Source organism: Evansella sp. AB-P1, from assembly GCF_029688925.1.
GTDB lineage: Bacteria > Bacillota > Bacilli > Bacillales > Salisediminibacteriaceae > Evansella.
Genome location: NZ_JARUKY010000014.1, coordinates 57,672 through 115,114, shown reverse-complemented (window position 1 = coordinate 115,114; position 57,443 = coordinate 57,672). Strand labels below are relative to the sequence as shown.

52 protein-coding genes, 16 tRNA genes and 2 pseudogenes are annotated in these 57,443 nt (G+C 38.1%); 64 read left to right on the top strand and 6 right to left on the bottom strand.

Annotated elements, in window-relative coordinates:
• Positions 1-10 precede the first annotated feature (10 nt).
• The 23 genes from QA612_RS15575 (at position 11) to QA612_RS15465 (ending at position 9,400) form a co-directional block, all read left to right on the top strand.
• Positions 11-86: transfer RNA gene (locus QA612_RS15575), tRNA-Asn, on the top strand.
• Between the two features lie 4 nt (positions 87-90).
• Positions 91-183 (top strand) — tRNA-Ser (locus QA612_RS15570).
• A gap of 18 nt (positions 184-201) precedes the next feature.
• Positions 202-276: transfer RNA gene (locus QA612_RS15565), tRNA-Glu, on the top strand.
• Between the two features lie 78 nt (positions 277-354).
• Positions 355-430 (top strand) — tRNA-Val (locus QA612_RS15560).
• Between the two features lie 16 nt (positions 431-446).
• Positions 447-523: transfer RNA gene (locus QA612_RS15555), tRNA-Met, on the top strand.
• A gap of 24 nt (positions 524-547) precedes the next feature.
• A tRNA-Asp gene (locus QA612_RS15550) sits at positions 548-623 on the top strand.
• Between the two features lie 79 nt (positions 624-702).
• Positions 703-778: transfer RNA gene (locus QA612_RS15545), tRNA-Phe, on the top strand.
• A 19-nt stretch (positions 779-797) separates the two neighbouring features.
• A tRNA-Thr gene (locus QA612_RS15540) sits at positions 798-873 on the top strand.
• 59 nt (positions 874-932) lie between these two features.
• Positions 933-1,017 (top strand) — tRNA-Tyr (locus tag QA612_RS15535).
• A 22-nt stretch (positions 1,018-1,039) separates the two neighbouring features.
• Positions 1,040-1,113, top strand: a tRNA-Trp gene (locus QA612_RS15530).
• Positions 1,114-1,153: 40 nt separating this feature from the next.
• A tRNA-His gene (locus QA612_RS15525) sits at positions 1,154-1,229 on the top strand.
• Positions 1,230-1,237: 8 nt separating this feature from the next.
• Positions 1,238-1,312 (top strand) — tRNA-Gln (locus tag QA612_RS15520).
• A 6-nt stretch (positions 1,313-1,318) separates the two neighbouring features.
• Positions 1,319-1,393, top strand: a tRNA-Gly gene (locus tag QA612_RS15515).
• Between the two features lie 9 nt (positions 1,394-1,402).
• A tRNA-Cys gene (locus QA612_RS15510) sits at positions 1,403-1,477 on the top strand.
• A gap of 23 nt (positions 1,478-1,500) precedes the next feature.
• A tRNA-Leu gene (locus QA612_RS15505) sits at positions 1,501-1,589 on the top strand.
• 889 nt (positions 1,590-2,478) lie between these two features.
• Positions 2,479-3,744, top strand: coding sequence for a DUF5667 domain-containing protein (locus QA612_RS15500; RefSeq protein WP_278284727.1), 1,266 nt, complete (start codon positions 2,479-2,481; stop codon positions 3,742-3,744).
• Positions 3,745-4,110: 366 nt separating this feature from the next.
• Positions 4,111-4,197, top strand: a tRNA-Leu gene (locus QA612_RS15495).
• A 366-nt stretch (positions 4,198-4,563) separates the two neighbouring features.
• Positions 4,564-4,968, top strand: a complete 405-nt coding sequence (mntA, locus tag QA612_RS15490) for a type VII toxin-antitoxin system MntA family adenylyltransferase antitoxin (protein ID WP_278284726.1) — start codon at positions 4,564-4,566, stop codon at positions 4,966-4,968.
• Positions 4,958-5,362, top strand: coding sequence for a type VII toxin-antitoxin system HepT family RNase toxin (gene hepT, locus QA612_RS15485; protein WP_278284725.1), 405 nt, complete (start codon positions 4,958-4,960; stop codon positions 5,360-5,362). Before mntA ends, hepT begins: the two co-directional genes overlap by 11 nt.
• A gap of 620 nt (positions 5,363-5,982) precedes the next feature.
• Positions 5,983-6,684, top strand: a complete 702-nt coding sequence (locus QA612_RS15480; RefSeq protein WP_278284724.1) for a hypothetical protein — start codon at positions 5,983-5,985, stop codon at positions 6,682-6,684.
• A gap of 232 nt (positions 6,685-6,916) precedes the next feature.
• Complete coding sequence (locus tag QA612_RS15475; RefSeq protein WP_278284723.1) at positions 6,917-7,258, top strand: hypothetical protein; 342 nt, start codon at positions 6,917-6,919, stop codon at positions 7,256-7,258.
• A 647-nt stretch (positions 7,259-7,905) separates the two neighbouring features.
• The gene (locus QA612_RS15470) at positions 7,906-9,162 is read left to right on the top strand and encodes an ATP-binding protein (protein ID WP_278284722.1); all 1,257 of its coding nucleotides are present in this window, start codon (positions 7,906-7,908) and stop codon (positions 9,160-9,162) included.
• Between the two features lie 10 nt (positions 9,163-9,172).
• Positions 9,173-9,400, top strand: a complete 228-nt coding sequence (locus QA612_RS15465) for a hypothetical protein (RefSeq protein ID WP_278284721.1) — start codon at positions 9,173-9,175, stop codon at positions 9,398-9,400.
• A gap of 359 nt (positions 9,401-9,759) precedes the next feature.
• Here the strand turns inward: QA612_RS15465 and QA612_RS15460 are convergent.
• The 3 genes and pseudogenes from QA612_RS15460 to QA612_RS15450 form a co-directional block, all read right to left on the bottom strand.
• A pseudogene (locus QA612_RS15460) lies at positions 9,760-9,995 on the bottom strand (hypothetical protein).
• 218 nt (positions 9,996-10,213) lie between these two features.
• Entirely contained in the window at positions 10,214-10,444 is a 231-nt protein-coding gene (gene yidD / locus QA612_RS15455) for a membrane protein insertion efficiency factor YidD (protein WP_278284720.1), read from the bottom strand.
• On the bottom strand, positions 10,437-10,712 hold the full coding sequence (locus QA612_RS15450; protein WP_278284719.1) for a hypothetical protein: 276 nt from the start codon (positions 10,710-10,712) through the stop codon (positions 10,437-10,439). Before QA612_RS15450 ends, yidD begins: the two co-directional genes overlap by 8 nt.
• Positions 10,713-11,030: 318 nt before the next feature.
• On the opposite strand from QA612_RS15450, the gene QA612_RS15445 reads away from it, so the two are divergent.
• From QA612_RS15445 to QA612_RS15430, 4 genes are all read left to right on the top strand, one after another.
• Complete coding sequence (locus tag QA612_RS15445; RefSeq protein ID WP_278284718.1) at positions 11,031-12,977, top strand: DUF2075 domain-containing protein; 1,947 nt, start codon at positions 11,031-11,033, stop codon at positions 12,975-12,977.
• 392 nt (positions 12,978-13,369) lie between these two features.
• Positions 13,370-13,789 carry an RDD family protein gene (locus QA612_RS15440; RefSeq protein ID WP_278284717.1) on the top strand — a complete coding sequence of 140 codons (420 nt, stop codon included), beginning with the start codon at positions 13,370-13,372 and terminating at the stop codon, positions 13,787-13,789.
• Positions 13,790-14,104: 315 nt separating this feature from the next.
• Positions 14,105-14,950: an AraC family transcriptional regulator gene (locus QA612_RS15435; RefSeq protein WP_278284716.1), complete on the top strand. Its 846-nt coding sequence runs from the start codon at positions 14,105-14,107 to the stop codon at positions 14,948-14,950.
• A 143-nt stretch (positions 14,951-15,093) separates the two neighbouring features.
• Positions 15,094-15,225, top strand: coding sequence for a hypothetical protein (locus QA612_RS15430; RefSeq protein WP_278284715.1), 132 nt, complete (start codon positions 15,094-15,096; stop codon positions 15,223-15,225).
• 49 nt (positions 15,226-15,274) lie between these two features.
• On the opposite strand, the gene QA612_RS15425 is transcribed toward QA612_RS15430, so the two are convergent.
• Positions 15,275-15,481 carry a hypothetical protein gene (locus tag QA612_RS15425; RefSeq protein WP_278284714.1) on the bottom strand — a complete coding sequence of 69 codons (207 nt, stop codon included), beginning with the start codon at positions 15,479-15,481 and terminating at the stop codon, positions 15,275-15,277.
• Positions 15,482-16,094: 613 nt separating this feature from the next.
• Between QA612_RS15425 and QA612_RS15420 the strand changes: the two genes are divergently transcribed.
• The 35 genes and pseudogenes from QA612_RS15420 to QA612_RS15250 all read left to right on the top strand — a co-directional run bounded on the left by QA612_RS15420 (position 16,095) and on the right by QA612_RS15250 (position 53,746).
• A complete protein-coding gene (locus tag QA612_RS15420; protein ID WP_278284713.1) occupies positions 16,095-17,378 on the top strand; it encodes a cytochrome P450 in 1,284 nt (427 codons plus the stop codon).
• Between the two features lie 51 nt (positions 17,379-17,429).
• Positions 17,430-18,641 carry a cytochrome P450 gene (locus QA612_RS15415; protein ID WP_278284712.1) on the top strand — a complete coding sequence of 404 codons (1,212 nt, stop codon included), beginning with the start codon at positions 17,430-17,432 and terminating at the stop codon, positions 18,639-18,641.
• 220 nt (positions 18,642-18,861) lie between these two features.
• Positions 18,862-20,043: an acetyl-CoA C-acetyltransferase gene (locus tag QA612_RS15410; protein ID WP_278284711.1), complete on the top strand. Its 1,182-nt coding sequence runs from the start codon at positions 18,862-18,864 to the stop codon at positions 20,041-20,043.
• Positions 20,044-20,069: 26 nt separating this feature from the next.
• A complete protein-coding gene (locus QA612_RS15405; RefSeq protein WP_278284710.1) occupies positions 20,070-20,498 on the top strand; it encodes a hypothetical protein in 429 nt (142 codons plus the stop codon).
• Positions 20,499-21,015: 517 nt separating this feature from the next.
• Positions 21,016-21,999 (top strand): TAXI family TRAP transporter solute-binding subunit, encoded by a 984-nt coding sequence (locus QA612_RS15400; protein ID WP_278284709.1) that lies wholly within the window; start codon positions 21,016-21,018, stop codon positions 21,997-21,999.
• Positions 22,000-22,087: 88 nt separating this feature from the next.
• Positions 22,088-24,007 carry a TRAP transporter permease gene (locus QA612_RS15395; protein WP_278284708.1) on the top strand — a complete coding sequence of 640 codons (1,920 nt, stop codon included), beginning with the start codon at positions 22,088-22,090 and terminating at the stop codon, positions 24,005-24,007.
• A 150-nt stretch (positions 24,008-24,157) separates the two neighbouring features.
• The gene (locus tag QA612_RS15390) at positions 24,158-26,374 is read left to right on the top strand and encodes a helix-turn-helix domain-containing protein (protein ID WP_278284707.1); all 2,217 of its coding nucleotides are present in this window, start codon (positions 24,158-24,160) and stop codon (positions 26,372-26,374) included.
• An 82-nt stretch (positions 26,375-26,456) separates the two neighbouring features.
• Positions 26,457-27,671: an MFS transporter gene (locus tag QA612_RS15385; RefSeq protein ID WP_278284706.1), complete on the top strand. Its 1,215-nt coding sequence runs from the start codon at positions 26,457-26,459 to the stop codon at positions 27,669-27,671.
• Positions 27,672-27,775: 104 nt separating this feature from the next.
• Complete coding sequence (locus QA612_RS15380) at positions 27,776-30,004, top strand: helix-turn-helix domain-containing protein (protein WP_278284705.1); 2,229 nt, start codon at positions 27,776-27,778, stop codon at positions 30,002-30,004.
• Positions 29,994-31,151 carry a 2-hydroxyacyl-CoA dehydratase subunit D gene (locus QA612_RS15375; protein WP_278284704.1) on the top strand — a complete coding sequence of 386 codons (1,158 nt, stop codon included), beginning with the start codon at positions 29,994-29,996 and terminating at the stop codon, positions 31,149-31,151. The genes QA612_RS15380 and QA612_RS15375 overlap by 11 nt, the downstream gene beginning before the upstream one ends.
• Before the next feature lie 16 nt (positions 31,152-31,167).
• Positions 31,168-32,493, top strand: coding sequence for a 2-hydroxyacyl-CoA dehydratase subunit D (locus tag QA612_RS15370; protein ID WP_278284703.1), 1,326 nt, complete (start codon positions 31,168-31,170; stop codon positions 32,491-32,493).
• Positions 32,487-33,707, top strand: coding sequence for a CaiB/BaiF CoA transferase family protein (locus QA612_RS15365; RefSeq protein WP_278284702.1), 1,221 nt, complete (start codon positions 32,487-32,489; stop codon positions 33,705-33,707). The genes QA612_RS15370 and QA612_RS15365 overlap by 7 nt, the downstream gene beginning before the upstream one ends.
• A 209-nt stretch (positions 33,708-33,916) precedes the next feature.
• Complete coding sequence (locus QA612_RS15360; protein ID WP_278284701.1) at positions 33,917-34,774, top strand: 3-hydroxyacyl-CoA dehydrogenase family protein; 858 nt, start codon at positions 33,917-33,919, stop codon at positions 34,772-34,774.
• A 23-nt stretch (positions 34,775-34,797) separates the two neighbouring features.
• Positions 34,798-35,577: an enoyl-CoA hydratase-related protein gene (locus QA612_RS15355; protein WP_278284700.1), complete on the top strand. Its 780-nt coding sequence runs from the start codon at positions 34,798-34,800 to the stop codon at positions 35,575-35,577.
• Between the two features lie 33 nt (positions 35,578-35,610).
• Complete coding sequence (locus QA612_RS15350) at positions 35,611-37,185, top strand: long-chain-fatty-acid--CoA ligase (protein ID WP_278284699.1); 1,575 nt, start codon at positions 35,611-35,613, stop codon at positions 37,183-37,185.
• A 57-nt stretch (positions 37,186-37,242) separates the two neighbouring features.
• The gene (locus QA612_RS15345) at positions 37,243-38,472 is read left to right on the top strand and encodes an FAD-dependent monooxygenase (RefSeq protein WP_278284698.1); all 1,230 of its coding nucleotides are present in this window, start codon (positions 37,243-37,245) and stop codon (positions 38,470-38,472) included.
• Positions 38,473-38,541: 69 nt separating this feature from the next.
• Positions 38,542-38,949, top strand: coding sequence for an acyl-CoA thioesterase (locus tag QA612_RS15340; RefSeq protein ID WP_481804448.1), 408 nt, complete (start codon positions 38,542-38,544; stop codon positions 38,947-38,949).
• Positions 38,950-38,979: 30 nt separating this feature from the next.
• Entirely contained in the window at positions 38,980-39,933 is a 954-nt protein-coding gene (locus QA612_RS15335) for a fumarylacetoacetate hydrolase family protein (RefSeq protein ID WP_278284696.1), read from the top strand.
• Positions 39,933-40,418 carry a DinB family protein gene (locus QA612_RS15330; RefSeq protein ID WP_278284695.1) on the top strand — a complete coding sequence of 162 codons (486 nt, stop codon included), beginning with the start codon at positions 39,933-39,935 and terminating at the stop codon, positions 40,416-40,418. The genes QA612_RS15335 and QA612_RS15330 overlap by 1 nt, the downstream gene beginning before the upstream one ends.
• Before the next feature lie 23 nt (positions 40,419-40,441).
• A complete protein-coding gene (locus QA612_RS15325; RefSeq protein ID WP_278284694.1) occupies positions 40,442-41,563 on the top strand; it encodes a cupin domain-containing protein in 1,122 nt (373 codons plus the stop codon).
• A gap of 167 nt (positions 41,564-41,730) precedes the next feature.
• Positions 41,731-42,318, top strand: coding sequence for a hypothetical protein (locus tag QA612_RS15320; RefSeq protein ID WP_278284693.1), 588 nt, complete (start codon positions 41,731-41,733; stop codon positions 42,316-42,318).
• A gap of 342 nt (positions 42,319-42,660) precedes the next feature.
• Positions 42,661-43,371 (top strand): annotated as a pseudogene (locus tag QA612_RS15315) (Rpn family recombination-promoting nuclease/putative transposase); the annotation flags it as partial.
• Positions 43,372-43,887: 516 nt separating this feature from the next.
• A complete protein-coding gene (locus QA612_RS15310) occupies positions 43,888-44,883 on the top strand; it encodes an NAD(P)-dependent alcohol dehydrogenase (protein WP_278284691.1) in 996 nt (331 codons plus the stop codon).
• Between the two features lie 171 nt (positions 44,884-45,054).
• A complete protein-coding gene (locus QA612_RS15305; protein WP_278284690.1) occupies positions 45,055-45,738 on the top strand; it encodes a DUF4386 family protein in 684 nt (227 codons plus the stop codon).
• A gap of 35 nt (positions 45,739-45,773) precedes the next feature.
• Positions 45,774-46,994, top strand: coding sequence for a serine hydrolase domain-containing protein (locus tag QA612_RS15300; protein ID WP_278284689.1), 1,221 nt, complete (start codon positions 45,774-45,776; stop codon positions 46,992-46,994).
• Positions 46,995-47,130: 136 nt separating this feature from the next.
• Complete coding sequence (locus tag QA612_RS15295) at positions 47,131-47,661, top strand: cupin domain-containing protein (RefSeq protein ID WP_278284688.1); 531 nt, start codon at positions 47,131-47,133, stop codon at positions 47,659-47,661.
• A gap of 193 nt (positions 47,662-47,854) precedes the next feature.
• Positions 47,855-48,382, top strand: a complete 528-nt coding sequence (locus tag QA612_RS15290; RefSeq protein WP_278284687.1) for an RNA polymerase sigma factor — start codon at positions 47,855-47,857, stop codon at positions 48,380-48,382.
• On the top strand, positions 48,372-49,265 hold the full coding sequence (locus tag QA612_RS15285; protein WP_278284686.1) for a hypothetical protein: 894 nt from the start codon (positions 48,372-48,374) through the stop codon (positions 49,263-49,265). The genes QA612_RS15290 and QA612_RS15285 overlap by 11 nt, the downstream gene beginning before the upstream one ends.
• A gap of 212 nt (positions 49,266-49,477) precedes the next feature.
• Positions 49,478-49,732, top strand: coding sequence for a hypothetical protein (locus QA612_RS15280; protein ID WP_278284685.1), 255 nt, complete (start codon positions 49,478-49,480; stop codon positions 49,730-49,732).
• A gap of 168 nt (positions 49,733-49,900) precedes the next feature.
• On the top strand, positions 49,901-50,251 hold the full coding sequence (locus QA612_RS15275; protein ID WP_278284684.1) for a DUF2200 domain-containing protein: 351 nt from the start codon (positions 49,901-49,903) through the stop codon (positions 50,249-50,251).
• 17 nt (positions 50,252-50,268) lie between these two features.
• Positions 50,269-50,640, top strand: coding sequence for an iron chaperone (locus tag QA612_RS15270; protein WP_278284683.1), 372 nt, complete (start codon positions 50,269-50,271; stop codon positions 50,638-50,640).
• 113 nt (positions 50,641-50,753) lie between these two features.
• The gene (locus tag QA612_RS15265; protein ID WP_278284682.1) at positions 50,754-51,233 is read left to right on the top strand and encodes a hypothetical protein; all 480 of its coding nucleotides are present in this window, start codon (positions 50,754-50,756) and stop codon (positions 51,231-51,233) included.
• A gap of 422 nt (positions 51,234-51,655) precedes the next feature.
• Positions 51,656-52,783 (top strand): NADH-dependent flavin oxidoreductase, encoded by a 1,128-nt coding sequence (locus QA612_RS15260; RefSeq protein WP_278284681.1) that lies wholly within the window; start codon positions 51,656-51,658, stop codon positions 52,781-52,783.
• Positions 52,784-53,018: 235 nt separating this feature from the next.
• Complete coding sequence (locus QA612_RS15255) at positions 53,019-53,219, top strand: DUF6930 domain-containing protein (protein ID WP_278284680.1); 201 nt, start codon at positions 53,019-53,021, stop codon at positions 53,217-53,219.
• A 143-nt stretch (positions 53,220-53,362) separates the two neighbouring features.
• Positions 53,363-53,746 carry a cupredoxin domain-containing protein gene (locus QA612_RS15250; RefSeq protein WP_278284679.1) on the top strand — a complete coding sequence of 128 codons (384 nt, stop codon included), beginning with the start codon at positions 53,363-53,365 and terminating at the stop codon, positions 53,744-53,746.
• 137 nt (positions 53,747-53,883) lie between these two features.
• Here QA612_RS15250 and QA612_RS15245 read toward each other — a convergent pair whose 3' ends face one another.
• The gene (locus QA612_RS15245; protein ID WP_278284678.1) at positions 53,884-54,246 is read right to left on the bottom strand and encodes a DUF2188 domain-containing protein; all 363 of its coding nucleotides are present in this window, start codon (positions 54,244-54,246) and stop codon (positions 53,884-53,886) included.
• Positions 54,247-54,477: 231 nt separating this feature from the next.
• Here QA612_RS15245 and QA612_RS15240 point away from each other — a divergent pair, with 231 nt between their 5' ends.
• Positions 54,478-55,269, top strand: a complete 792-nt coding sequence (locus QA612_RS15240) for a helix-turn-helix transcriptional regulator (RefSeq protein WP_278284677.1) — start codon at positions 54,478-54,480, stop codon at positions 55,267-55,269.
• 43 nt (positions 55,270-55,312) lie between these two features.
• Entirely contained in the window at positions 55,313-56,017 is a 705-nt protein-coding gene (locus QA612_RS15235; protein WP_278284676.1) for a transglutaminase-like domain-containing protein, read from the top strand.
• Positions 56,018-56,167: 150 nt separating this feature from the next.
• Here the strand turns inward: QA612_RS15235 and QA612_RS15230 are convergent, their stop codons facing one another.
• The gene (locus tag QA612_RS15230) at positions 56,168-57,052 is read right to left on the bottom strand and encodes a YitT family protein (protein WP_278284675.1); all 885 of its coding nucleotides are present in this window, start codon (positions 57,050-57,052) and stop codon (positions 56,168-56,170) included.
• Positions 57,053-57,443: the final 391 nt, after the last annotated feature.

Below are 57,443 nucleotides of genomic sequence, written 5' to 3'. Positions count from 1 at the left end.
TTTATATTATTCCACAGTAGCTCAGTTGGTAGAGCAATCGGCTGTTAACCGATCGGTCGTAGGTTCGAGTCCTACCTGTGGAGCCATTACGGAGAGCTGTCCGAGTGGCCGAAGGAGCACGATTGGAAATCGTGTAGGCGGTTTAGAGCCGTCTCGAGGGTTCAAATCCCTCGCTCTCCGCCATAAAAAACATTATTATTTGGCCCGTTGGTCAAGTGGTTAAGACACCGCCCTTTCACGGCGGTAACACGGGTTCGAATCCCGTACGGGTCACCACTTAAAATTATTTATAGGACTACTTGCTAAAGACACAACATCCTGTTGTAACGCAAGTACTAGCACGTCCTGTACATTGGAGGATTAGCTCAGCTGGGAGAGCACTTGCCTTACAAGCAAGGGGTCGGCGGTTCGAACCCGTCATCCTCCACCAAAAATTTTTATAACGTCGCGGGGTGGAGCAGTCTGGTAGCTCGTCGGGCTCATAACCCGAAGGTCGGTGGTTCAAATCCGCCCCCCGCAACCAAATTTTCATTTAGTATTAATATGTGGTCCCGTGGTGTAGCGGTTAACATGCCTGCCTGTCACGCAGGAGATCGCGGGTTCGATTCCCGTCGGGACCGCCATTTTAAATTAATTGGTATATAGGATTGGGACAAACGAGAAGTTAGAACCTATGCATTACTTCTATAAGAACTTTATTAAGGCTCGGTAGCTCAGTCGGTAGAGCAATGGACTGAAAATCCATGTGTCGGCGGTTCGATTCCGTCCCGAGCCACCACTGTTTTACAAATTATCTTGCTGGCCTAGCTCAATTGGTAGAGCAACTGACTTGTAATCAGTAGGTTGGGGGTTCAAGTCCTCTGGCCAGCACCATTTTTTTAAAAGTCTTGACTTAATATTAAATATTTTGTATTATAATTATTGTCTCTCTTGGAGGGGTAGCGAAGTGGCTAAACGCGGCGGACTGTAAATCCGCTCCCTCAGGGTTCGGCGGTTCGAATCCGTCCCCCTCCACCATTTTTTTATACTACCGTTTAATAGGGGCATAGTTTAACGGTAGAACAGAGGTCTCCAAAACCTCCAGTGTGGGTTCGATTCCTACTGCCCCTGCCAGTAAGGAAAATAAACTAAACTAAATTAATATATAATTATGGCGGTTGTGGCGAAGTGGTTAACGCACCGGATTGTGGTTCCGGCATTCGTGGGTTCGATTCCCATCAGCCGCCCCATTTTGTTTTGGGCTATAGCCAAGCGGTAAGGCAACGGATTTTGATTCCGTCATGCGCAGGTTCGAATCCTGCTAGCCCAGCCATTTTTTGCGGGAGTAGTTCAGTGGTAGAACACCACCTTGCCAAGGTGGGGGTCGCGAGTTCGAATCTCGTCTTCCGCTCCAGACAAAATTGGCGGCATAGCCAAGTGGTAAGGCACGGGTCTGCAAAACCCTTATCCCCCGGTTCGAATCCGGGTGCCGCCTCCATAATATTTATTGTAATAAGTCCTGCCGGGGTGGTGGAATTGGCAGACACACAGGACTTAAAATCCTGCGGTAGGTGACTATCGTGCCGGTTCAAGTCCGGCCCTCGGCACCATTTAATAAATTAATTTGTTTGTATACATAATTCATCATGAATAAGAACAACTAGTAAAAACGTTTCTAAAATATAGAAACGTTTTTTTGTATGCTTTTTTATGCGTGAGGATCATTTAAAAAGTAGTTTTGATACAAAACGTAAGTTAGTAGAATTTTTAAAGCTATCTCTTATTCTCGGAAACTAAAAGAAGGGAAATCTCATGTAAAAAAAACAATAAGGGTAACAAAGAGAATAATGGAGAATATTATACCACCTATACAGCCGTATACTTGTTGTTTGAATTTCTTATCATCTTGTTCTTTTCGTATTTTTTCACTATCATATAGCATCTGGAAAAGACCATTAGTGAGAAAAATGTCTACAATACGCCATGACTTTTTTTCTTCAGACTTTTCTTCTTTATTGTCCACATTAGTTTCATTATTTTCTTCTTAGTTTGAATTATTATTTTTCATAATTCCTCCTCCTTCTTTATTATTTAATATTAATTAGGTTACTTAATATTACCATATTGTTACCACTTCAACGAATGAACTTACAGACATATTCTTATTTTAGTAGGAATGCGATGATTGTAGTTGGTTTTACTTTCATCATAGTGATCTTTCAAATTCTACTTTCGACCTATGAAAAGATTAAATGAATATACTAGAATATTGTAAATAATTCACAATGATGAATGGTCTTGTTTTACAGGTAATCCTATATATAGAGGTATTTTCTTCTCTAAAACATGATGAAAAGAAGGGAGTTTATGTTTTTCAAAGGTAAATGAAGTGGTTAATTATAATAGAAATATAGTTAATACGTACGATTGTACATGCTATGATTATTCGGTATAACTAGAATAATAGTTTGTATATAAAATTAATAGGGGGATATGATTTTGAATAGAAAATTACATAAATTATTTATACCAGCAGTTTTGATTGTTAGTTTATTATTGGGTGGTAATGTGGCGGTTGCTGATGAGATGGAGATAGAGGAGAATAGTGAGGCTCCTATAACTGAAGATGTAGTTATTGAATCTGAAGAGAGTTTAGTTGAGGAGGGTACGGAAGTTGTTGATGAGCTTGGTGAAGGTGAGGAATTGGAAGAAGAGGTTGAGAGTACAGAACCTCGTTTAGTTCCAGGGAACTTCTTTTATTTTGTTAAAAAAGCATTTGAGCAAATTCAGATAGCTTTATCGTTTGATGATGTTAAAAAAGGGGCAGTATTAGCGCAGCATGCTGAAAACCGACTTGCAGAGGCGAATGCGTTAATTTTAGCTGGAGATGTTGAAAAGGCAGAGGAGTTACTGGAAAGGGCGATCGAAACGAATCTTCTAGCTCTCGAGGCTATTGGTGAAGAAATAGTGGAAGAGGAAGAAGTAGTGGAGTCAGGTGAGGTAGTTGAGGGGGCTGATGAAGCTGATGAAGCTGATGAAAATGAAGGGATAGAGGAAGGGCAAGAGCAAGAGGGATCAAACGATGAGTTGATTGAGGAAGAGGGATTGGAGGAAGGTTCTGAAATAGAGAAGACGAAGGCAAGAATTTCAAACAATATTCCAGCACTTCTTGCTGTTTTAGAGAAAATTGAGAATCCAAGAGCTCAAGCAGCCATAATGAAGAACATTGAAAAGAGCTTTGGGAAGTTAGCTGTTAAATTGGAAAGGAAAGCTCAACGTGTGGTGGTAGAGGATCAAGAGGAAGAGCTAGAAAATAGTGAGTCTAGCGATACAGTAATCATAGAGTCAGAAGATGATGCTGTAGCTAGAGATACGGATCAGGACGAGCAAGTGGAAGCTGTTTCTTTGATGGGAGATCTTGAGAAGGGTGCTAAGGTGGAGTCTACTGAGGATGCATCTACTCCAAGTGTTGCTCCAAAGAAAAATCAAGGACAGGGACAGCAAAAAGCGGAAGAGAAAGTGAAGAAGAACGGAAAGAATGAAAAGGCAAAGGAAGCAGTAAGTCAGGAAAAGGAAAATCGCAACGAAGAGAGAAAGAATGAACAAAAGAGAGAAGATAAAAAGCCTGTAATTGAGAAAGAAAAAAAGGAAAAGGATCCTAAAGGAAATCAAGGGAACAAGCCTGACCATGCAACTGAAAAGAAAGAGAACCGTGGAAATAATGGTAATGGCAAAGGGAATAATGGTAACGGAAGAAACAATTAGTTAAATGGGGGGCTATCTACTGAACGGGAGGTAGTCCTTTTGGTTGAAAGGTAAGAATCAATAAAACTTTTATTTTGAAAGGTGTCTATGAGTCAGGACGACGATGATTTAGCCGTTGCCTAAAGGACGTAGGCTGTACTTAGGCGGAATTGGGGCGCCTTGCGCTTTTCTTAATGCAAGTACAGTCATAATTTGCTAGCTGAAAAACCTTTGACAGGTATCCCATATTCATGTTATATTATTCCTTGTCGAATAGAAATGCAGGCTTGTTTCATAGCCATTGGCTTTATCTATGAATAAATTATTCATTGCCAAGGATAATTTGTTAGAAGTCGTTTTCATAGTGCTGAAGCAATTGATCAACATGCCGGTGTGGCGGAATTGGCAGACGCGCGGGACTCAAAATCCCGTTCCTTCACGGGAGTGTCGGTTCGACCCCGACCACCGGTACCATTACATAAAGTTAGGCTAAGATTAATAACGATTAATCACTCACAAGTGTTGATACATCAACGTTTGTGAGTTTTTTGTTTTTCGGGAAAAGAGAGACAGTTCGTCGCCCTGCTTTAGTGTTTCTATTGTACTTCATGGATAATTCACCAGAGAACATATAGTGTCTATCTCTTCCGTTCCTAGTTATAAAACAAAAAGCTGTGCACTGCTGTGATGGCAGTGCACAGCTTTTTTAGTATAGGGACAGAGTCCCTGAGGTCCCATTGATATGAAATATTTGGTACAATGAAATTGAATATAGATCAATATATCCTAGTAATTTGCTGTTAGGGTAGAATTATTCTTGTTAGGAATGGAGGTATGTATATGAATAATAAAGAATTGCAAATCATTGTCGAACATTTAGTTGAAAATGCATCTCCATATCTAATCATAATGTTTGGTTCAACTGTGAAAGGAAACTTGAAAAAGGATAGTGATTTCGATATTGCTTTCTTAAGCGATGTGAATATAGGCAAATATGAGTTATTCATGACATCTCAAGAGCTTGCTAGTAAAATTAACCGCAATGTTGATTTAATTGACTTAAATCAGGCAAATACGGTTTTTCAAGCTCAGATCATTCATACTGGTAAAGTAATTTATTGTACCGATGAAAAGAAGAAAGCTCAGTTTGAATTAAAAACCCTAAAAATGTATGCGAAATTGAACGAAGAACGTTTCCACATAATTAGAAATATAGAGGAAAGTGGGTCTATCTATGAAAAGTGATGTCATTTTAAATAAAATTAATATAATAGAAAGGTGTATTAGACGAATTAATGAGGAATATGCCAATACACCTGCTAATTTAAATAATTTTACAAAACAAGACTCGATTGTTTTAAATTTGCAGCGGGCTTGTGAAGCTAGCATAGATCTTGCTATGCATATTGTTGCAGAGAAAAAGCTCGGTTTGCCACAGACTAGCAGAGACGCATTTACTTTTTTGGTAGAACACGATATTATCTCCGTTTCACTTTCTAAGAAAATGCAAGCCATGGTTGGTTTTAGGAATATTGCTGTCCATGATTATCAAGAGTTGAACTTGGTGATATTACAAAAAATTCTTGAAGAACATCTTGATGATTTTACTGAGTATACGAAAGTGATTCTTCATTATTGATCTTCTCATTAGGAGATACTACTAATCATTTATTTTGACTAAAAGGCAAACAAGGCACAGTAATCGGATTTCATCGTCATCTGTTGTTGTGCCGTTATTGTATTACAAAAGATATCAACTACTGATAGAAAATCCACATTTTTGTAACTGTTTCTATGACAAGGATGCCATTAACTATGATAGAATTACTTTGCTAGGAAAAAGAGGGAGGGATATGTATTCAGTAACGTTAGTCAGTGTAGAAGCATGATGAATTAAGATTGAGACAAGAATCAGAAGTAGAAATCTCCTATAATACCTCATTTTAAAACCCACATTAAAGTTCCAATGCTATTGGTAAATGACGCAACCACAACAAGCTCCGTCACTTGCTGCTGGTTTTCTCCCATTTTTTCAAAAAAACATTAAATCACTAAAGCTTATTTGTAGAACTTTCAATATTGTCATTATAGAGCAAGTCTTTTAACAAGTGGTCATAACCGCATCTGTTGGTAATGTAGTCATTTTTTCACGTCCTTCGCGTTTTCGGAAAAAAGGGAGAAGCATAACTGTTGCATCCCATGTGAATAAAATTATGAAGGTAGGTGCTTATGGAAATGAAGAGTGAAGGTGGAAGGGTAGTGGATTTTATCCAAATGGAAAACAATGAAAGAGTCTTTCGCCACGAATATGCTGTATCGGAAGAAGTTCAGAAAGTAATGATTAATGATGTAACAAACAAATTTAGGAACTATGTCTTTGGAGAATTTTATTCTACATATGTTCCGGTCTTAGAAGAATACTTGGGTGAACATGAGATAAGAATGGAAAAACATCGATCTATGCTTTTAAACCTTTTTTGGGGCTGTCTGTTGTATGAGTCTAGCCTAAAAGACACGGTAAGTATTGTAGAGGAGTTTATTGAAGAGAACTATATTTTGATGAAAAAGAAGCCCATATTACTACCTTGGTTAAGGGAATGGGAAAAAGCGGTTCCTAAATTTTATTTTGTAGGTCATATTTTTCACAATGGATATTTTATCGTTGTAGATATTTTAACGAGAGAGTCGATAGAAGTAGTGATGCTAGACCCGGAGGCCACCCCACCTAGAAAAGGGGAAATTGTTTTCGGAACGTTGATTCCCTTAGGTAATGGAGATTACTTTCCTATTGTTGATTTTTATCATTTTGATTATGAAGCAAGAGAAGCAATGGCCTCTTGTATGCTGTATCACTTTGAAAACTACTTAAAACATGAAACCATGCACGATGCATTCATCCACGTTCTTTCCATCATGCTACAGATAGAAAGAAAAATCTTCTTAGACAATCACCAAAAATAAATCTTCAAGTAAAACCACTTCACCAGCAAACTTCCCATTAAATTAGAAAAGAGAAACTGGATAAAAAGACCGGTATATGGTTAATGTGAAGGATGCAATTACCCATGTCATTCTACTTTATCTTTTAACAAGAGGTAATAACCGTATCTTAGTATTTTTGTTGGTTATGGATACAGTTCATAGTTCCACGTCCTTCGAGTCTTCGGAAATATAAATTGAGGGGAAGGTAAATATGGAAATTAAAAAAGCAATAGAAATTGTCACTCTATTAGCAGATGGTATTGATCCACACACAGGAGAAGTTTTTCCTCATGATAGTCCATACCAAGCTCCTGATACTGTAAGATCACTCTACTTAGCGGTAAAAGGGTTGGAGCAGTTGGAGAAAAGTGAAAGACGTCAGAAGCGGTTGCCAGAAAATGCAGGAAAAGGGTGGGAGGAACAAGAGGAAAAATTATTGGCTGATGGTTTTGATAACGGCAAAACTATCAATGAACTTGCAGAAATACACCAAAGAACCGTTGGTTCGATAAGGTCTAGGTTAGTTAAATTAAGAAAAATAGAAGAGAAGTAGAGTACTGAATGTGACACAAATTTTCTGATCCCCGTTACCCTGTACAGTAAAGTATTATGCACTGAGGGTCAGCACCTTTTTGGTACATCAAGAAGTTGTCCAAGTTGTTTCATTTGAAGAAGGTAGTAGATTAACATCTTCCTTTTTGAATTTTATTGAGCCAGTAGTGAAATTGAGGAACAGTAATATCTTCATATCCGATACCCAGTCATTTACTGTAAGTCCACTAGCTTCATAGTCGTGCATACGCTTCTTTACACATATGATATTTTTCATCTCGGTCCATGACGCCACTCCTAACTTTCATTTCTTAATTAAAGTATGCCATGTACCGGAATTCAAGAAGAAGGTGTAGATTGTTTGACGCTTACACATCAACGATTCTGAGATTTTTGTTTATCGGTAGATGAGAGAGTTCCTTTTGCAATTCTCAGTGTTTCTACAGTACTTCAGGAGAGTAGATCACCAATGAATAAAGTAAGTGTCCATGTCTTCAATTACTAGGCATAAAACAAAAAGCTGTGCACTGCTGAGAAGGGGGTGCACGATTTGTTAGTATAGGGACAGAGTCCCTACTGTCCCCCTAGTATATTCCTTTTTTATTTCAGAATTATGTGATAAATTTAAGGTATTTACAAGGGAAGTAGGTGCCTATCATAGAAAATCTACTAATTAATATACTTTTTGTTCTCATACCTATCTTATTTTTTCAAATCTTTTATATTAATATCGATTCAAAGTACAAAGACATCATCCTAGCTATTGTTTTTAGTACATCAATTGTTATATGTATGAATTTCCCGATTACAAACTTTGAAGGACATTTATTTGATTTAAGGTTTATTCCATTTGTATTGGGAGCCCTCTATGGTGGGAAAAAAGTTGCACTTTTTCTTTATCTTGTAATCTTAGCTTACCGTTTTTATCTCGGTGGGGTAGGTGTTTATATTGCCTTCTTCGATAGCACATTATTATTAATCATTCTCCTCTTTTTACTAATACCAAAATATCAAACATATTCTCTTAAAACAAAAATTATTGGTACGATGGCTTTACTTGCACTTATTGCGACTATTAGCTTAATTGCATGTCATACAATGTTTGGCTTTATTCTTCATGCTCCGAGTGTTTTATTATCTTCCTTTGTTGTTGCACAAGCTTTAACAATGGGGCTATCTGTTTATTTTCTAGAATACTTAATTACTATCGATACTATGAAAAAGCAACTATATCATAATGAAAAATTAAAAAGCCTTAGTGAAATGGCGGCTAGCATTTCTCATGAAGTTAGAAATCCGTTAACAGTCACAAGAGGATTTATCCAACTGCTGAAGGAACCAATTATTGATGAAGAAAAGAAGAATACTTACATAAACTTGTCCCTTCAAGAATTGGATCGTGCTGAATCGATCATTACAGATTATCTTACGTTTGCAAAACCACACGAGAATATTGAACTCGAATCATTAAATGTTACCGATGAAGTGAACTATGTTGCGAATGTAATGCAACCTTATGCGTTAATGCATAAGGCATCTATTACAAAAGAATTTCTTATTAACGAGAGCTATATTTTAGGAAACAAAAAACAACTTCAACAATGCTTAATTAATTTATCAAAAAATGCTATTGAAGCCATGAAAAATGGTGGGAAGCTTGTGTTTAAAGTATACAAGGAAGATAAAAAAGTAATTATAAAGCTATCAGATACTGGAATTGGAATGACCTCAGATCAAATTAGTCGTTTAGGAGTTCCCTTTTTCACAAATAAAGAAAATGGTACGGGTTTAGGAACAATGGTTGCTTTCAGTATTGTGAAAGCAATGAAGGGAGAAATAAAGGTAAATAGCAAAATAAACGAAGGAACGACGTTCACTATTTTGATCCCAGAGAGTGGGGAGTAGGGGTAGGTATGTGGAATTACCTCAATCAAATGATGAATTAATGATGATAAACGATGCTCAATCAAATGGTTATATGTTACACCCTGCTTTTCCAGATCCAAATAAAAAGTATCTATCTAAGGAATTATTTCCAGCTTTTAATCGGCGTCTCCCATCACCAGATCGGCAGGATTTTTTTGAGATTGTTAAGGATCTCGGATTAAAGATAAATTGTTCTAAAATCATTAGTGTTGCATAAATAATGTTTGAATTTTCAGTTTATTTGTCTATCTTGTTTAGAGCCAAAAAGGTAAATACCCAATCAAAGGTGGCTCCATCCATTTGGTAATTATTTTACAATTAGGCAGGTGCGACGTCGACAAGATCCTTCTACGGGATAGTTTTTCCTTCTATCTTTAGGGACAGTAGGGACAGGGACCTTGTCCCAGGGCGTGTACCAAATAATATGGTGGTACCTTTTTTTAGGGGCGGGTATCTTTTTAATTAATCTACAAATGAGGAATGAGTGTGAAATGAGGTGCCAAAATTGAACGTGTTGTCTGTTGTAAAACATAATGAGGAGATTATGCTTGTAAATAAAGGAGGGGGAATCCTCCTCTATTTATGATTTCGTTCATTACCCCTTTTGAAGTTTCCTGTTACCTTCGCCATGATCAATTGTCTATCCTTTTCATTACTAGCTTCGTCCATTCTTCTTAAAAATTTCTCGGCATCTTTTCCTTTTAAAATTTTTACTTGTTTTCCTTCATACTCAAGAAAAACGGTATTATCTTTATTGTGTCGATACCGAAAGGAGTTTCATTTAATCGATTTCTTTTATCTATGTTATCCATTTGTATCCCTCCATAGAAAACATTGTAAGTTTAATATAACATCATTGTCCTATAATCGTTTTAGAGTAACTGTTGATAAACAATTTTAATGACAGAAGATACAAATGAATTTTCACTAGTAACGTCATCTTCTTCCTCGTAGTTATTCGGAATAATCTTATGACTTTTAAAGAATAAAACCGGTTCAACCTCAGAGGTGAGCCGAATTTTTCTTTATATTATGGATAGTCAATACAACTCTCATAATTATCAGGTCGACAACGCCATAGACGGTGTAGAGTTTTGATTGCTCCTTTTCTAATCCCATATTTCTTAAGTGAGAGTATTGCATAGTGGGAGCAGGTAGGGTGAAATCTACAGTTTATGTGTTTCGGCTTAAGTGGAGAGAGCTTTTTTTGATAAAATTGAATAAGTGAAATTAGGAAAAATAAGATTAACTTTCTAAACATTATGGACAACCTTTTCCTTAATCACTGCTTTAGATCCACAGTTCGGGCAGCTATTTAATTCTTTCACAGCTGTTTTTTGTTTCTCGGGAATGAATAATGCAGGTAAACATCCGGTGCAACACATCATATTTTTACCGGTATTACTCATATCACTTCCTAAATTTTGAAGTTTCTCTCCGAAATTTTCTATCTCCTCATTTTTTCCATAATACCAAACCTTACCACAGGCTTTACATGTACATTTTGTTTCTGAAATTTTTTTAGACAAAGAAACCACCTCAACTACTAGCAATTTATCCATTATCTTAACCAATTCAGCTGAATAATATTGATGGGGGGATGGAGGGGGGACTGGAGGGTCAGTCCCTGTCCCAGTTTTTTTAACTTAAGAGAAAAAGTAAATCAACTGTGAGTAAAGTGACATCCATTCCAGGGATCGCCCAAACGCAGTATTACTTTACTGTGTTGGGGATTAGTGCTTTTTTTACTAAAAACATCACGAATGTGGAATATAATTACTGATTACTTTTGTTAAAAATATCCACAATGCATTATAATAGAATAAAATACCTGAAAGGGTGATTCAATGATCGTATATGAAGCTACGAAAAGTGAATTTTTAAAAGATGTCTTCCACGATGAACTTGTTAATAATATATGTAGTAATTTTGAAGAGAAGGTTGGTAGGATTAATAGATCGGAGGTAAGGTCTTGGGATAACTCGATGCAATATATGTATCGGGTCCTTAGTGATAATGAAATACCTGAAAATGCTGGTGTTGCTATTGAATTTCGAATTCCTCATACGTCAAAAAGAGTGGACTTTCTTATAACTGGAGCCAATAAAGATTCCCGGAAATCTATTGTTGTGGTTGAACTCAAGCAGTGGGAGAAGATTGAAAAGATTGAAGGGAAAGAAGCCATTGTTAAAACAGCTATGAACAGAGGTCTTGTGGAAACAACACATCCTTCCTATCAAGCATGGTCATATGCAGCCTTAATCAAAGATTATAATGAGAATGCACAAAAAGAGGATATAAGTCTATATCCGTGTGCTTATTTACATAATTATCTCAAGGTTGGAGAAAATGACCCTCTAACAGATTCTATTTATGAATATTATATTGATCAGGCACCAGTTTTTATTAAAGGTGATTCAGAACGCTTAAGGAATTTTATTAAACGTAATATAAAATATGGGGACAATAAAGAGATACTATATAAAATAGAAAAAGGGCGAATTCGTCCATCTAAGTCACTACAAGATTCTTTGAATAATATGCTTCAGGGGAATCGTGAGTTCATTATGATTGACGATCAAAAAGTTGTATATGAAACGGCACTCCAATTAGCAAATGATGCAGTTCGTACAAATACAAAGCAAGTTCTTGTAGTAGAAGGAGGACCAGGTACTGGTAAATCTGTTCTTGCAGTAAATTTATTAGTTGAGGCTACAAATCGTAGTCTAGTAGCTCAGTATGTGACGAAGAATGCTGCACCTAGGAATATATATGCAACAAAATTAAAGCAAAACTTTAGGAAAGGGCATATTGATAATCTATTTACTGGTTCAGGTAGCTTTATAAACGCGCCGGAAAGTGAGTATGATGTTTTAATCGTTGACGAGGCGCATCGTTTAAATGAAAAATCAGGACTTTTCAGCAATCTAGGTGAAAATCAAATTAAAGAAATTATCAAAGCTTCAAAGTTAGCTATCTTTTTTATTGATGAACGACAAAGAGTAACTTTAAAGGATGTTGGTAGCATAGGTGAAATAGAAAAATTTTCTGAGACATTAGGAGCACCGATTACCAAAGTAAAACTTGAGTCACAGTTCCGTTGTAATGGATCCGATGGTTATTTAAGCTGGATTGATGATGTTTTACAAATTCGAGATACTGCAAATGAAAATTATTTAGGGACTAGCTACGATTTTCGAATCTATTCAGATCCAACTGTTTTGCGAAAGGAAATCAACGCTTTAAATAAGGTGAATAACAAGGCCAGACTTGTTGCTGGTTATTGTTGGAACTGGATTAAAGAAGGTAAAGCCAATACAAACATTCACGATATTGAAATTCCAGATTTTTATTTTAGTATGAGTTGGAATTTAAACAATTCAGAGACATGGGCTATAGATGAGAATTCTGTTAATGAAATTGGTTGTATTCATACATGTCAAGGCCTGGAGTTCGATTATGTAGGTGTAATTATTGGAGATGACCTAATTTATAGAGACGGTATAATCAAAACGGATCATACAAAACGAGCTAAAACTGATAACTCCTTAAAAGGACTAAAAAAGATGCTCAAAGAACACCCTGAAAAGGCAGAAAAACTTGCTGACGAAATTATAAGAAATACGTATAGAACTTTAATGACACGAGGTCAAAAAGGTTGCTTCATCTTTTGTACAGATAAAGATCTAGAAAACTACTTCAGAAAAAGAATAGCTGACATTCAATATAACTACCAGGAAAATGAGTTTTTCAGACCAGTAATGAAAATCGCGGAAGAAGCTGATGAATACTAATGGGACAGAGGGATTGTCCCGAACCCAAGACGTGTTAGCACCGGCGCAGCAATATTTTACTACGTCGAGACTGGCATCTTTTCTTTTGTAATCTTAATGTTTGATTCATAATCTTCGAGGGTAGTTCACACAAACATTGATATATCAATGTTTGTGTGTTTTTTTTTCAATACAATTATAAAATGGTTTGCGTTTATTAATGGAAATACAAATTCAAATGAGAGGTTATGAATCAAGAAAATCGGATATATGACACTTGACACCTGTTTTATTTCATTATAATGGCCCCATTAAGTGAAAATGTGTAATCGTACGTTTTGGGGCTAATAATACTCTTAGTCAATAATGTTTTATATTGATGTTCAACAATCGTTTGTGACAGGAGTGGTTAGATGGAAAATATGGTTTGTGCAGGGTTTCTGAGAAGGTTCTTTGCCTTTTTCATTGACATATTGTTCGTTCTTTATCCTTTAAATGTATTCAACCACCTTGTCTTTGGACTAGGAGAGAGACAGGAGACGATATGGTTTAACATCCCCATTTCAGTAATCTGGTCATTGTATAGAATTATTTTACCGGTTACTAAACTTCAAGGGACAGTTGGTAAAGCACTCTTTGGTTTGAAAATAATCGATCAAAAAGGTCGTAAATTAAATGTACCCCAATCCCTTGGAAGATATTTAAGTGAATATATTTCCGTTATCCTTTTTATTGGATATTTCATGGTAGCTTTTACTGAAAAAAAGACAGGGCTTCATGACAAACTGGCCAAGACATATGTCGTATATAAGAAAAATGTGTTACACAGTTAATGGAGTGGGACGAAGGGACAGGACCTTGTCCCGAACCCCTGAAATTCAGTGCCAGCCCCGGAGCAATAACACTTTACTGTGTGGGGCCGGCACTTTTCTTTTGTAAACGGAATGTTTGATTCATAATTTTCGAGGACAGTTCACTAGTATGGATGCCTAACTTAGAGACCCTGAATAGATGGTGAAAACCATTTTGAATAAAAAACTTAAAGGGTGATTATACAATGCTGCATTCACCCTGCAGAAGTGTGCACCGATTGTCGGGTTCCTTTAATTAGAAATTGTTAATCTATTATTGAAGGGGAGGTCATAAAAATGGATTCGCTGGAAAAGATGAATGGAGCAATAAACTATATTGAAGAAAATTTGGTGAATGATATAGACTTTCAAGAGGTTTCGAGAATTGCCCAATGCTCGGAATATCATTTTAAAAGGATGTTTTCATTCCTAGCAGGCGTGTCGCTTTCGGAATATAATAGGCGGCGTCGACTGACTCTTGCGGCTTTTGATTTAAAGGATAGAAATGAAAAAGTAATTGATGTAGCAATGAAATATGGTTATCATTCACCAGATTCCTTTACGAGGGCGTTTCAAAACCTCCACGGAATTACTCCAACAGAGGCACGGAACCATGGTCATTCACTCAAGGCTTTTCCAAAAATGACCTTCCAATTGACAATTAAAGGAGGAACGGAAATGAATTACAGAATTGAACAAAAAGATGCATTTAAAGTGGTCGGTTGGAAAAAAAGAATTAATTTGGTGCCTACAGGTACGAATCCTGAAATATCTGAAATGTGGGAGTCAATAAGTGATGACACTTATACACAAATTGAGGAATTATCTAATTTAGAACCAAGAGGTATTATAAATATATGTACGAATTTTTCTGATGAACGTAGTCAGGATGGTGAACTGGATTACTACATTGCAGCCGCAACAACGAAACCGTGTCCAGAAAATCTCGAGGAGCTTGAGATAAAGGAGTACACTTGGGCAGTGTTTGAGGTCGAGGGTGATTGGGATGTAGTGCAAGAGGCTTGGGGAAGAATCTATTCCGAGTGGTTTCCATCCTCAGGCTACGAACATGTAGAAGGACCGGAGATTCTAGCGAGTAAAGAGAATAAGAGTGAGATATGGATGACAGTACAGAAAAAATAAAAAGGGGACGAAGGAACCTTGTCTCGAAATCCTAGAATCCAGTGCCAGCCCCGACGCTGCAAGACTTTACTGCGCCTGGGCTGGCATTTTTGTAGGAGACGTGACGACGAAATTACACTGTTGCCCCCAGGATGTGGGCTTAAGTGAAATTGGGGCGTCTTGTGCTTTTCTTATTTGAATATCTTCAAGATATTTTTGTTGGTTTGTTTGGCGGTATAGTTCAGTATGTTCACCGTTTTATTTCACCTTATTATAATAAATGTGTAGCTATCTAAGTCCCGCTTACAGGTGAATCAAGAAGCATTCTATTATGAGAGGTTGATATTATATCTTTTTTTCTTTTTGTAACTCCTTTTGTAAATAATCCACTTTTTCAGTCAATGTATCAATTTTTTTATTTAAATCAATGATGTCAATGTCCGTGCCACTCTGCATTTCAAGAACTCTACGTTTATGGTGTAATGCAACGGTTGTAATAATAATAGCTGTGGCAAAAGGTAAAATAACGACAAATAATTCTGAAAAAATCACGTTTTTTCCTCCATTTCTATTCATTTAAGACAATATTATATTTATTCTCCAACGATGATCAAACTCCTTTTAGATTATGTCACATTTTGGTGTCTAGTGGCCCTCTAATAAATGGTTGACTGGTCCTGTTTACAAGTAAATTTGCATTTCGGTGATATGAGGGCGTCTTGCCTATTTCTTACATGTTCCTGTAAAAGGTAAAAAATTTAATTTGTTATGTTTAAGCAGGAATCGAGAGCCGTAGAAAGCCGTAGAAACAGCAACTACTTAGTCCATTGTTCCTTCAAACATTAAAAAAGCAAAAATGCAGGAAGGTTGGTCGGACTATTATTAATTCAATGAAAGGACCGGGCGGATTTGCCATAGTTTTTAATCCCATTTTAGAATCTGATCCCATCTCCACCTCCATCCCCATCCCCGTTCCCGCAGCCTCTGCCCCCTCTCCCGATCCCCTACAAAACCGATTCTTTCCTACACAAGTGATGAATATATAGGATTGTTTTTGTGTACCGTGACGGTTGTATGTCCTACTTTTTCATAATAAACTTAAAATTATAAGAATATTACGACTAATCTTTCCATCCGTTACGTTTCAAGAAAGGGGGAGTTAGGTGTGAATCATCATGGAAACAACCGGCATGCATCCGAGGAGACGAAGGGTGAACAGTGTCCGTTTCAGCATGGAGAATTTAATAGCCTAAGTCTTGAGGAGAGAGAGCCTAAGACTAGTGATTTTAATCCGATAAAAAAAGAAACGTTTTATAATGCGCATGAAGAATATAACGAATTAAGGAAGCATTGTCCCGTAGCGCATAGTTCTGCTTACGAGGGATTTTGGGCGTTATTTAAATATAAGGACATCGTAAATGTTTTGAAGGAACCAGCGACCTTTGTTACATCCGTACAAAATGTTGTTCCGAAAGTATCGACGACTGGTAGAAGACCACCTTTACATTTAGATCCGCCTGAGCATACCCCATACAGAAGAACACTGGATCCCTTTTTTACAGAAGAAAAAATGACAGAGCTTGAACCACTTGTACAGAAAACGACCGTAGATCTATTGCAGCCATTTATTGATAGCGGGGGAGGAGACATATGTACGGATTTTTCCCACCATCTACCTGGTTATGTCTTTGCGAAATTTTTTAACCTATCAACAGAACTGTCTATGAAAATACGTGAGGTTACGAAGTTATATGTGAAAGCCCTTAATCGAGTGGATAAGCCGGCTATTCAACAAAAAAGTCTAGAGTTGTATGACATCGCCAGAACAATCATTCAAATGAGAAAAGAGAACCCAATGGATCCATCAAAAGATGTTACTAGCGCTTTTCTAGCAAAAACGTATAAAGGAGAGCCTTTGCCTGATGAGTTAATTCTTGGAACGATCAGACAGTTAATAGTAGTTGGGATGATCGCGCCAGTTGTTTTTATTGGGAGTATGTCTGTACACCTTGCTCAAAATCCAGATATTCAGGAACGACTTCGGAAGGATCATACTTTAATCCCTGCCGCAATTGAAGAATATTTAAGACTTTTTACGCCGTACCGTGGGTTTGCACGTACACCTACTCATGATGTTGAAATCGGTGGTCGAAAAATAAAGAAAGATGAACCAATTGCCGTTGTTTTTGCATCTGCCAATCGAGATGAAGAGGTTTTTCCTGACGGAGATCAATTCATTCTATATCGTCCTAATATTAAGGATCATGTGGCATTTGGAATGGGACCACACCAATGTCCTGGTGCACCACTTGCCCGAATGATGCTGCGAATTACATTAACAGAATTACTTTCACGAACGAAAAATCTATCCCTTGATGGAGAAGTGGAAATGACTCCTTTTCCAGAATGGGGACCTGTATCTGTTCCATTGAAAGTAACAAAGGCGTAAGTTTGTCCATCCAGTATAGAAGAAGAGAAAGAGCATATAGAGGAGGGAAAGATGACAATGGGAACGAAACCGTTTGACGATCCCAGATTAACGAATGATTTTGTTGCAGATAAGCCAGAAACTTTTTATACGGCACATGAGGAATTCAAGGAGTTAAGAGGGATATGCCCTGTGGCACATAGTCATTCCTACAATGGCTTCTGGTCTGTACTGAAGTATGATGACGTTGTTAATACCGTTAAAAATCACGAAGTTTTTACAACATCTGTTCAGAATACGGTACCTAAATTTGCTTTTACAGGACGAAGACCACCTTTACATTTCGATCCCCCTGAGCATACTGCTTATCGCCGGGTAATCAACCAGTTTTTCAGCAAAGAGAAGATGGATGGAATGGAAGAAGGGATTCGAAGGGATGCTATTTCATTACTAGATCCTTTAATAGCAAGTGGAGAAGGGGATTTTGCAGATGAATATGCCTTTAAATTTCCCCCTTATGTGTTTGCGGATTTTTTCAACGTTCCGAAAGAGCTATCACTAGAAATAAAAGATGTTAGTGCTAAATATGTGCGGGAAATTCAATTCATGAATCATCCAGAGGTAAAAAGGCTTAGCTTGAAATTATATGATATCGCTAGAGATATTATCCAGGAACGGAAGGAACGCCCGATGAATGTGACGGAAGATTTAACTAGTGCTTTATTAGTAACAGAGTATGAAGGAGAGCCTTTGCCAGATGAATATGTTTTAGGCTGTGTTCGTCAGCTATTGGTGACAGGAATGGTTGCACCGAGTGTCATGCTCAGCAGTATTTTTGCCTATATGGCCATGCATAAAGATATTCAGGAACAGCTTCGCCAGAACCCGTCTCTCATTCCAGCAGGGGTGGAGGAGTTCTTACGCCTCTTAGTACCGTATCGTGGCATGGCAAGAACTCCGAAGAAAGACGTGGTCATTCGTGGTAGGTTAATTAAAAAGGATGAACCTATTGCTGTAGCGTATGCTTCTGCAAACCGTGACGAGGATGTATTTCCTGAAGGCGATAAATTTATTTTGAATCGTCCTAATATTGATCAGCATATTGGTTTCGGCGAGGGACCACATAAGTGTCCAGGTTCTCCCCTTGCTCGCAGGCTTCTTCGCATAACGTTAGAAGAAGCGTTGAATCGGACGAAGGATTTTGAACTGACAGGGGAAATTAAAATGACACCTGGTGCCGAGTGGGGAGCACTCTCTGTTCCACTTAAGTACTCACCTGCTTAATCAAATATTAGTTGAATGGAGAAGGACTGTTTTAACAAACGGATCCTTCTTTTTTTGAATTACTATAAATTTATTCTTTTAACCTACCACCCTCATACCCATCAAAAAGTACGAAACACCTCCCTTATTTTCCTACACGGTGACTGTGATTTTATTGCTATTAGACTTTTATAATAGTAACCAATGATAGTGTTAAAGGAAGGAATAGGAGGTAGACGTCATGAATGGAAAAGACATTGTTTTAATAGAAGGTAGTCGTACAGCGTTTGGGGAATACTGTGGATCGTTTTCAAATACAACATCTGCTGAATTGGGTGCTTTTGCAGCAAAGGAAGCCATGAAGCGATCGACGGTTGAACCAGAGGAGATTGATCATGTTGTCTTCGGAAATGTGATGCAGTCCCATAATGATGCCCATGTTTTTGCAAGACATGTTGGCTTGAAAGCAGGTGTTCCAATAGAAGTCCCTGCTTTGACCATCAATCGGTTATGCGGCTCTGGTCTGGAATCGATATTAACTGGGTGTCGCTATATTTTAACTGGAGAAGCGAATGCTGTTTTGTGTGGTGGAGCTGAAAACCTCACACAGGTTCCACACGTCATAAGAGGACTACGATCAGGCTTACCTTTAGGGGCAGCTCCAATGGAAGATTGGCTTTGGGAATCCTTTCATGATTCTGCTGCTAACTGTAAGATGGCTCATACTGCAGAAAACTTAGCCAAGAAGTACGGGATTACGCGTGAAGAAGTAGATTCACATGCTTTGTCAAGTCATGACCGAGCCTTGGCAGCTATAGAAAAGGGCTATATACAAGAGGAAATTGTCCCAGTAGAAGTGAAGGTAGGGAGAGAACGTAAAGTAGTGGAGAAAGACGAACATCCAAGAAAAACAAGCATGCAAAAGCTCGGGAAATTAAAAGCAAGATTTGCTGAAGATGGCGTAGTGACCCCTGGGAATGCCAGTGGAATTAATGATGGTGGTGTAGCGGTTGTCATAGCATCCAATGAATATGCAGAAAAAAGAGGATTGAAGCCGATTGCTAGATTAGTGTCCCATGCAGTAGTTGGTGTAGATCCAACGATCATGGGAATTGGACCTGTTCCAGCCATTCGTGCTGCTCTTGAAAAAGGAGGGATGACAATGGCGGACCTTGATCTTGTTGAGATTAATGAAGCATTTTCGGCCCAATATTTAGCATGTCAAAAGGAACTAGAATTTGATTCTTCTATTGGGAATGTCAATGGTGGTGCAGTTGCCTTCGGTCATCCATTAGCTGCCTCGGGAGCAAGAATCACGTTGACATTAGCTTATGAACTGAGGCGACAAGGGAAAAAATATGGTGTCTCTTCCGCTTGCATAGGAGGCGGTCAAGGAATTGCAGCTATTTGGGAACGACTATAAACCATTGAAAAGGAGTTTATACTTTCATGGAGAAATTAATAAGTAAATTAGCTTTTTTAAAAGGTTCTTGGTCAGGTGATAGTTTTGTAGTGGATTTTACAGATCCAGTTTATACGATGATGTTTGGAAGCATGCAAAAAGCAGCTGATACAGGGGAAGTTGTGCATTGGGAAACGTACCGATTTGAAGAGAAGGATCAACATGTGTTTTTGTATTCTTCTCAAATGGGGGAAGAAAGCGGTGTCTATGTTCTGTCCCCTTCTGAACCAAATGCTACTGGTTATGTTTTTGAAGCGTTTATCAATAAGCAACTCCCCGTTCAAGAAATTTATTTCAAGCCATTAGAAAGGAACGATGAACAGATTCTGTTTGGAATCAAGGGGAAGGTGGAAGGTCGTTCATTTGAGAAAGAATGGTTACTACGTAGGAGAACGGCACCGTTGCAGATTAGTTGATTTAGTCGTATGCCAAGCTTATGATTAGTTATATAGAACGGTAAACGATTACTATTGATCTTTGCATCACCATACTCGAATGACGGGGAAAACATCTCTTCCTCCTCGAATCTGTTTGGTCATTCGCCGTTCCTCTCCATTGTCTCCTACACGATGAACGGTTAGAAGCTTTTTAATTCCTATCTCGTGAACGTTTAATCTAGTTAATACTATTAATATAATGGTAATAAGATTAAGATCCTTTAGAAAAAAGGGGTTGATAGGAAATTGTTCCGATACGGGCCCGGATCATCCAAACAACCACCAAGTAGATGATTAAATAGGAATACTATTTTTTTACGAAAATGCTGATGGTATTTTTATCACTTTAATTTTTTTAATATTCAAAATGTAAACGCTAACAATGAGAAGGGTCTTACTCTTCTTGGTTGCTTAAGTAATTTTTGATTTTCATAGATTGATGAACCTATGAAACTATACTGTGTTTTGAAATAACAATTAATAAGGAGTGAAATACATGTTTAATAAAGTAAACAAGAAGAGAAATGTGATCGTCATGCTTTTACTAGCTGCACTAATCATTATAAGTGGCTGTAATAGTGAAGATGAGGAATATGTGTTTGGTTCTTCCACAGAAGGATCTTATGGATACATTGTGTTTGAAGCTTTTAGTAGTGTATTAAACGATCATGTTGATGATGCAAGGTTTTCAGCAGTAGCGACGGACGGAAATGTTGAAAACATCGTACTAATGTTCAATGGTGATATTGACGGAGGTCATACGAGTAACATTGCTATGATGGATGCGTGGGAAGGAGAGGATCCTTTCGGGGGAGGAGATTATGATCCCGTACAGCTACTGTCATATGGGGCGTTAACCCAAGCGATCGTCGTACCTGCCGATTCAGATATTGAAACAATACACGATCTAGAAGGAAAAGATGTACAGTTTGGAACGCCTGGTAGTGGATTAGATTTGTTCTGGTCATTATACTTTGACCTTGCAGGTATCGATGTGAATCCTGTGTACTTGGCTATTAGTGAACAAGGGGACGCATTTATTGGCGGAAGAACAGATACTGGAACACTCTTGTTTAGAAATGGAGAGCCATATCCTTTGAATATGGAAGTGGAAGCAGCGATGGATGTTCGATATATTCCGCTTGATCCAGAAGTAAACAAGATGATGGAAGATGTTGGATTCCCAGCTGTAACGATTTCACCTGATGTATCGGAGTTCATGGATGAACCACTAGAATTAAATGGTGCTCCGATGGTGTTCGCTGTGAAACCGGATATGTCTGAGGATCTGGCATATACGATTACAAAAACATTGGTTGAAAATGTAGATGATCTCATGGCAATCACGCCTCATTTGGAGACTGTTTCTCCGGAAAATGTTACAAGCGGACTCATTGAAACACTACCAGTACATCCTGGTGCTGTTAAATACTTCAAAGAAGCGGGAATCTGGGAAGATCGCTTGATGGAACTAGATTAATAGACACGTAGTATGCACCGTCATGCTCATTTCAGTATCCGTGTAGCTGACGGTGCAGCAATGATTAGGAAAGGTAGGTGTGGATATAATGAACGACTTAACAAAACAACAACGCAAATTTTCATTAGAGAAGGTAATATCTGTCGTAGCAGTAATCATGGCTGTTTCTCATTTATACATTGTCTTTTATATGCCAATTGGACAGGACATGTTCAAGAACCTTCATATCATGTTTGCTCTTGTTCTATTCTACTTACTTCAGCTACTAAAAAAGGATCAAACTGTTTTATCGAAGGCTTTTACCATCGTGCTACTTGTGATGTCCCTTGTGGTAACAGTTTATGTTCACTTTAATTTCCAGCAATTATATCAATTGATGGGTATCATGACGTTACCATTGACAATCATGGGTGCCATGTTAATGCTTGTTGTCTGGGAAGCGTCCCGCAGATATTGGGGTTGGATCATACCTATCTTTGTTTTATTTATGCTGTTGTACGCCTATTTCGGAAATCTGTTTCCAGGAGCACTATATCACCGTGGTATTTCCGTTGAAAGAATCATTGGATATTCCACGATGTTTATGGGAGGAATCTATGGTAGGTTAACGGCCCTCAGTGCCACACTCATCTTCCCTCTCTTTGTATTTGCTGGATTGTTGTCTGTATTAGGTGGTAAGGATATGTTTTTACGATTAGGCTGGTTGCTTGCAGATAAGTTTCGTTCTGGACCTGCACAGGCTTCCGTTTTGACGAGTATGTTTATGGGATCAATCGTAGGTAGTACAACCGCAAATGTGGCAACGACAGGTTCCTTTACCATTCCGATGATGAAGTCAGCAGGATATCGACCACACTATGCAGCAGGAGTAGAGAGTGTCGCCTCCACAGGTGCGCAGATCATGCCACCGATTATGGGATCCGTTGCTTTCGTCATGGTTGGGTTGACTAGTATACCATACTTCTCCATTGCAATTGCTGCACTCATTCCTGCACTATTATTCTATTTCTACCTATCTGTTTCAGTAGAGTTAAGGGCGAATAAGGAAAAGGTAACTCCTATTGATAAAAAAGAAGATGAAAAAAAGGATTCTGTATGGAAAATTCTAAAGGACTATTTTCATCTTTTAGTAGCAATTGGTATCCTTGTTTACTTGTTATCAACAGGGTTTCCTGCAGGAATGTCAGTCGTTTGGACGATTGTATTTATGGTAGGATTTTCTTTGATTCGCTATCTTATTAAATATTCCTTCAAGTGGGAAGGATTGAAGCTTCTGATCAAGGATGTTTATAGTGGATTAGATCAATCAGCCAGAACAGGAGCTCCACTTTTCATATTTATGGCTTTAGTTGGGATTGCCATTGAGATGATGGTAACGACAGGGTTAGCTCAAAAGTTTTCAAATTTATTAATCCAAATTTCCGGAGGGTATTTTCTTCCATTACTTTTATTAACCGCTTTAGCGTGTTTAATCTTTGGCATGGGTATGCCAAGTGTGAGTGCCTATATACTCGTTGCACTTCTAGGTGCACCAGCATTAGTAGATGCAGGCGCTTCCCTTTTAAGTGCCCATATGTTCGTCTTTTATGTTTCCATTCTTGCAGCGATTACTCCACCTCTAGCTATCAATCCGATGGTAGCATCGGGAATAGCAAAATGTGATTTTTGGCCGGCGGCAATGGCTTCTGTCCGATTAGGGTTACCGGCGTTCATTCTGCCTTTCTATTTTATGTATCGACCGGAATTGTTGATCCACGATTATAGTGTAGTAGCCATACTCCTTGCCGTGTTTTTTGCTTTTACTGCTCTACTTGCACTTTCCATTGCTTCAGAAGGTTATCTGTTTAGACATTTGTCTCCAATAGAAAGAGTAGTTTTGGTTGCTTTAGCCATATTACTGTTATTACCAAATACGATTACTTCTGTCATAGGAGTGTTACTATTCCTTCCGTTAGTTGCCTATATTTATAATTCCAATAAAAAAGTACCCTTAATGAAAGCATCCTAGTATTGATTGTTTATCATTCCCCTATAAAAAGCGGATTCTAGTAGTCGTGCTGGAATTCCGTTTTTAATTTTATGAATGAAATTATTGGTATTTTCGAATATTCTTTCTATTCTAAAAATTATGTTAAAATCATATTAGGGGGTGGAAGGGATGTACAAGACTAAAAAGCAAGACAAACTGTTAGAAAAAATTGATAATCATTTAAGGAATACTGCTAGACAGTTATTACGTTTTAACACTCTGGATGAAACATTGCATTTTCTAGTAGATGCATTTCGAGAGCAATTGGCATGTGATTATGTCTCCATCATTTTTAAAGAAAATAGAAAACTAGTTACTAAGATAAAGATTGGTGATGCGCCCCATTTAGAACAAGTTTTTCCTATAGAGGATGATAAATTTTTACCTAGTTTATTTACAGAATCCTTCTCATCAGATGATCTCATTTCCGTTCAAAGGCACTGCAGTTTTTTTGAAGGGCTAGAAGCAGAGAACTTTCAAACGTGGTTTACGGTTCCAATTAGGCAAGATCAAGAAGGGAGTATGGGGTTATGTGTCATAGGTTTTCGATCTCCCATTCCCCTACTGATGGGTGCAGAAAAGTTATTTGAAGAGTATGGGAAAGATATAGCAACAGCCATTGATTTGGCAAAGTCAAAAGAAAAAGAATTGAATAAAATAAAAGGTTTAGAATGGCTGAAGGAGAGTTCCTTTCTAGGTGGTTCTGCATTAGAACAGATTGTCAGTAATATTGTAGAACGTGCAGGAAAAGGAACAAATTCCGAGATAGCAAATGTATATTTATATGATGATGAGGTCAATTGTCTCCTTTTTCAGGAGCCCGCTTACGGAGAGATTATTGCGTCGAAGAAAATCGATTTGGAAGATAAATATGATCTGAAGGAAATTTTCCCTTATTTTGATGAACCAGGTGGGACGGAAATTACGATTCCCCTTGTTGTTAATTTAAAGACGATAGGTATTTTACATGTGAAGAAGAGCAGGGGAGGTATTTTTACTAAGGATAACCTGCACTTATTACGTTTTTTATCATCACACGTTTCAGCCTTAGTAGAAAATGCACGCTTGTATAAGAATGAAAAGGAGCATAAGTCCCGTCTAGAGACGTTTATGAATCACCAGCAGGACCTTTTAAAACTTACGATTGATGAGGAAGGTTTCAGCGGTATCTCCACTTATTTGTCTGATGTGGTTGGATACTCGGTCTTTTTATTCGATCGCTTTTTGCGGCCAATTTCTCATCGTCTATCAGACAAAGAAGAGTTGGAAGCAGAGGAGATCCTTGTTCGTGTGGAGGAAGATAAGAAAAACTTGCTGCAAAATTTTACTATGGAAAACTGGATGTTACTGGATGACTATAATGAAATGGGGCTGTGGAAGATTGTTGGTGGTGGAGACGTCCTTGGTTATATGGGATTAGTGATTCCTCAAAAAAGTGTAGACATGGTTTTGAGAATGACCTTGAATTATGTGATAAATGTGTATGCTGTCCAATTTATTAAGCAAAAGTTAGTAATCGATGTAAAGGAACAAGTGAAGGACAGCTTCATAGGACAATTGTTTGAGCAGGAGATCGAACGGAAAGAAGAGATTATTGAATATGCTAATATACTAAACTGGAATATGTTTGAACCACATCGTATTGGTATATTTTCTTTTCAAGTGAAAGGTTCGAAAGAAGAGAAGGGGAACTTATTGGAGATTGAAGCGAGAAAGACATGGATTTGGGACTACATCCGAGAGAACTTATCTAAAATCGAACCGAGCATCATCTTTACACGGAAAGAAGATCATTTCATTGTGATCGTGCCTATGGAGCATGAAGATTCTCGAACAGATTATTGGGCTTACTTATACCGGAAAGTGAGCAAGATGCTGAAACATCAAGGTCATGAGATGGAAACTCACTTAGGAGTGAGCCAAATCGCCGAAAAAATAGAAGACTATTATATCAGTTTCAAACAAGCACTACAGGCTCTTCAAATTTCTTGTAACCGCTTTCCTGAACGAGGGTTTTTAACGTTTGATGAATTAGGTTGCTACACTGTCCTATACAATCTAAATGATCAGCAGGCCGCAGGATTGTTTTTACAGAAATACTTAACTCCTCTCCTAAAATACCAGCAGGAACGAAATACGGATTTGTTTGATACACTAAGGATTTACTTAAACTGCAAAGGAAATATTAAGGATACATCAGAAGAGCTTTTTATTCATCGAAGCTCGTTAAAGTATCGATTAGAAAAAATAAGAGATGTTCTAGAGATGGATATTGATGATTCAGAAAACCGCTTCAACCTTATGCTTGCTTATAAGCTTTATGACTTAAATCATCATCAAACCTAAATGAAAGAACAAAGAGGAGAATGGGACCTTCGCGAAAGAGGATTGGTCTCTTTTTTCCCGTCCTCGAAAGGGAGATGAAAAAGTGAATAACCCCATAGCAGAGGAAAATAGTTCATTATTTAATCGAAACTTCCTCCTCATTCTATTCGTGAATTTTTGTTCGTCAATTAGTTTTCAAATCTTAACACCGACTTTGCCAATTTATGTTGAACAGCAATTAGGGTTTACAGAAATAATGGTTGGTATGGTAGTAGGGATTCTAACCTTCACAACCATTCTTGTGCGCCCATTTTCAGGAAAAGCAATTGATATATGGAACCGCAGAAATATTTGTTTCATTGGTTTACTGATTTGTGTGTTTTCGATCTTCCTGTATCAATTTGCTGATCAAATAGGCTACTTAATATTCCTGAGGTTGGTCCATGGAATCGGATGGGGAATTGTTACAACGGCAACAATCACAATCGCAACCATTGCTATACCAAATAATCGTCTCGGAGTAGGGATGGGGTACTATGGATTAAGTACTGTCTTCTCCATCGCCATTGCTCCAGCTCTTGGTCTACATATTATCAATGTATGGGATTTTAAGGTGTTGTTTCTTTTCGCCTCCTCTCTGTTATTACTAGGAACATTAATGAGTATCATGATCAAACTTCCTTCTGATGATAAGGGAAGTGGAACGGTGAAAGATCTTTTTAATGTAAAAAGCAATTTTATAGACATCAATGCATTAAAGCCATCAATCGTAAACTTTTGTATTTCATTGACCTTCAGTGCAATTATAACGTTTATTGCGTTATACGCACTTCAATATGAGATTGATAATATTGGTTATTTCTTTACGGTATTTGCTTTAACCTTACTTATCATTCGCCCAATGTCAGGCAAATTGGTTGATAGAAAAGGGTATCGTGTTGTGATACTTCCAGGACTTATTTTCCTTGGTGTAGCTATCATCCTCATCGTTATTGCAGAGTCATTAATTTTATTTTTACTAGCAGCCGTATTTTATGGAATTGGATATGGATCCATGCACCCGAGCCTACAGGCAATGGTCGTTTCTCGTTCTACTAAGAAAAATCGAGGGACAGCCAATAGTACTTTACTCCTTAGTACAGATGTTGGTTTTGGACTAGGTGCTATTCTATGGGGAATAGTTGCAAATGTAACAGGCTATCAAACGATGTTCGTATTGTTGCTCATTCCAATTGGTGCAGCTTTATTTATTCATTTTTTCTATCAAAGCTCTCATAAAACAAAAGCTCCCACTTCAAAAGAACGACTAAACCTCTAAGTATAATCCTACACAGTTAACGAATGAACAATGGATATTTAGTGCGCGGTGAACGTATTTGTCATCACCTTTACTCACTATAATTGGAGTAAGGGGGAAATCAGATGCTGAATGTTAAAAAGGAAAAAATCTTAGTAGAAAAAATTAATAATCACCTCCGTAAGACAGCACGACAATTACTCCAATTCAGTACGATCGATGAGACCCTCCATTACCTTGTTGGTTCATTCCAAAAACAGTTTTCTTGTGATTATGTAGGTATTCTCCTAAGGGAAAATGGACTGTTAACGCCATCGATAAAAAAAGGAGAAGCTTCACAACTTGAAAGATTGTTTCCCCTGTCAGAAGACCAATGCTTTGTCCATTTATTTCATAAAGCACAAAACTCCGTGGAGGACAACGGGTGGAAAGAGTGTGTTCTTTATGAAGGGTTATTGGCAGAGGACTTTCAAACGTGGTTTACAGTTCCTATTAGGCATGATCATGAAAGGAGTATGGGACTATGTGTGATAGGCTTTCATTCGTCTGTCCCACTGTTGCAGGATGCAGAAAAGCTTTTCGAAGAATTTGGAAAAGATGTTGCAACGGCAATAGACCTAGCGCGTTCGAAAGAAAATGAAATGATAAAAATCAAAGGACTCCAATTGTTGAAAGAAAGTGCTTATAAAGAAGGAGAGGCACTTGAGCAAGTGATTGGCAATATTGTTGAGCAGGCAGGAAAAGGTACAAATGCTGAGAAATCGTATGTTTATCTCTACGATGAAGAAGCTAATTGTTTACTGTTTCAACGTCCTTTCTTTGGTAATGTGTATGCAGCTGAATTGATTGAGCTGAAGGAACAATATAATTTAAAGGAAATATTCCCTTACTTTGAACAACCTGGTGGCCCAAAAGTGACACTTCCTTTTGTGGTGAACTTGAAAACAATAGGTGTTTTAGTAGTAGAAAAACAGGAGCCCCAGGCTTTCACCCAAGAGAACTTACAACTCCTACGATTTCTATCTTCACATGTCAGTGCGTTGGTGGAAAATGCCCGTTTATACAAGATAGAAAAAGAATATAAAAGTCGTCTGGAAACAGTGATGAACTACCAACAGAACTTGTTAAAGCAGACGATTGAAGAGAATGGCTTTACCCAAATCTCCACTTACCTTTCCCGGGCTATCGGTACTTCTGTGTTCCTTTTTGATCGATTTTTACGCCCCATCTCTCACGTCATGCATGATCCAAAATCAAAGGATGCGGAAAACATCTTTGCATGTGTGGAACGGGAAAGGAAATTTCTATTACAGCAAAAGGACATGGTATGCTGGGTCATTTTGGATGACACAGATCAATTAGGTGTCTGGAAAATCGTTGGAGGTGGAGAGATACTTGGGTACATAGGTTTAACATTACGTAAGGATGATGTGGATTTGGTTCTACAGATGATGTTAAACTTCGTCCGCAATGTGTTCGCTGTTCAATTTATCAAGCAAAAATTAGGTTTCGACGTGAGAGAACAGGTGAAAGAACGATTTATCGCCCAACTACTAGACCAGAAGATAGAGAAAGTGGAAAAAATAATTGAATATGCAACTACGTTAAACTGGAACTTATTTGATTCTCATCGAATCGGAGTTTTTTCCATTCGAAACAGGACAGAGAATAAAGGGAACATCTTGGAAAGCCAAGCGGAGAAATCGTGGATTTGGGACTATGTACGGGAAAGACTATCCAAATCGGAGGAAGGGATCATTTTCACAAGGAAGGATGGCTATTTCCTAGTCATTGTTCCAGAAAGTCAGGAAAAGTCTAATAAGGATTACTGGTCTAGTCTCTATTTAAAGGTAAAAAAAGTAATAAAAGGACACCGTCAGACCATGGATGTCTTTCTAGGAACGAGTCAGACAACATCTACCGTTGATGATTATTATCTTGTATATAAACAAGGGATTCAGGCTTTAAATATTGTAATGAACCGTTTTCCGAAGAAGGGCTTTCTAAGTTTTGATGAATTAGGTAGTGATACTGTTTTGTATTATCTAAGTGATCAACAGGCTGTTACTTTATTTTTCAAAAAATACCTGGAGCAACTTCAAAAGTATGGCAGGGAAAAGAATGCCGATCTATTCCAAACACTTCGGGTGTACTTGCAATGTAAAGGGAATATAAAGGAGACTTCCGAAGCTCTCCAAATTCACCGTAGTTCTTTAAAGTATCGGTTGGAAAAAATACATGATGTACTAAACATGGACATTGATGACGCAGAGGAACGGTTTAATTTAATGCTTGCTTATAAACTATTTGATTACGATGTTTTACGGCAGGGGGAAGGTAGAAATGACGATTGATAGGGCAATGTCACAGCTAATGGAAGTGTATCGTAACCGTGATCGTTATGCGGTGAAGTGGAAGGGAGAAAACAATGGAAAAGTCGCAGGTTATCTTGGCAGCGACGTTCCTGAAGAGCTCCTGATAGCTGCCGGCTTCCTGCCTGTAAAGATTACCGGGTTACGTGATACTGATACCAGTATAGGAAACGTGTATTTGGAAAAAGGGTTTAATCCAATGATACACGTTCAGTTTTCTAGATTAGTAGATGGGTCTTATGACTATCTTGATCATTTGTTGATCTCCAATTCTTCGGATGCTGTCATTCGAGTTTATTACTATTTAAGAGCATTGCATCAAAGAGAGGATAATGTATCCTATCCTGAACCGTTCTTCTATGATTTCCAACATACGAAATACTACAGTAGTGGCCGTTACAATCGTGATAGAACGTATGAATTATTGGAGCAAATAAAAAGTTGGAAGGGGCAAGAAATAAAGGATAAACAGGTGATAGAAGCTATTCGTCTTTGTAATAAAACTCGCCAATTACTTCAGCAGATAGACAGGTTGCGAACATGTGAACATCCTAGAATTAGCGGAACTCAGGCATTACAGATCATTGGTGCGTCCATGGTGATGGAGAAAAGGGGGTTTCATTCCTATGTGTCGACGATTCTTGATCAATCGTCATCATTACCGATCCACCATGGGGTGCGCCTTTTTATTACAGGAAGTGCTCATGAACATACCGAGTTTTATGAACTGGTGGAATCCCTTGGTGGTGTTATTGTGGGAGAGGACCACGAAATGGGAGCAAGGTATTATGAAGGACTGGTAGATGAAAAGGTAGATATTATCGATGGAATTGTGGATAGGTACCATTATCGTTCCACTCCTTCCAGTCAGTCTACTGTGTCAGAAAGAGTTAGTTCCCTTCTTCAACATGTATCTTCTGCACAGCCAGAAGGGGTTATCTTCTTCATTTATCAATCAGATGATGCACCATCATGGGATTTTCCAGAACAAAAAAAAGCCCTTGATGAATCTGGAATACCGGTACTTCTGCTAGATAAACAGGATTATAGACTCGACGACATAGAGAATACGAAAGAAAAAATAACGGCATTTATAGAATCAATAAATTATAAGCGAATCAAGCGATAGATTTGGAGGTGGGAAGATGCCAAAGGCAAAGTATTCAACCGAAAGACAGAATCATCATTCACAAAAGGGTCAAGCAAGTGAAAAACGTCTGAAGACTCCGAAACTGGCTACAAGTTATCAAAAGGAATGGTTTCTTCAACTCAGAGAAAAAGTGAAAAATGGAGAACCATTGGCTTTTGTCAATGCAGATGTTCCTCAAGAGATCTTCCGAGCAATGGACATTCCTTATGTGGTAAACCAGTGGTGGTCCTCCGTGTGTTCTGCTAAGCAAATGTCCCCATATTACTTAAATCTATTAAATGAACACGGATATCGCCAAGATCTGTGCAGGTACTGTTCCTTATCTCTCGCTTCCGCATTTGATCCTGAACCGGAAAAAGGACCGTGGGGAGGGTTGCCAAAACCTACTGTGGCTGTAACGCGATTAACGTGTGATTCTCAGTCGAAGATATTTGAACTATGGTCCAAAAAATTTGGTGTAGATCTTTATTCTTTAGAAAATACGGTTCCTCGTCAAATACCTGATAAATGGTGGGAGCTTGCTCCGAATCAATGGGAAGCATTGTTTGAACCCCATCGTCTAGATTATATGGTCGAAGATTTTAAAGGATTAATCCGGTTTTTAGAACAGAAAACAGGCAAAGTGTTCAATGAGACCAAGTTTAAGCAAGTCTTAACTTACGTGAACGAACAGGCAGAATATAATCGGAGAACAAGAGACTTGATTGCGAATAGTAGCCCTTCCCCAGTCAGTATAACTGACACCGTTCCAGCGGTGATGGTTCCTCAATGGCAACGGGGAACTAAGTGGGCAGTAGATATTGCGAAAAACTTATATGAAGAAGTAAAAGAACAGGTCAATCTTGGAAAGGCAGTTGTTCCAAAGGAAAAAGTGAGGTTGATGTGGTTAGGAAGAGGCCTTTGGTTTAATCTTGGCTTCTATCAACATTTTGAAAAGAAATATGATGCTGTTTTTCTATGGTCGATCTATTTGGCTCTTGCAGCAGATGCTTATGCCAGATATGGAGATGATCCACTCCGCACACTGGCAAGCAGGTTTGCTGGCATGGAAGATATGCTTCATATGCCCCCATGGAACAGTTCCTGGTATGTGGAGGAAGCAAAGAGAAACGGAATTCATGGGGCTGTTCATATTATTTCTGATAGCTGCACGATGAGTGCCGGTGGTACTTATTTTGTGAAAAAAGCCTTTGAAGAGGCAGGGATACCATTACTTCAGCTACACGCTGACCCTGTGGATTCACGTGGGTGGGATAATAACGTCATGACAGCTAAGATTGATACATTTATTGAGAATGAGATAGGGGTGAATCCATGTTAAGAAAAGGGGCACTTGAAGGCGTAGTTGTTTTAGATCTTACACAATTTGAGTCAGGGACGGTCTGCACGCAGACATTAGCCTGGCTTGGTGCCACAGTAATTAAACTGGAACGTCCTGGAACTGGCGAACAAGGTAGAGGCTCTTCTGCGGATAAATTGGGGGAAGATTCTTACGGATTTATTGTGCTGAATTCCAATAAAAAGTCTGTAACCGTCGATGTGAAGAAACAAGAAGGCAGAGAACTCGTTTATAAAATGGTTGAAACGGCAGATGTTTTTGTAGAAAATTTCTCTCCAGGAGTGATTGAAAGGCTAGGGTTTGATTACGAAACATTGCGCGAACGAAACAAAGGAATTATCTATGCAAAAATAAAGGGCTTTGGACAAGACGGTCCATATGCGGATTTTCCAGCCTTTGATGCTATTGGTCAGGCGACAGGAGGAGTGATGAGCATTACAGGGGAAGAGGATGGTCCCCCTCTTCATGCGGGATGTAATCTAGCTGATAGTGGTGCAGGGTATCATTGTGCGATTGGGATACTTGCTGCGTTATATAGTCGAACACAAACGGGGTTGGGGCAAAAAGTAGAAGTTGCCATGCAAGATGTGATGATAAACTTTAGTCGATCGGCATGGACACGGCAGTTAATAACTGATCGGGAAGCACCGCGAGTAGGGAATTCCATGCCAATGGCAGGAGTGGCACCTTGCAACGTATACCCTTGTAAACCAGGCGGAAAAAATGACTACGTGTTTGTCTACACTTCCCGATGGCCAGGGAGTCCGCAATGGAAGAGACTATTGAATGTGATTGGTAGAAACGACCTGGAGGAGGATGAACGATTTTTAACACCGGAGTCCAGATATGAAAATAGAGAAGTTGTGGATGGGTTAATCAGTGAATGGAGCCGTACAAAAACGAAACAGGAGGCGATGGAAATACTAGGGAAAGCCGGTGTTCCTGCTGGAGCTGTTCTATCAACCACGGATATTACAAATGATCCATACTTAAGAAAAAGAAAAATGATTGTCAGAATAGACCACCCAACAAGAGGAGAGTTAGATATACCAGGTAATTCGATTCGACTTTCTGATTCACAAATAGAAGTGGAACCTGCCCCACTATTAGGAGAGCATGTGGAAGAAATCTATGTGGATATGGTTGGTTTATCACAGGAAGAGATAGAGGATCTCCGTTCCAAAGGTGTTATTTAATTGTTTAATGGTATGAATACCGCATTATGCTTTCGTATTCATGTGTATGCAAATTGCTGTGATATTTTAGTCCTTCAACATGTTGAAATAGAAACCGAAGTTTCCTACACGGTGTAGGTACATTTTGAAATGGTAGCCATTTATAATGAAATTACTGATTATTCATATTTTTTAAAAAGTAAATCTATTGTCTTTGGAGGAGATAGAAAATGAGTATTAAAACAGTAGGGATTGTCGGAGCTGGTGCCATGGGAAGCGGCATCGCAAACCAGGCAGCTATTTGTGGATTTCAAGTAATTTTAAGAGATATTGAAGAGGAGTATCTACAAAGAGCACGAAATAAAATGGATAAATTTATGGATAAGAGCATTTCTAAAGGGAAAATGACCCCGGAGGAGAAAGCTCAAGTATTTGATAGAATACAAACGACAACGAGATTGGAAGAGTTAGAGAGTGCCGATTTAGTGATAGAAGCGGTTATTGAAGATTTAGAAGTGAAAAAGAATGTTTTCTCGAATTTATGTGATATGCTCCCTGATCATGTGATTCTAGCAACGAATACTTCTTCCATGTCGATTACAGAAATCGCCAAGACAACGAATAGACCTGATCGAGTAGCAGGAATGCATTTCTTTAATCCAGCACAAATTATGAAGTTGGTGGAAGTTGTAAGGGGTTTCAATACAAGTGACGAAACCGTCAACGAACTGATGGAATTCTCTAGACAGTTACGAAAAGAACCGATCGAAGTAAAGAAGGATACACCAGGATTTATCGTTAACCGCATTATGATACCACAGTTTATTGAAGCCATAAAGCTCTTAGAAGAAGGTGTAGCATCTGCAGAGGATATTGATAAGGCCGTTACTCTAGGGTTGAACTATCCTATGGGACCATTTACTTTACAAGATTTTGCTGGAGTAGATATTGGCTACCATGTCATGGAGTATTTCAAGGAAGAATTCAATGATGATCGTTTTGCACCTCCATTTTTCATAAAGCAATTAGTTAGAGCTGGAAGACTAGGCAAAAAGAGTGGAGCAGGCTTTTACGATTACGAGAAGTAAATTAATTAAAGGAGGGGTTCGATTTGAACTACGAATTTCTGGAATGTAACGTCGAAAAGAACGTGGCAGTAGTAACGATTAATCGTCCACCTGTTAATCCATTAAATTCACAGGTGTTTAAAGAAATTTTAACTATGATGGAGGACTTGGAGCAAAACAAGGATGTCCTTGCGATCATCATTACAGGAAGTGGAAATAAGGCCTTTGTTGCTGGAGCAGATATAAATGAAATGAAAGACCTCGATCAAGTTGGAATCATGAACATGAATGAGACTTCTAGAGCTGCCTTTTCCAAGATTGAGAATCTTGCAAAGCCAGTCATTGCGGCACTAAATGGTTTAGCGCTTGGTGGTGGACTAGAGTTAGCACTGGCGTGTGATTTACGAATTTGTTCTGAAAAAGCTAAGCTTGGTTTTCCAGAAGTGGGTCTAGGTATTATCCCAGGTGGAGGTGGAACGCAGCGTCTTCAGAAGTTTGTGGGCCAAGGAAAAGCGAAGGAGCTTCTCTATTTTGGAGAAATGATTGATGCTAAAACAGCATTAGATCTACAGCTTGTGAACACGGTCGTTGCACCAGAGAATGTGATGGGAACTGCAACGGAGTGGGCAGAGAAACTAGCTAAAAAGCCTCCTGTAGCGTTAAGAATGGCGAAACAGGCTGTTACAGCAGGTGCCAATGTAGATATGGAATCAGGACTTATATTAGAAGCCATGTGTTTTGGAAATGCTTTTGCAACGGAAGATCGCCAAGAAGGAATACAGGCGTTTGTTGAAAAAAGAGCACCTGTTTATTCAGGGAAATAAGAGATAACGAATGCAATGAGAGGAGGGAACAACGTGAGTTATGATCGGTCTTTACCTGAAGTGTTAGAGCATTTCTATAAACTCATTCCGGATAATGAAGTCGTATATGACGGGTACTCCCGGAAAACGTACCGAGAACTATATGAAGAAGTACAGCAGCTGGCATCAGCCTTAACACAAAAAGGGATTCAAAAGGGTGATCGAGTGATGGTTTGTATCCCTAACTGGAATGAATTCGTAACCATTTATTTCAGTCTGGCAACGATTGGAGCCATTCTCGTTCCTTGTAATACCCGATATAGAGCAGAAGAATTAAGACATATCGTTGAAAACTCGCAGGCAAAAGCAGCCTTTCTCACAGGTGATTTTGGCCATATTGAACTTCTAGAACCGTATGTCAACGGGGAAAGGAACCAACATACTCTCTCCCATCTCTTTACTGTTCGATGTGAAAGAGACCCACATGACTCCTATGAGAAACTTCTGAAGCTTGGAACTAACAAGCAGGTACCGAAAATGAAGCTAGATCCTAAAGTAGATGTCTTTACGATTTTATACACATCCGGCACAACGGGTCAGCCGAAAGGAGCCATGCTGACGCATAAAAATGTCGTTCACACTGCTAAATTATCGGCAGAGTGGATGAAGTGCACAACAGATGATGTTTTTTTAGTACCTGTTCCAGTGTTTCATGTATTTGGAATGATTCCAGGCATCCTTTCCGTAATCAGTGTGGGAGCAAAAATCGTGTTTATGGAGAAGTACAATGCTAAAGAAGCCCTAACCCTTATGGAGAAAGAGGGGGTTACAGTCCATCATGGCGTTCCAACGATGTTTATCCTTGAGTTAAATCATCCAGAGTTTAAAAACTATGACTTATCTACTCTGCGAACAGGAATTGTTGCCGCAGCTCCATGTCCTGTTGAAATTGTCAAAAAGATTCGTTCGTCAATGGGATGTAATATTTTAGTGTCATACGGACTGACGGAAACATCGGCAGGCGTCACATTTACTAGTTTTGAAGATGATGACAAACATCGTTCGGAAACAGTTGGAAAGGCCTTACCTGGTGCGGAGGTAAAGGTAGTTGACCTTAATAGAAAAGAGGTCCAACGTGGTGAGGTCGGTGAATTAGCAGTAAGAGGATTCGGTGTCATGAAAGGGTACTTTCGGATGCCGGAGAAAACATCAGAGGCAATCGATAAAGAAGGTTGGTTTTACACTGGAGATTTAGCAACCATTGATGAAAGGGCTTACATTCGAATTGTGGGACGGAAAAAAGAAATGATTATCCGCGGAGGCTATAACATTTATCCGAGGGAAATTGAAGAAGTTTTTTACAAACATCCTAGCGTATTAGAAGTTGCTATTGTTGGTTTACCAGATACCGTTCTAGGTGAAGTGACGTGTGCGGCCATTAAACTGAAGCCAAACGAAGTGGAAGATGAAGATACTTTAAGAGACTTTATCAAAAACAAAGTGGCCGACTATAAAGTTCCTGATCGGTTCGTCTTTTTAGAAGAATTGCCAATGACCGCCAGTGGCAAGATCAAGAAAGTAGCATTAGAAGAAGAATTGAAAAAGTCATTGAGTGAATCGTTAAGATGAGTAGCTAAAAGAGAAAGAAACGACGAAGTAAACAATAAAAAGTTTGGGGGAGGAAAAATGAGCAAGGTTGAAAGAAGAAAGGTCATTGTTGTAGGTGCTGGTCCTGTTGGCTTAACGGCAGCCCTTGCATTAAGGAATAAAGGGATTCCAGCTACTATTTTAGAAGCAGATCCAAAAGATAGACCCCGTCCAGGTAGTCGTGCCATTTACCTTCATAAGGCCACATTAACACTTCTGGAAAAGATATCGCCAGGACTAGGATTTACTCTTTCAAGAAACGGCGTGTCCTGGCCGATTAAGCGTACATTTTTTCGCGGAAAAGAAGTGTATATGCGCAATTATGGCGTGACGGATATGAAGCATCCAACGAAGCTACCACCATTTACGAGCTTACATCAAGATTACATCGAAAAGTATATGTATGAAGCTTGCCTAAAAGAGGGCGTAGAATTTGTGTGGTCCTCACCTGTGAAAGACGTAAAGACGTCTGAGGAAGGTACGATCATCACAACGGAATCCGGTGATACTTGGGAAGCAGATTATGTCATAGGTGCAGATGGGGCACGATCTGTCGTAAGGGAAAGTGTAGGGTTAAAATTAGAAGGCCCAAGAACTGCAGACACTTTTTTAGTAGTTGACGTAAAGGAAGATGAAGATAATCCCTTACCTTTAGAAAGGGTTTTTCATTATCAGCATCCGGCAATGGGCGGAAGAAATGTTATGCTGGTTCCCTTTAAAGGAGGATGGCGAGTGGATTTGCAGTTGTTGACAGGTGATAATCCCGATGAGTTTACGGAATTAGACGGTGTCAAGAAATGGTTGACGAAAGTGATGGATCATAAATATGCGGAAAGAATTACGTGGATATCCAGTTATCGCTTCCATCAGGTTGTTTCGAATTCGTTCACTGACAAACACGGTAAAGTCCTTCTTGCAGGGGAAGCTGCTCACTTATTCGCACCGTTTGGGGCTCGTGGGTTAAACTCAGGTGTTCCGGATGCCATTATTGCAGTAAAGGGGATCGGAGAAGCATATTCTGAAGATCAGCTTGCAGGAAAAAAGAAGGCCATACAATCCGCTGCAAACGAACGGAAAATAGCAGCTGAGTGGAATCGGAATGCTTCCACCACTGCGTTAAATCACCTCCAAGGAGATTCCTCTTATATGAACATGAAGCGTGAACTAGCGGTGTCTTTAACTCCCATTGTTCCAAAACTAGGCAGGTGGTTAGATGAAGGACCATATGGACCAAAATCCGGTCCACCGGAATTAACCACGAAGTATTAAGGTACAGGATTGAGGTTGAAGTGAGACGTTCACACTTCAACAGTTGGAGGGGGAAATAGAATGAAACAAATGGAATATGAATTGAAGGTTCATTTTGGTGATACAGATCCAGCAGGCATTGTTTTTTACCCAAATTATTACCGTTGGATGGATCAATCTACCCATCATTACTTTACGAAGATTGGTTTCCCAACATCAAAGCTAATCAATGAAGATGGCATTGGTATTCCCATTGTGGAAGCAAAGTGCCAATTTAAGGCACCACTGTTATTTGATGATATGGCTGTTGTACGATCCGCTATCGTAGAGGTGCGGAACAAGGTTTTTACCATTGAACATCAATTTTTCCGTGAAGAAAAAAAGGTCGCAGAAGGATATGAAATTCGTGCGTGGTGTGACATCAGTCAAAAAAGACCAAAAGCCATGCCAATTACCAATGATGTAAGAAATGCCATTGACCAGTTTCAACTGGCATAAATAATTGATTTTTCGTAGGAGGTTATATAGGTGAAGTTAATTAATTACCGTATAGGAGAGGATGTTCGGGCAGGTGCCGTTAAGGAAGATAAAGTGATTGATTTAAACCGTGCGTATGTAGCAATGTTAAAATCGCGAGGGGAAACTCGTGTAGAGGAGACAGGTGCTGCTTTTGTTCCTTCGAATACGATCGATTTTATGGAAGGGGGAGAACGAAGCCTTCGGGTAGCGTATGAAGCCATTCAATATGCACTTTCTAATGAAGTAGGAAATACAACCATTGTGCGTAATAAGAACGAAGTAAAGATCGAAGCGCCTGTCCTTAAGCCAAACAAAATTATTTGTGTTGGTCATAACTACAGAGCTCACATTTTGGAAATGAAGCGGGAGATTCCTGAATTTCCAGTGGTTTTTGCTAAGTTCAATAACGCTATTATTGGGCCAGAGGATGATATTCCTTTTCCATCGATTACAGAAAAGTTGGATTATGAGGCGGAGCTTGCGGTCGTTATTGGTAAACAATCGAAAAACGTGCCAAAAGAAGAGGCATTGGAATATGTGGCGGGATATACGATCGCAAATGATGTAACTGCACGGGACTTGCAACGTCGGACGATTCAATGGCTGCAAGGAAAAAACTTAGACGGCAGTGCACCATTGGGACCTTGGCTTGTAACGAAAGATGAGATCCCCAACCCTCATGAACTAGAGATTTCCTTAAACGTGAATGGGGAGGAAAGGCAACGTTCCAATACGTCAGACCTCGTTTTTAACGTCAATCATCTTGTAGCGTTCTTATCAAGTATTATGACGCTGGAACCAGGCGATGTTATCTGCACGGGTACACCAGGTGGCGTCGGATTTGCACGTGATCCACAAGTATTTTTACAGGACGGGGATGTGGTTCAAATTGAGATTGAAAAGATTGGGAAACTGACTAATCAAGTCAAGGCTGTCCAATCTCCAGTAAAGGTGGGAGAATAATGGACACCGTAAAAAACTATCAATCTGACATGAATACGCATATCGACACGATTATTCATAAAGTGAAAGCGTTATCTGAAGAGGAGATTCGGTTTAAGCCAGCGGAGGATGTATGGTCCATTATGGAAATCATCTGTCACGTAGAAGAGGTTATTCCTTATTGGATGAATGAATTAATCCGAACGATCGAAAATCCAGGAACAGCATGGGGAAGAGGACTTCAGGATGAAGCGAGGCTAGCAGCCGTTTCTCGTGCTCCTGAAAGAGAAGTTAAGGACGTTCTTGTAGGGATCGAAGAAGCAAGAAACGAGGCTAATGCTCTATGGGAAAAAATTAGTGATGATCAGTTGAAAGTAGTAGCTCCACACCGAAATCCGAAGTTTGGTGTCAAGCCGATGACCTTTCTAGTTGAGCATTTTATTACAGATCATTTAAAAAAACATGGATGGCAAATAGAACGAAATGTAGAGGAAATAAAAAATTAAATTGAAAGAGGAGGATGACAGCAATGGCAGAAGCAAACTCTTTTTTTCAAAGCAAAGAAGTGCAGGATTTTAATAAGGATATTCAGCAATTTCATCTAGGACCTTTATGGAATGCTATCCCTGATCTTATGCATAAGCAACCGAAACCGGATGCCGTTCCTTATTTATGGAAGTGGGAAGTGCTAGAGAAGAAGCTTCAGGAAGCTACACAAATCTTCACACCAGAACGAGGTGGAGAGAGACGGGCAATCTTTTTCCAAAATCCAGGTTTTCAAGGGAGACAGCCGTGGGGATGGGCCTCAACAACGAACACACTCTATGCTGCTGTTCAGTTGATCTTACCTGGTGAAGAAGCGCCATCTCATCGTCATACGCAAAATGCCATGCGCTTTATCACAAACGGAAGCGGTGCATACTCTATCGTTCAGGGACAGAAGATTTATATGGAAGAAGGGGATTATTTGATCACGCCTGGTGGGTTATGGCATGGTCATGGTCACGAAGGGGAAAAACCGATGATCTGGATGGACATTTTGGATATTCCTATAATCTACTCTGCGGCAGGGACATTCTTTGAAGGACACCCTGATGGATTAGAACAACCTTCATTGCCGAATAATTATGGATCCCGTCGCTATCAAGGAGGATTAGTCCGTCCAATTTCAGATCGCACTCCACAAGTTGCTCCTGTTGGATCATATAAATGGGCGCAAACGGAAGCTGCATTAAACGGCCTGAGTGACTTTGAACCTGATCCGTTCGATGGTATTGCTGTGGAGTATATTAACCCTTCCACAGGTGGAACGGCCAATCCAACGATGGGTGCTTGGATTCAAAAGCTACCAGTTGGCTTCCATTCCAAGGCACATCGCCATACGAATTCAAGTATTTATCATGTGTATGAAGGGGAGGGGTATAGTGTCATTAACGGTGTCCAATATTATTGGTCCAAAGGGGATTACTTTGTTATTCCAAACTGGGCATGGCATGAGCACGTTAATACGTCTACGAAGGACGCTATTCTTTTCTGTTCCAATGACCTTCCTATTATGGAAAAGCTAGGTTTGCAGAAGGAAGAGGCGTATGAAGCGAACAAAGGCTATCAAGAGATTACAGGTGAATTTTCTCCTCTGCTTGTGATGTAATTGAATTGCCGTACCTTGATTTTGTCGTAGTGATTAAGGTGCGGTTTTTGTTTCAGTTTTAATGAGCTTTACTGAATTCGATTCGATCATATTTGTTGTATCGTATGGAGCTGAAGTTCTACTGTGCTTAACTGTGAAAAGGAGTATGAAAGTAGGGAGAGGATGGCATGTCTCAGATTACAGAAAAAACAAATGTTGATATTTATGGACCAAATGGACAGAATGTTGAAATACTCATAAGGCGCTTATCTCAGATTCAATGGTATGAGAATATAGGGGATAAGATGGTCAATATTGACTTAGAGGATACGATTAAAAGGTTTACAGATTTTTTTCAAGTAGAAGGTGTGGAGGTAGTGGCTTTATCTAAAGAGCAGTTACCTGATTTTTTTGAAGGGATGAAGTTATCTAGCAGTCCGTTGTGGGGGAATTTGAATCAAATCCCTCAGGACATCAAAAAGGAACTTGTTCAATCCGAACGGGAAGACCTTATGGTATACATCAATGATATGATTCCTGAACTAGTTTTCCATGGAGCATATGACGGTGCCTTTAGACAGTTGGAACAGCTAGGCCGGAACCCCATTAGTATTTGTACAGGTGCAGCGATGACCATTGCCGGATTAGCGGTTGCCTGGGAAATGATCGGTGATCAGGAAGGTTGGGAGGTCAATCCCTTTGTGCTGTTAGTTGATGTTTTAGAAAAAGGCCACCTTCCATTAGGGTTATATGAAGGTAGATTTTATTGTGCATGAGGAAGTGCCAGACCCCCAGTGCGGTAATTTTAATGTGCTGGGGGTTTGGTACTTTTATTTTTGTTTAGCGTAAATTATAGAATTCAACCTTATGGATAACCTTTTTGTTTTGGTGATGAGAGAACGTCTTGATTTGTTCTTATATAATCTTGAAAACAGTAAGACGTAAATTGCGGGCACATAGAAGCCAGCCAATGAACTTGCAAAAGGGAAAAAGAGATTTGCAGGCACATAGAAGGTCGCCAATGAACCTGCAAATAGTGAAAAAGAGATTTGCAGTCACTTAGAAGCGCGCTAATGAACCCGCAAAAGAGAAAAAGCATATTTGCGGGCAAATAAGATGGAGACAAGCATGAAGTTGATCTATTGGTAGAAACGAAATTAAGGGGGATTGATAGTCTCATTATTGTACACATTGAATCGCAAGCTAATTTCCAAAAGCATTTTAATGAAAGAATGTTTATCTATTTTAGTAAGCTTTATCAAAAATATCGCCGCAAAATCCTTCCCATTGCTATATTTAGCTATGATACTCCGAGAGAAGAACCCAATTCATTATTAATGAACTTCCCATTTGCAGAAATACTTCACTTTAACTATTTATCCATTGAATTGAAAAAGAAAAATTGGCGTGATTATATTAGGAATGAAAACCCAGTAGCTGCGGCATTGTTAAGTAAAATGGGTTATAATATGGATGAACGTATTGAAGTAAAAAAAGAATTTTTTAGAATAATTATTCGGCTAGAACTAGACAAAGCTCGGGAATCCTTATTAACTGGTTTTTTCGAGACATATTTAAAATTAACCGATGATGAGGAATATCGATTTAAAGAAGAGGTGAAAGCAATGGATCCAAAGGAAGGGGAGAGAATTATGGAAGTCATCACTTCTTACGAAAGAATAGGAATGGAAAAAGGAATGGAAAAAGGGATTGAAAAAGTTGCTAAGCGGATGTTAGAAAAAGGGAAGCAAGTGGATGAAATTGCAGAGCTAACGGGTTTGTCTATTGTTGATGTGGATCGCCTTAGGGAAGAGATAAGCAAAAATTAATCATTATATACTCGTTACACCCCCCCCAGTTGTTCAATTTTTGTGAAATTATTTTAGATGCTCTTCTTAGATTTTTTTATATTCGTTTCCAAGTATTATTAAGAATATGTTGTTTTCCTCTACATTTTAATGTCTACAAAGAATACGCTTTTACCCCTACATATTTATAATTCCAATAAAAAAATTAGCATATGGCTTTTAATCACATAGTTATCCTTCTTAATGAAAGAACTGTAATGCTTGTCGTATAAAATTTTGAACAGATTATAAAAAAAAATTTTATAGTTAGTGTCGACTAAAAAGAAGATAAGTGCTAGACTCCCCAGTACGGTACAACTTCACCATGACGAGGGTACCATTATTCCTAAAAGTGCAGTACTTAAAGTGAGAATTTGTCAGTATAGTATATTAAAGTTACTAGTCTCCCAGTTAAGTAAATATTACCTCGATGTGGTCAAGTATACACTTAAAAACAAAACACTTCGCTAGCGTGCAAAATAATTGGAGGGAGTTTCGATGAAAGCAATTGTGTACACGAAATACGGAGGACCTGAAGTTCTTCAATTAAAAGAAGTTGAAAAGCCTATTCCAAAAGATAACGAAATCATGGTTAGGGTATATGCCACACCAGTAAGTTTTGGAGATATATTGGGTCGTTCATTTAAAGATGTCTCTCCTAGCCAATTCTCGATGCCCTTTCTCTTTTGGATTCCAGCAAAAATTGCTTTTGGTATTAGCAAACCAAGAAAAAGAATTTTGGGTAGTGAGTTCTCTGGAGAAGTGGAATATATAGGAAAAGACGTAAAACGATTTAAACCAGGTGATCAAGTTTTTGGATATGTTGGGCAAAACTTTGGTGCATATGCTGAATATTTATGTGTGCCTGAAAAAGGAATCGTAACTATTAAACCATCGAACCTTTCATATGAAGAAGCTTCTACCATTCCTTATGGGGCAATAATGGCCCTAAATTTGCTTAGAAAAGTAAACGTTCAGCCTGGGCAAAAAATCCTTATTAATGGTGCTTCAGGAGGAATAGGTTCTGCAGCCGTTCAGCTTGCAAAGTACTTTGGTGCAGAAGTTACTGGGATATGCAGCACTCCAAGATTAAAATTAGTAGAATCACTTGGGGCTGATAAGGTAATAGATTATACGAAAGAAGATTTTACGAAAAATGGGGAAACTTACGATCTTATCTTTGACATATTAGGCAAGAGCTCGTTTGCAAGGTGTAAACAATCCCTCCGGAAAAACGGCCGCTATCTTTTAGCTAGCTTTAAAACAAAACAACTATCTCAAATGCTATGGACGTACGTTTTTTCTAATAAAAAAGTTATTTGTGCATTAGCATTGGAAAAAAACGATGATTTAATTTTTATAAAAGAGCTTATTGAGGTTGGGAAGTTCAAAACAGTGATTGATAAGTGTTATCCACTGGAAAATACCGCAGACGCACATAGCTATGTGAAAAATGGAAACAAAAGAGGAAATGTAGTGATAACTATAAATTAACTATAATGGTGCCTGACCCCATCGAGGGTCAGGCACCATTATTATGTTCACAAGAAATCCATAAATCAACTAACAACGGTTAGCAAATTACATCTATAATACTATCGAGGTTTTACGTGAAAGTTTTGAATGGAGGAAGAATTTTGCTAGATAGATTAAGGGGGGATACGAGTGAAAAACATTTCAATGATACATATAAATGGAAAGGCTTTCATTTATGGGGGGATTTTTTATACCACAATCGTAATTTTATGGCCGATATTCATGGTTTTAGCTGAATTGGAAGGGGATATTCAAGGACAACTACTGACTATTGCTGATAATCCATCCATTTACAGGTGGAATTTTGCTATCGCATCGATGATTGCACCAGCCATATCTTTCTTGATAATCCTACTTGCCTTCGGTATTTCTGTTCAAAAAAGAACCCCTATTCTTCATTTGGTTGGAGTAATTTTTTTGGTACCATACGTTATATTAGTAAGTATTTCGTACATCTCACAATACACGATTCTATTTAAGTACCTTTCCATAGGCAACATGGAATTGGCAAGTCAGTGGTATTTTCAAAATGTTGATTCAATGGCTTATTTTCTAAATCAATTAGGATATAGCTTTTTTGCTGTTAGTGCCTTGTTGATAGGGTATAAATTTCTCTATGAAAAGGGGCTACCAAGGGCGATTGGTATATTGTTAAGCATGTCGGGATCTTTATCCATTGTGGCATTCATCGGGTACATTGGAAAAAACGATTGGTTAACTGGAAGTACTATAGTAAGTGGAATATTAACAGTACCTATTGGAATTTTAGTCATCATTTTAGGGTTTAGAATACAACGGAAAGGAATGGTTTAGGTAATCCATTTCAATATTGGAGAGGAGAATGGGAAATGGTTGATGGGCAATTGGTGTACGGTGAAGTAGCCCTTGGTTTTGAAAAAGTGAAAGAGGAATTCAAAAGGAACTTTGTTGAACGTGAAGAATTAGGAGCAGCTTGCACGATTTATTACAAAGGAGAGAAGGTTGTTGATCTATGGGGAGGGCTGAGAGAGGAAAAGGAAAAGTGGAAGGAAAACACTAAGGTCTTAATTTTCTCAGCCACAAAGGGAATAGCAGCCATTGTCTTTGCTAAATTACATTCCGATGGATTGATAGACTATGAGGAAAAAATCGCTACGTACTGGCCTGAATTTAGCCAAAAGGGGAAGGGAAATATTACTGTTAGGCAATTATTATCCCATCAATCAGGATTAGTTTTACTGGAGGAGAAGCTTTCTATTTCAGAATTAGATAACTTCAATAAAACGGCTGAAATTATTGCTAAGGCTGAGCCAATGTGGGAGCCTGGGAAGTTCCAAGGTTATCAAGCTACTACAATAGGTTTTTTCATGGGAGAGCTAGTAAAGCGGGTCGATAGAAAGGGACGAAGCCTGGGACAATATTTTAAAGAGGAGATTGCCGAACCGTTGCAGCTTGACTTTCATATAGGGCTCCCAGATGATGTTGCTGATGATGAGATTAGCCAGATTAAAATGGTTAACCCTTTATTAGCGTTAGTAAACATAAGGAAGATGCCTCCTGGTATTAGAAAAGTTATGCTTAATGTGACGTCTCCATTTGTGAAGTCTATGACGTTAGTAAAGGGATATGATCCGAATAAGAGGGAAACATGGAAGGTGGAACAGCCTTCAGGAAATGGGATAGGTACAGCAAGGGCAGTCGGTTACCTTTACAGCGTACTAGCCAACGGAGGTAAGGAACTAAATTTGGTCCCGTCTACGATTGAAGCAATTGCTGGACCTCACGAGCAACCTTCAGAAGGATATTTAGATAGGGTTATGAATATAGAAACACGCTACGGATTAGGGTTTATGAAACCGGACCCAACCTTCCAGTTTTCAAAGAATCCAAAGGCATTCGGCTTCCTAGGAGCAACAGGATCTTTTGCTTTTTCTGACCCTAATAAGGTAGTTGGCTATGCATATTTCACAAGAAAAATGGGTTACTACGGTGTTAACGATCCAAGAGAGAGGACAATCCGAGAAACAATGTATGAATGTATAGAAAAAATAGAAAGGAAATCCATAAAAACTATATGCAAAGAAAGTTGATTCAAAGGCCCTGCCCCAGTATTGAAAAAACTGTACTGGGGGTTTTATTCGCCCATTCTTCCTCTATTTGTTTCCTGAAATTAGACGATTGCATAATATACTTGAAATAGGAGTAACACGTGGGAGGAGAAAAAAGATGTATTGGAATCCGTGGTATCACCAGCAAATGAATTATCCAAATCAAAATCAATGGAACGGTAATTGGAGCCAAGGTTATTATTATGGGAATTATTCTTATGAGAACGCTGTAGTAAAAGATTATGGACCTGAGCCTTTTGTAATCAATATAGAAGAGGCTACGAAAAGAAATAATACATTTCGTACGGCACTTTGGACAGGGGAGCATCTACAAATAACCTTGATGAGTATAAATGTGGGGGAAGATATAGGTTTAGAAGTACATCCTCATCTTGACCAGTTCCTACGCATTGAAGCGGGGCAAGGTGTGGTTCAAATGGGGGATAGTAAAGAGACGCTAAACTATCAACAGGAAGTGTATGCAGATCATGCAATTGTGATCCCAGCTGGGAAATGGCACAACCTTATTAATACAGGAAATACCCCACTAAAGCTTTATTCCATTTATGCACCTCCACAACATCCACATGGAACCGTTCATGAAACAAAAGAAATTGCAATGGCAGCAGAAACGGAGCATCATTCATAAAACTCACTCTCTGTTTATTTATTTGACCTACGGCTAAACATTACTCACACTAAAAAGGGATAACCAACCATGATCATCATGAGGTTATCTCTTTTTATATTTTATTTTTAGAATTCTTTTCTTAAAAAGTGCGATAAATATAAAGACATATCGTCTAATTAATTACAGAGTCAAAAAAATGGAGGAAGCATTTATGTCGAAACAACAAATTATTTCAGATTGGTTTCACCAATACAGTGATGACATTTATCATTTTTTGATATATCGCATGGGTTATGTTGACGTAGAAGACGTTGTGCAAGAGGTATTCATCAGGGCTATAAAAGGATTAGATTCCTTTCAAGGTGATTCACATCCGAAAACCTGGCTTTTTACCATTGCTCGAAATACTGCAGTGGATGAAATAAGAAAAAGAAGTAGGAACAAATGGAAAAGCTACTTAACTTTTGATGCAAAACAAGAACCTATTGTTGAAGAAACACCAGAAAAAATAATTGAATCAAGTGAAGAAAATAAAGAATTATATCTGGCGATTCAATCATTGAAAACAAATTATCGAGAAGTTGTTATTCTGAGGGGAATTAAAGACCTCTCAGTAAAAGAGACTTCCTTAATTTTAAATTGGTCAGAAAATAAAGTTCGTTCCACTTTTCATCGCGCTAAAAAAGTACTACAAAAGGAGCTGCAAACAGAATTAGGGGGAATATACAGTGAGCAATAAGAGAAGTCATTTGGATAAAAAATTGCAAAATATGCCTAAGCCAAATATACAAGATGATAAAAAGAATGAGATGCACCAATCATTGATGGAATTTAGTCATGAATTTGAAAATGAGAAAAGGAGAGGATTTCGTATGAAAAGGTTTATGGCGGGAATAGGAGGAATTACAGCAGCAGCGTTAGTCGCATTCTTGATTATCACTTCTTATGAGGAAGATCCGTCAAACTTGGCAGGAGATCAATCACAAAATAATGATAACGATACAAATGTTCCTGCAAATGATCCAGATAGGGATGATGGGACAGAGGATAAAAACGTTCAAATAGATGGGGAAAATGATGGAACAACAAAAGATTCAGATTCAGATGAAGATGTTATTGATGCGTTAGAAAAGTACAATGTATTTTCAGACTTTAGTCTTTACCATCCGAGCTATTTAAGTGAAGCAAGGACATTTTATGAAAGTGAAAACACAGACTTTATATTAGCATACGGTCACCACGCCAATGCTGTAACGAAATATGAATTGTTTGATGTAAAGGATAATGAAGTGAAAATGATACGTAGTGTCGTTGATGAAACAGACTTTGAAAGGATTGAATCCATCCTTCATGTAGATAACTGGGAAGAAGCGATGGTGGAGTATTTACTTGACGAAGCAGAACCTATGGAGGAAATGTTCTTTACTTACGATGAAGAGCAGTCTGAGACAGAAGTGGTAATAGAAGGTGAAACATACATGCTCTATCCTGTACATGTAGGAGAACACGAAACATTCTTTTTCAAGGAAGGAAAGGGTATTTGGGTAAAACTTTATGAAGATGAAGATACAATTAATATGTATGGTGATGAGCAAAAAACATTCCGTATCGAAGAAGAATAGTTGCATAGTTTAAAGACAGGACTGCTGTGCTAAAGTAGGTGCCTGACCCCAAGTACGGTTCAACATCACCGTGTCGAGGGTCAGGCACCTTTTGTATGTTTGGCTATTAATCTCATAGGGTAGTTCACTAGAAAGGAATTTCTTTCTTAGAGACATGTAAGGGATATTCATGAACAAAGACAACTTTGATAAAAAAATGAAGGGTGATTCTAATGACGGACGAATTTAAAAAAGAAGAAAAACATCATCATCATAAACAAGAAAATCCAAGCTTAGTAGGAGCAACCTTTATTAAATACTTCTTTATAGCAGTAATTACTATTGTAATCCTTTTCTTTATTGTCTCTTACATTTTACCGTTGTTTGATCAGGGAGAAGAAGAGGGTGAACAGAATGAAGGCAACGAAGAAGGAACGACTTTTGAAATAGAGATAGGAGATACAGAGGGTGAAGGGGAAGGTAATTGAAATACGCCCTTACTGTAAACGATAGGAAGACTAAAAATTTTATAAAAGCTCGTTTATTTTTTCAAGGATGGTGTCTGATCTCAAGTGTGGTGCAACATTACCGTGTCGAGGGTCAGGCACTATTTTTCCGTGATATAATAAAGAAAATTATTAAAGCGAGGGTATATCATGGCGAAACATCAGATCTATACAATGAGTGTGGCAAGAGTCTATCCCCTTTATATTGCGAAGGCGGAGAAAAAAGGACGTACGAAAACAGAAGTCGATGAAATCATCTGTTGGTTGACAGGATATAGCCAGGAAGAGTTAGAAGAACAACTGGAGAAACAGACAGACTTTGAAACTTTCTTTGCAGAAGCGCCAAAACTGAATTCTTCTCGGGCTTTGATCAAAGGTGTTGTTTGCGGTGTCCGAGTGGAAAACATCGAAGAACCGATCATGCGAGAAATTCGCTATTTGGATAAGCTGATTGATGAATTGGCAAAGGGAAAAGCGATGGAGAAGATTTTACGGAAATAATTTTAGGAGGGAATTAAATGGAGGGTCTTGAGAAATTTTTAGCTGGGATAGATAATCCTTTACATCGAGAAAGAACGGAAGAAGTATTTACATGGATAAAAAATAAATATCCCAATTTAAAGACAGAAATAAAATGGAATCAACCGATGTTTACGGACCATGGTACTTTCATTATTGGCTTTAGTGTATCTAAAAAGCATTTAGCTGTGGCCCCTGAAAGTGTCACCATCACGCATGTAGAGGAAGATATTGTGAAAGCTGGCTATGACTACACAAAGGAGTTGATACGTATTCCTTGGAAGGCTCCGGTTGAATATTCACTATTAGAGAAAATGATTGAGTTTAATATTTGGGACAAGGCCAACTGTTCTACCTTTTGGAGGAAATAAATATAATCGATCTACAGCATCGCTTTTACAAAAATACATGATATTTAATTTTCAAAACTCTAGTATGTGCAGTGGCAAGCATTTTTTCTTTAGAAATAAAGGGAGGTATATAATTGGACAAACCGAGGTTTATTTCAACGGAAAATAAAGAGGAAGTAAGAAGATTCATTGAAAAAAAGAAAGAAAAAGAGGAACAAGAAGCGACTGAGCTATATGAGCAAACACAAAAATCCATTAGAAACTTAAAAGAATTAGTCTTGAAAAATGGAATGAGCAGCGACGATAGAATAGAAGGAATTAGAAGAGAACGTGCACTCAAAATTGCTCTTAGAATGGTAATAGAAGGTGAGAAGGAAGCTAAAATAATCGCATATACAGAAATAACGAAAGAAGAAATGACCTTCCTATCTCAATTAGTTAAGTCAATTAGATCTGCTAAAGGTAACTATGAAGCTGAAGGTAATGAAGTGAAACCGCTTGATGTTGTTTTCAAATGTTTTGGGCGCACTGATCTAAAAGTAAATGTGAACGGATTATTCTTCGTGGAAATGCAGGAGGATGGAAGCATCAAAACGAGGGATGAAACTTTTTAATTGAAGGTAATAGTATAGGCAAAAAAGATTTCTCTAAGTTTTCTGTCGGTGAATTTTTTGAAAAAATTTATGAAGAATGAAAAAGCCCGACGTCATAATTAGAAATGGATGTCGGGCTTTTTTGTGCTTATTTCTTGCTAATAGAAATGTAGATTTAACTTTTATAGATACGTTTTTTGTGCAGTGTTTTACTTATAAACAAAGGTAAATGAAGTGGAACCAAAGTGAATCTCATTTTTTATAAAACATTAGATTTCAATAATTGTGAGTTTTATTAAATAAAATATGCTTATAAAATGGATTAGCATAATAAACAATATTCAGTATGTTATGGGTATATCGTTGTATGAAAAAGCATTATAATTGCATAATAAATTTTAAGTCTTTAGTATAAACATACAGAAAAAATAGGAGGTATTATATTGAATTCCAAATACCAACCAATATTTGAGGAGTTTACATTTAAAAGTGGTGTTCGTATAAAAAATCGTATATTAATGGCACCAATGACGAATTTTGCATCAAAAGAAAACGGCATTGTGAGTGATGAAGAGCTGCCATATTATAAAGAACGTTCTGGTGGTGTAGGGGCAGTTATCACTGCTGTTGCTTACGTCACGAGAGACGGAAAAGGTTTCGTGAATGAAATAAGTGCTGATTCTGATGAAATGATACCAGGACTAAAACGTCTTGCAGATACAATTAAAGGAGAAGGAGCAAAAGCTATATTGCAAATTTTTCACGCAGGAAGGATGGCACCACCTGATTTATTAGAAGATAGACAATCGGTAAGTGCAAGTGCTGTTGCTGCGGAAAGACCTGGGTTAGTAACACCAAGAGCATTAACTGAGACAGAAATTGAAACCATTATTCAAGCTTTTGGAGATGCAACGAGACGTGCTATTGAAGCTGGTTTTGATGGAGTTGAAATCCATGGAGCAAATACATATTTAATACAACAGTTTTTTTCTCCACACTCCAATCGTCGAACAGATCAGTGGGGAGGTACGATTGAAAAAAGAATGGCATTTCCGTTAGCAGTTATTGATAGGGTAAAAAGTGCAGTAAATGAATTTGCTAAGCATCCTTTTGTTGTGGGCTATAGAATTTCTCCAGAAGAGGTTGAAAACCCTGGAATAACAATGGCAGATACATTAACATTTGTAGATGCGTTAGCAGAGCAAGATTTAGACTACTTACATATCTCCGTTCAAGATTTTTGGCAAGGATCTATAAGAGATGAGGAAGATAAACAATCTAGAGTGTTATTAATTCATGAACGGGTTGGGAATAAAGTTCCGATTATCGGTGTAGGATCATTGCATACACCGGACGATGTGAATAAATCATTTGAAACAGGGGTACCACTCCTTGCACTAGGTCGTGAACTTATTGTGGAACCTAAGTGGATTGAAAAGGTAGCAGCAGGTGAAGAAGATTCGATTGCCACAACGTTAACAGAAGATGATCAAGAAAGGTTAATCGTACCTGATGCTCTATGGTCAGCAATAATGAATAGACCTGGATGGTTCCCAGTTGTAAAAAAATAGTTGGAGAAAGGGACCTGGGATTGGGGAGAGAGGAAACTTTCTACGGGAAATTGGAGCAACGACCTTTCTCCCCTAGGAATACATGGATGTTTTATTTTATGGAGACTACCTGTTTATTAAGGGAATTTGTAAATATAACTCAGGAGAACCGTCCCCACGAATTTCCCTTGGATAATGGATGATGAAGAAACTCGGTTAATGCTTTTAGCGTTGGAGCAGACAATGGAAGTGTTTAATGGCAGAAATTGTTCAAAGAGAATTAATAAAGATGTTCCAGTCAATTGGTAGTATTCCAGATAACTTATTGATGAATAGGAAAACAGCTCAATTAATATCTCCACTTACAAAACGGTTACGCTTTGCTGTTCAAACTGATAATTATGTATCGATTGCTAAAATGGCCATTGAAGAAATGGAAAATAGTCTTCCTTTTTAAAGAAGAAGAATGGTCAAAGGATGGTGCCTGCCCAGTGCGTTGTAACTTCAATGTATCTGGGTCAGGCTTTTTTTGTTTTAAAAATGCTTTAAACCGGTATGTAAAGTAATAGAAGGAGTTTAGATTATAAGGAGGTGTAAGAAATGATGAATTATTTTTTCTCCAAAAGGAAAAGTCTAGTATTTTATTTTTTACTAGCAATGATACTACTATTGGTAGGGTGTGGATCTAGTTCTGATACATCAACTGATGTTGTAGGTGAAGAATTTAAATTCGTCCCTGAGAAAGTTACCATTTCGAAGGGAGAGGAAGTAACCATGACCTTTACTAATAACGATCAAGTATTTCACAACTTAATTGTTGATAATATCCCAACTTCGAATGGACATAATCAAATTTATTTAGAAGCAGAGGTGAATGAAGAAGATAGTGTTAGCTTTACTGCAACAGAAGCAGGAACGTATGAAATGTACTGTGATGAACCTGGACACGAGCAAATGGTTGGAACATTGGTTGTAGAGGAATAAATAAGAAAATCATCGACGTCCTGTCTCCTAGATAACTTTCAAAGTAAAAATTTTATACTTATCTTTTTAAAAAGGGGGAAATCCCTCTTTTTCTGTTTCTTCTAAAAAAACGGACTTGAGTTACCTTCTCTTAGCTATTAATGAACGAAATTTTGTTGTCTTTCGATAGATCCATCTTGTCTGTGTATAATAAGTCTAGTTTTTTGATTACTTGCTATGGATTGCGCTTTTTTTAATGCTTCTTTTTGGGTTTCATATACATAGCTTGCTCTCTCGGAATCCTCCCTTTTGATGGCCCAACCATCTGAATGAGGGACTACGTGTTGCGGTAGCGTTTGTTCGCCTACCCACTTTTTTGCTTGGGCTATTCCAATGGAGATAGCTCTTCCTTCTTCATACCCTTCTTCTGTAAGTCTATTAGCAATCTCAATCGCTTTTTCCTTAATAGGTCCTACTAGATTTTTCATTGATTCAGGATAATTATTCATATCCCATGGCATGAATATCAACTCCTAAAAAGTAGTTATAAAACTTTTTCCGAAATACACTTCATCTAAACGATCATTTAGGGTGGTGCCAGACCAGTGGTGCGTTGCATTTCACCACCGTACGGGGGTCAGGCCCTTTTTAAGAGCATAGCAGGGTTCTTGTGCTTTGTGTGGAATGTATCACTTAGACGCATATTTCATTTAAAAGAGACAAGTGACCTGTCGTCAAAAGGAGTGAACGAATTGACTGAAAATCTACGAAATTCACAAAAAAACAAATTAGTTTTACTTGATGCGGAGGATCATATTGCATTTTTTTCCAACAAGGTAGATGCAGATTATCATAGCCATAACTATATACAGGTTACATTAGGACTTGAAGAAGATTTTCAGATTAATATAGAGGAGAAAGAATTTCTTACAAGGGGTATCATTGTAGATTCAAATACGAGGCATAAGCTGCAAGGGAGCAAAAAGTGGCAAATGTATTTATTAATCAATCCTGAGTCTGCTTTTGGTGAAGCTATAAAGAGTAACTTTTTACGTGAACATGAAGTCAATATCATAGAATATAAAGATATTAATATCGCAATTGGTCCAGATATTTACGATCTGATAGAAAAAATCACTTCTGAAAAATATTATGATTTGTTAAAAAGAATTAAAGAATTGCTTAAGGTTACTCCAAATAAAGTAAACAACGAAATTGATAAACGGGTATTAGACCTACTAGCTTATATTGAATCTCAACCATTGGATGAGTTAACCGTTAAAGAATTAAGTCAAATCGTATTTTTATCCGAAAGTAGGTTATCTCATTTATTTAAGGAAGAAACAGGCGTTTCTTTAACGAGTTACATATTACATGTGAAGTTAAAAAAAGCATTTTACTTAATCTTTCATGGAGCAAATATGACTGATGCGGCGATGGAAGCAGGCTTTAACAGTCCATCACATTTTTCACGTAGCGTTCGAGATAAATTAGGTATGGCTCCTAGTGTAATTGTAAAAGGTAGCAGATATTTGCAAGTTTGAGAGTGGTACCCCCTTTATAATAAAAAATAGAAAGGGTGATCACATGAAAAAGTATTTAGAATCAACCAAGTTACTAGACTTTCATTCCTCAGAAATTCAAGAGTTAATTAGAGATAAAAAATGGAGTGAGTTTGAATTAAATGATGAAGAAAAAATTGCTACGGTGTACGACTTTGTAAGAAATGACATAAAGTTTGGTTATAATCGAGGGGATGACATACCAGCTTCTGAAGTGTTAAAAGATGGATATGGACAGTGCAATACAAAAAGTATTTTGTTAATGGCCCTACTGAGGGGGATCGGTATTCCCTGTAGGATACACGGTTTTTTTATCGATAAAAAAATGCAAAAGGGTGCATTGACAGGGATTATCTATAGATTAGCTCCTAGAGACATTGTTCACGCGTGGACGGAAGTATATTTCAATAATAAATGGTTAACTTTAGAAGGTGTTATTATTGATGACAAATACCTATACCAAGTACGTGACAAATTAAGTAAATATAATGATGGTTATATAGGATTTGGTATATCTGTACAGGATAAAGAGAAGATAAGTCTGTGCTGGAACGGTAATAGCACTTATATTCAAAGCTATTCTATAACGAAGGATTTAGGATTGTTTCATAGCCCTGATGATTTTTTTAATGAATATAATAATACGAAAAATAAATTTAAGAAAGCTATCTTTAATATGTTACGGAAAAGAATAAATAAGAAGCTGGATACTATAAGAAGAGGGACGTAGTATTAACTGGGAAGGGTGGTGCCTGCCCCCCCAGTGCGTTGTGGAAGATAATGTTTGTGAAAAAGAAAGTAGTTAAGGTTGATTAATAAAAGAGCAAAAATCTATAGAGATTCGTGCTCTTTTTACATACTAAAGTATTTATTTGATTCATTAAGATGGTTTTAATGGTCGTCGGTTGTTATCAAAGGTAAACCCTTCTCCAGAAACTTCTTTTACATCATTAACAGAGAAAAATGCATATGGATCCACTTCATTAATGAGGTTTTTTAATTGAATAAGCTCGGTTCGATTGACAACGCAGTATAAAATTTCACGTTCGTCAGAAGTAAAGCTTCCTTTTCCTGTTAACACCGTTGATCCTCGACTCATACGATCAATGATTGCTTGAGATAGTTCCTCCGTTTTCGACGATATTATCATGGTGGACTTTGCGGCACTTGCCCCTTCAATAATAAAATCAATTACACGACTGCCGATAAACACGGTAATTAGTGTGTACATTGCGTTTGTGAGGGATAAGTGAATGAGAGAAAAGGTGATAACAAAGGCATCAAAGCTAAACATGAATCGACCGAGACTCATCCCAATATATTTTTCAGCTAATCGTGCGAGTAAATCAACTCCCCCGGTCGTTCCGCCAGCACGAAAAATCATTCCTAATCCAGCCCCGGAAGATACACCAGCAAAGATGGAGACGAGAATCATATCATCTTGTAATGGAAGGTGAGTGACAGGGTATAACTCGAACAGTCGTAATGAAACAGACAGTGAAACAGTTCCTATTAAAGTATATATAAGCATTAATCTTCCCAATAATTTATATCCAATTAGAAATAATGGAATGTTTAATAAAAGGTTAGAGAGGGATGGCTCGATAGTAAACAAATAATAAAGTAATAATGTAATGCCAGTAAAGCCTCCGTGTGCCAGACCATTTTGTAAATTAAAGTGTATAATCCCAAATCCAAAAATTAATGTACCGATAAAAATAATTAAAATGGATTTTAAACGAACCCCTTGAAATAGGTGAGACATACTCCTAACCCCCTTTTGTTAAAAGAATTAATAAAAATCTTCGAATTTGAATGGCATCTAGTAGTCAGAACGACGATGATTTAACCGTTGCCCACAGGACGTGGGCGTTCTTAGGTTAAATTGAGGCGCCTTGCGCTTTTCTTATTAACCAGACGAAATTATAACATAGCTTTATCCCCTACCCAATAGTATTTAGAGCTTTTAAGAAAAGATTATATATTCAGATAGTAGTAAGCGATTTCAATCGACCAAAGCGTTAGAGGATTTGCTCTATAATTTTCAATAATCACAGTGGCAATAAGACACAAAAGTTTCATTATATAGAAAAATATAGTAAATAGTGTGAATGTACCTATTTGAATGAATTTCATAAAGAATAATTTGTTAAAAA

Coding starts and splice junctions, on each gene's coding strand:
- QA612_RS15310 (WP_278284691.1), top strand. CDS start 43,888: ATGAAAGCAATTGTGTACACGAAATACGGAGGACCTGAAGTTCTTCAA.
- QA612_RS15405 (WP_278284710.1), top strand. CDS start 20,070: ATGGAGAAATTAATAAGTAAATTAGCTTTTTTAAAAGGTTCTTGGTCA.
- QA612_RS15270 (WP_278284683.1), top strand. CDS start 50,269: ATGGAGGGTCTTGAGAAATTTTTAGCTGGGATAGATAATCCTTTACAT.
- QA612_RS15280 (WP_278284685.1), top strand. CDS start 49,478: ATGACGGACGAATTTAAAAAAGAAGAAAAACATCATCATCATAAACAA.
- QA612_RS15365 (WP_278284702.1), top strand. CDS start 32,487: ATGTTAAGAAAAGGGGCACTTGAAGGCGTAGTTGTTTTAGATCTTACA.
- QA612_RS15275 (WP_278284684.1), top strand. CDS start 49,901: ATGGCGAAACATCAGATCTATACAATGAGTGTGGCAAGAGTCTATCCC.
- QA612_RS15290 (WP_278284687.1), top strand. CDS start 47,855: ATGTCGAAACAACAAATTATTTCAGATTGGTTTCACCAATACAGTGAT.
- QA612_RS15375 (WP_278284704.1), top strand. CDS start 29,994: ATGACGATTGATAGGGCAATGTCACAGCTAATGGAAGTGTATCGTAAC.
- QA612_RS15325 (WP_278284694.1), top strand. CDS start 40,442: ATGGCAGAAGCAAACTCTTTTTTTCAAAGCAAAGAAGTGCAGGATTTT.
- QA612_RS15445 (WP_278284718.1), top strand. CDS start 11,031: ATGATCGTATATGAAGCTACGAAAAGTGAATTTTTAAAAGATGTCTTC.
- QA612_RS15395 (WP_278284708.1), top strand. CDS start 22,088: ATGAACGACTTAACAAAACAACAACGCAAATTTTCATTAGAGAAGGTA.
- QA612_RS15400 (WP_278284709.1), top strand. CDS start 21,016: ATGTTTAATAAAGTAAACAAGAAGAGAAATGTGATCGTCATGCTTTTA.
- QA612_RS15300 (WP_278284689.1), top strand. CDS start 45,774: ATGGTTGATGGGCAATTGGTGTACGGTGAAGTAGCCCTTGGTTTTGAA.
- QA612_RS15235 (WP_278284676.1), top strand. CDS start 55,313: ATGAAAAAGTATTTAGAATCAACCAAGTTACTAGACTTTCATTCCTCA.
- QA612_RS15345 (WP_278284698.1), top strand. CDS start 37,243: ATGAGCAAGGTTGAAAGAAGAAAGGTCATTGTTGTAGGTGCTGGTCCT.
- QA612_RS15295 (WP_278284688.1), top strand. CDS start 47,131: ATGTATTGGAATCCGTGGTATCACCAGCAAATGAATTATCCAAATCAA.
- hepT (WP_278284725.1), top strand. CDS start 4,958: ATGAAAAGTGATGTCATTTTAAATAAAATTAATATAATAGAAAGGTGT.
- mntA (WP_278284726.1), top strand. CDS start 4,564: ATGAATAATAAAGAATTGCAAATCATTGTCGAACATTTAGTTGAAAAT.
- QA612_RS15415 (WP_278284712.1), top strand. CDS start 17,430: ATGACAATGGGAACGAAACCGTTTGACGATCCCAGATTAACGAATGAT.
- QA612_RS15380 (WP_278284705.1), top strand. CDS start 27,776: ATGCTGAATGTTAAAAAGGAAAAAATCTTAGTAGAAAAAATTAATAAT.
- QA612_RS15410 (WP_278284711.1), top strand. CDS start 18,862: ATGAATGGAAAAGACATTGTTTTAATAGAAGGTAGTCGTACAGCGTTT.
- yidD (WP_278284720.1), bottom strand. CDS start 10,444: ATGTTTAGAAAGTTAATCTTATTTTTCCTAATTTCACTTATTCAATTT.
- QA612_RS15475 (WP_278284723.1), top strand. CDS start 6,917: ATGGAAATTAAAAAAGCAATAGAAATTGTCACTCTATTAGCAGATGGT.
- QA612_RS15435 (WP_278284716.1), top strand. CDS start 14,105: ATGGATTCGCTGGAAAAGATGAATGGAGCAATAAACTATATTGAAGAA.
- QA612_RS15370 (WP_278284703.1), top strand. CDS start 31,168: ATGCCAAAGGCAAAGTATTCAACCGAAAGACAGAATCATCATTCACAA.
- QA612_RS15440 (WP_278284717.1), top strand. CDS start 13,370: ATGGAAAATATGGTTTGTGCAGGGTTTCTGAGAAGGTTCTTTGCCTTT.
- QA612_RS15245 (WP_278284678.1), bottom strand. CDS start 54,246: ATGCCATGGGATATGAATAATTATCCTGAATCAATGAAAAATCTAGTA.
- QA612_RS15340 (WP_481804448.1), top strand. CDS start 38,542: ATGGAATATGAATTGAAGGTTCATTTTGGTGATACAGATCCAGCAGGC.
- QA612_RS15255 (WP_278284680.1), top strand. CDS start 53,019: ATGGCAGAAATTGTTCAAAGAGAATTAATAAAGATGTTCCAGTCAATT.
- QA612_RS15230 (WP_278284675.1), bottom strand. CDS start 57,052: ATGTCTCACCTATTTCAAGGGGTTCGTTTAAAATCCATTTTAATTATT.
- QA612_RS15250 (WP_278284679.1), top strand. CDS start 53,363: ATGATGAATTATTTTTTCTCCAAAAGGAAAAGTCTAGTATTTTATTTT.
- QA612_RS15330 (WP_278284695.1), top strand. CDS start 39,933: ATGGACACCGTAAAAAACTATCAATCTGACATGAATACGCATATCGAC.
- QA612_RS15390 (WP_278284707.1), top strand. CDS start 24,158: ATGTACAAGACTAAAAAGCAAGACAAACTGTTAGAAAAAATTGATAAT.
- QA612_RS15320 (WP_278284693.1), top strand. CDS start 41,731: ATGTCTCAGATTACAGAAAAAACAAATGTTGATATTTATGGACCAAAT.
- QA612_RS15360 (WP_278284701.1), top strand. CDS start 33,917: ATGAGTATTAAAACAGTAGGGATTGTCGGAGCTGGTGCCATGGGAAGC.